Annotated in this window: 50 protein-coding genes (2 of these 50 only partly in view); 32 read left to right on the top strand and 18 right to left on the bottom strand. The window is 70.7% G+C overall.

Annotation, left to right across the window (positions count from 1 at the left end; translation table 11 throughout):
• The 5 genes in view from ACTJK8_RS10115 to ACTJK8_RS10095 are tightly spaced (each overlapping or abutting the next) and all read right to left on the bottom strand, a layout consistent with a single transcriptional unit that may run on beyond the window.
• Window positions 1–153 carry the start of a hypothetical protein gene (locus ACTJK8_RS10115; RefSeq protein WP_058606816.1) on the bottom strand. The gene continues 714 nt to the left of window position 1, outside the view, so the window shows 153 of its 867 coding nt (coding positions 1–153); its start codon is at window positions 151–153; its stop codon lies off the left edge, out of view.
• Entirely contained in the window at window positions 153–1,994 is a 1,842-nt protein-coding gene (locus tag ACTJK8_RS10110) for an ABC transporter ATP-binding protein (protein WP_058606815.1), read from the bottom strand. Before ACTJK8_RS10110 ends, ACTJK8_RS10115 begins: the two co-directional genes overlap by 1 nt.
• Window positions 1,991–3,943 (bottom strand): glycosyltransferase, encoded by a 1,953-nt coding sequence (locus ACTJK8_RS10105; RefSeq protein ID WP_440761860.1) that lies wholly within the window; start codon window positions 3,941–3,943, stop codon window positions 1,991–1,993. The genes ACTJK8_RS10110 and ACTJK8_RS10105 overlap by 4 nt, the downstream gene beginning before the upstream one ends.
• On the bottom strand, window positions 3,931–5,211 hold the full coding sequence (locus ACTJK8_RS10100; RefSeq protein WP_440761868.1) for a glycosyltransferase family 4 protein: 1,281 nt from the start codon (window positions 5,209–5,211) through the stop codon (window positions 3,931–3,933). Before ACTJK8_RS10100 ends, ACTJK8_RS10105 begins: the two co-directional genes overlap by 13 nt.
• A complete protein-coding gene (locus ACTJK8_RS10095) occupies window positions 5,208–6,458 on the bottom strand; it encodes a glycosyltransferase family protein (protein WP_012319778.1) in 1,251 nt (416 codons plus the stop codon). Before ACTJK8_RS10095 ends, ACTJK8_RS10100 begins: the two co-directional genes overlap by 4 nt.
• A gap of 147 nt (window positions 6,459–6,605) precedes the next feature.
• On the opposite strand from ACTJK8_RS10095, the gene ACTJK8_RS10090 reads away from it, so the two are divergent.
• Window positions 6,606–7,940 (top strand): glycosyltransferase family 87 protein, encoded by a 1,335-nt coding sequence (locus tag ACTJK8_RS10090; protein WP_440761859.1) that lies wholly within the window; start codon window positions 6,606–6,608, stop codon window positions 7,938–7,940.
• On the opposite strand, the gene ACTJK8_RS10085 is transcribed toward ACTJK8_RS10090, so the two are convergent.
• On the bottom strand, window positions 7,900–8,760 hold the full coding sequence (locus tag ACTJK8_RS10085) for a carotenoid 1,2-hydratase (protein WP_053622157.1): 861 nt from the start codon (window positions 8,758–8,760) through the stop codon (window positions 7,900–7,902). The genes ACTJK8_RS10090 and ACTJK8_RS10085 overlap by 41 nt on opposite strands.
• Entirely contained in the window at window positions 8,757–10,292 is a 1,536-nt protein-coding gene (gene crtD, locus ACTJK8_RS10080) for a 1-hydroxycarotenoid 3,4-desaturase CrtD (RefSeq protein ID WP_440761858.1), read from the bottom strand. Before crtD ends, ACTJK8_RS10085 begins: the two co-directional genes overlap by 4 nt.
• Before the next feature lie 107 nt (window positions 10,293–10,399).
• Between crtD and ACTJK8_RS10075 the strand changes: the two genes are divergently transcribed.
• The 15 genes from ACTJK8_RS10075 (at window position 10,400) to ACTJK8_RS10005 (ending at window position 24,915) form a co-directional block, all read left to right on the top strand.
• Complete coding sequence (locus tag ACTJK8_RS10075) at window positions 10,400–11,269, top strand: polyprenyl synthetase family protein (protein ID WP_440761857.1); 870 nt, start codon at window positions 10,400–10,402, stop codon at window positions 11,267–11,269.
• A gap of 29 nt (window positions 11,270–11,298) precedes the next feature.
• Window positions 11,299–12,426 carry a methyltransferase gene (locus ACTJK8_RS10070; protein ID WP_440761856.1) on the top strand — a complete coding sequence of 376 codons (1,128 nt, stop codon included), beginning with the start codon at window positions 11,299–11,301 and terminating at the stop codon, window positions 12,424–12,426.
• Window positions 12,427–12,520: 94 nt separating this feature from the next.
• Window positions 12,521–13,459 carry a chlorophyll synthesis pathway protein BchC gene (gene bchC / locus ACTJK8_RS10065; RefSeq protein WP_440761855.1) on the top strand — a complete coding sequence of 313 codons (939 nt, stop codon included), beginning with the start codon at window positions 12,521–12,523 and terminating at the stop codon, window positions 13,457–13,459.
• On the top strand, window positions 13,456–14,460 hold the full coding sequence (locus ACTJK8_RS10060) for a chlorophyllide a reductase iron protein subunit X (protein ID WP_024829698.1): 1,005 nt from the start codon (window positions 13,456–13,458) through the stop codon (window positions 14,458–14,460). The genes bchC and ACTJK8_RS10060 overlap by 4 nt, the downstream gene beginning before the upstream one ends.
• Before the next feature lie 5 nt (window positions 14,461–14,465).
• Window positions 14,466–15,995 carry a chlorophyllide a reductase subunit Y gene (gene bchY / locus ACTJK8_RS10055; RefSeq protein WP_440761854.1) on the top strand — a complete coding sequence of 510 codons (1,530 nt, stop codon included), beginning with the start codon at window positions 14,466–14,468 and terminating at the stop codon, window positions 15,993–15,995.
• On the top strand, window positions 15,995–17,461 hold the full coding sequence (bchZ, locus tag ACTJK8_RS10050; protein ID WP_012319769.1) for a chlorophyllide a reductase subunit Z: 1,467 nt from the start codon (window positions 15,995–15,997) through the stop codon (window positions 17,459–17,461). The genes bchY and bchZ overlap by 1 nt, the downstream gene beginning before the upstream one ends.
• Window positions 17,462–17,496: 35 nt before the next feature.
• On the top strand, window positions 17,497–17,718 hold the full coding sequence (locus tag ACTJK8_RS10045; RefSeq protein WP_012319768.1) for a hypothetical protein: 222 nt from the start codon (window positions 17,497–17,499) through the stop codon (window positions 17,716–17,718).
• 127 nt (window positions 17,719–17,845) lie between these two features.
• Window positions 17,846–18,082 (top strand): light-harvesting antenna LH1, beta subunit, encoded by a 237-nt coding sequence (gene pufB, locus ACTJK8_RS10040; protein WP_012319767.1) that lies wholly within the window; start codon window positions 17,846–17,848, stop codon window positions 18,080–18,082.
• Window positions 18,083–18,092: 10 nt separating this feature from the next.
• A complete protein-coding gene (gene pufA / locus ACTJK8_RS10035) occupies window positions 18,093–18,284 on the top strand; it encodes a light-harvesting antenna LH1, alpha subunit (protein WP_012319766.1) in 192 nt (63 codons plus the stop codon).
• A gap of 80 nt (window positions 18,285–18,364) precedes the next feature.
• Entirely contained in the window at window positions 18,365–19,189 is an 825-nt protein-coding gene (pufL, locus tag ACTJK8_RS10030; protein ID WP_012319765.1) for a photosynthetic reaction center subunit L, read from the top strand.
• Window positions 19,190–19,269: 80 nt separating this feature from the next.
• The gene (gene pufM, locus ACTJK8_RS10025) at window positions 19,270–20,250 is read left to right on the top strand and encodes a photosynthetic reaction center subunit M (protein WP_012319764.1); all 981 of its coding nucleotides are present in this window, start codon (window positions 19,270–19,272) and stop codon (window positions 20,248–20,250) included.
• Window positions 20,251–20,260: 10 nt separating this feature from the next.
• Entirely contained in the window at window positions 20,261–21,364 is a 1,104-nt protein-coding gene (pufC, locus tag ACTJK8_RS10020) for a photosynthetic reaction center cytochrome PufC (RefSeq protein ID WP_043073917.1), read from the top strand.
• Window positions 21,365–21,474: 110 nt separating this feature from the next.
• Window positions 21,475–21,618 carry a DUF3096 domain-containing protein gene (locus tag ACTJK8_RS10015; RefSeq protein ID WP_012319762.1) on the top strand — a complete coding sequence of 48 codons (144 nt, stop codon included), beginning with the start codon at window positions 21,475–21,477 and terminating at the stop codon, window positions 21,616–21,618.
• Window positions 21,619–21,783: 165 nt separating this feature from the next.
• A complete protein-coding gene (ppdK, locus tag ACTJK8_RS10010; RefSeq protein ID WP_024829700.1) occupies window positions 21,784–24,474 on the top strand; it encodes a pyruvate, phosphate dikinase in 2,691 nt (896 codons plus the stop codon).
• Between the two features lie 189 nt (window positions 24,475–24,663).
• Window positions 24,664–24,915: a hypothetical protein gene (locus tag ACTJK8_RS10005; protein WP_012319760.1), complete on the top strand. Its 252-nt coding sequence runs from the start codon at window positions 24,664–24,666 to the stop codon at window positions 24,913–24,915.
• An 82-nt stretch (window positions 24,916–24,997) separates the two neighbouring features.
• Here ACTJK8_RS10005 and ACTJK8_RS10000 read toward each other — a convergent pair whose 3' ends face one another.
• From ACTJK8_RS10000 to ACTJK8_RS09990, 3 genes are all read right to left on the bottom strand, one after another.
• Window positions 24,998–26,497 (bottom strand): DUF882 domain-containing protein, encoded by a 1,500-nt coding sequence (locus tag ACTJK8_RS10000; RefSeq protein WP_024829701.1) that lies wholly within the window; start codon window positions 26,495–26,497, stop codon window positions 24,998–25,000.
• 142 nt (window positions 26,498–26,639) lie between these two features.
• Window positions 26,640–28,664, bottom strand: coding sequence for a L,D-transpeptidase family protein (locus tag ACTJK8_RS09995; protein ID WP_029357437.1), 2,025 nt, complete (start codon window positions 28,662–28,664; stop codon window positions 26,640–26,642).
• A gap of 246 nt (window positions 28,665–28,910) precedes the next feature.
• Entirely contained in the window at window positions 28,911–30,395 is a 1,485-nt protein-coding gene (locus tag ACTJK8_RS09990; protein WP_012319757.1) for a sigma-54-dependent transcriptional regulator, read from the bottom strand.
• Window positions 30,396–30,644: 249 nt separating this feature from the next.
• Between ACTJK8_RS09990 and ACTJK8_RS09985 the strand changes: the two genes are divergently transcribed.
• The 7 genes from ACTJK8_RS09985 (at window position 30,645) to recJ (ending at window position 39,671) form a co-directional block, all read left to right on the top strand.
• A complete protein-coding gene (locus ACTJK8_RS09985; protein ID WP_012319756.1) occupies window positions 30,645–32,516 on the top strand; it encodes a M3 family oligoendopeptidase in 1,872 nt (623 codons plus the stop codon).
• Between the two features lie 109 nt (window positions 32,517–32,625).
• Window positions 32,626–33,987 (top strand): ABC1 kinase family protein, encoded by a 1,362-nt coding sequence (locus tag ACTJK8_RS09980; RefSeq protein ID WP_440761853.1) that lies wholly within the window; start codon window positions 32,626–32,628, stop codon window positions 33,985–33,987.
• Between the two features lie 122 nt (window positions 33,988–34,109).
• Window positions 34,110–34,403, top strand: coding sequence for an aa3-type cytochrome c oxidase subunit IV (locus tag ACTJK8_RS09975; protein ID WP_012319754.1), 294 nt, complete (start codon window positions 34,110–34,112; stop codon window positions 34,401–34,403).
• Between the two features lie 206 nt (window positions 34,404–34,609).
• A complete protein-coding gene (locus ACTJK8_RS09970; RefSeq protein WP_012319753.1) occupies window positions 34,610–35,839 on the top strand; it encodes a Re/Si-specific NAD(P)(+) transhydrogenase subunit alpha in 1,230 nt (409 codons plus the stop codon).
• Window positions 35,840–35,863: 24 nt separating this feature from the next.
• Window positions 35,864–36,319, top strand: a complete 456-nt coding sequence (locus ACTJK8_RS09965; RefSeq protein ID WP_012319752.1) for a proton-translocating transhydrogenase family protein — start codon at window positions 35,864–35,866, stop codon at window positions 36,317–36,319.
• Window positions 36,320–36,323: 4 nt separating this feature from the next.
• On the top strand, window positions 36,324–37,721 hold the full coding sequence (locus ACTJK8_RS09960) for an NAD(P)(+) transhydrogenase (Re/Si-specific) subunit beta (RefSeq protein ID WP_012319751.1): 1,398 nt from the start codon (window positions 36,324–36,326) through the stop codon (window positions 37,719–37,721).
• A 132-nt stretch (window positions 37,722–37,853) separates the two neighbouring features.
• Window positions 37,854–39,671, top strand: a complete 1,818-nt coding sequence (gene recJ, locus ACTJK8_RS09955; RefSeq protein ID WP_440761852.1) for a single-stranded-DNA-specific exonuclease RecJ — start codon at window positions 37,854–37,856, stop codon at window positions 39,669–39,671.
• 11 nt (window positions 39,672–39,682) lie between these two features.
• On the opposite strand, the gene ACTJK8_RS09950 is transcribed toward recJ, so the two are convergent.
• From ACTJK8_RS09950 to ACTJK8_RS09935, 4 genes are all read right to left on the bottom strand, one after another.
• On the bottom strand, window positions 39,683–40,177 hold the full coding sequence (locus ACTJK8_RS09950) for a CAP domain-containing protein (protein ID WP_440761851.1): 495 nt from the start codon (window positions 40,175–40,177) through the stop codon (window positions 39,683–39,685).
• Window positions 40,178–40,303: 126 nt separating this feature from the next.
• A complete protein-coding gene (locus ACTJK8_RS09945) occupies window positions 40,304–41,272 on the bottom strand; it encodes an HD-GYP domain-containing protein (RefSeq protein WP_245295961.1) in 969 nt (322 codons plus the stop codon).
• A 213-nt stretch (window positions 41,273–41,485) separates the two neighbouring features.
• On the bottom strand, window positions 41,486–41,635 hold the full coding sequence (locus tag ACTJK8_RS09940; RefSeq protein ID WP_182178621.1) for a hypothetical protein: 150 nt from the start codon (window positions 41,633–41,635) through the stop codon (window positions 41,486–41,488).
• A 394-nt stretch (window positions 41,636–42,029) separates the two neighbouring features.
• Window positions 42,030–42,722, bottom strand: coding sequence for a GntR family transcriptional regulator (locus ACTJK8_RS09935; protein ID WP_012319746.1), 693 nt, complete (start codon window positions 42,720–42,722; stop codon window positions 42,030–42,032).
• Window positions 42,723–43,211: 489 nt separating this feature from the next.
• Between ACTJK8_RS09935 and oxlT the strand changes: the two genes are divergently transcribed.
• Both oxlT and ACTJK8_RS09925 read left to right on the top strand, forming a co-directional pair.
• Entirely contained in the window at window positions 43,212–44,489 is a 1,278-nt protein-coding gene (oxlT, locus tag ACTJK8_RS09930) for an oxalate/formate MFS antiporter (RefSeq protein WP_012319745.1), read from the top strand.
• A gap of 115 nt (window positions 44,490–44,604) precedes the next feature.
• Entirely contained in the window at window positions 44,605–45,276 is a 672-nt protein-coding gene (locus ACTJK8_RS09925) for a class II aldolase/adducin family protein (RefSeq protein WP_440761850.1), read from the top strand.
• 12 nt (window positions 45,277–45,288) lie between these two features.
• Here ACTJK8_RS09925 and ACTJK8_RS09920 read toward each other — a convergent pair whose 3' ends face one another.
• Window positions 45,289–46,221, bottom strand: coding sequence for a methionyl-tRNA formyltransferase (locus ACTJK8_RS09920; RefSeq protein ID WP_012319743.1), 933 nt, complete (start codon window positions 46,219–46,221; stop codon window positions 45,289–45,291).
• Between the two features lie 189 nt (window positions 46,222–46,410).
• Complete coding sequence (gene frc / locus ACTJK8_RS09915) at window positions 46,411–47,688, bottom strand: formyl-CoA transferase (RefSeq protein ID WP_012319742.1); 1,278 nt, start codon at window positions 47,686–47,688, stop codon at window positions 46,411–46,413.
• Between the two features lie 473 nt (window positions 47,689–48,161).
• Here frc and ACTJK8_RS09910 point away from each other — a divergent pair, with 473 nt between their 5' ends.
• Window positions 48,162–48,440: a hypothetical protein gene (locus ACTJK8_RS09910; RefSeq protein WP_012319741.1), complete on the top strand. Its 279-nt coding sequence runs from the start codon at window positions 48,162–48,164 to the stop codon at window positions 48,438–48,440.
• A gap of 5 nt (window positions 48,441–48,445) precedes the next feature.
• Here the strand turns inward: ACTJK8_RS09910 and ACTJK8_RS09905 are convergent, their stop codons facing one another.
• Window positions 48,446–49,138: a hypothetical protein gene (locus ACTJK8_RS09905; RefSeq protein WP_053622150.1), complete on the bottom strand. Its 693-nt coding sequence runs from the start codon at window positions 49,136–49,138 to the stop codon at window positions 48,446–48,448.
• Window positions 49,139–49,578: 440 nt separating this feature from the next.
• On the opposite strand from ACTJK8_RS09905, the gene ACTJK8_RS09900 reads away from it, so the two are divergent.
• Genes ACTJK8_RS09900 through ACTJK8_RS09890 form a run of 3 tightly spaced genes read left to right on the top strand, consistent with a single transcriptional unit; the run spans window position 49,579 to window position 52,972 of the window.
• A complete protein-coding gene (locus tag ACTJK8_RS09900; RefSeq protein ID WP_059408878.1) occupies window positions 49,579–51,462 on the top strand; it encodes an MHYT domain-containing protein in 1,884 nt (627 codons plus the stop codon).
• The gene (locus tag ACTJK8_RS09895; protein ID WP_012319738.1) at window positions 51,459–51,911 is read left to right on the top strand and encodes a response regulator; all 453 of its coding nucleotides are present in this window, start codon (window positions 51,459–51,461) and stop codon (window positions 51,909–51,911) included. The genes ACTJK8_RS09900 and ACTJK8_RS09895 overlap by 4 nt, the downstream gene beginning before the upstream one ends.
• A complete protein-coding gene (locus tag ACTJK8_RS09890) occupies window positions 51,908–52,972 on the top strand; it encodes a sensor histidine kinase (protein ID WP_012319737.1) in 1,065 nt (354 codons plus the stop codon). Before ACTJK8_RS09895 ends, ACTJK8_RS09890 begins: the two co-directional genes overlap by 4 nt.
• Window positions 52,973–52,994: 22 nt before the next feature.
• Here the strand turns inward: ACTJK8_RS09890 and ACTJK8_RS09885 are convergent, their stop codons facing one another.
• A complete protein-coding gene (locus ACTJK8_RS09885) occupies window positions 52,995–53,558 on the bottom strand; it encodes a TetR/AcrR family transcriptional regulator (protein ID WP_012319736.1) in 564 nt (187 codons plus the stop codon).
• Window positions 53,559–53,655: 97 nt separating this feature from the next.
• Between ACTJK8_RS09885 and ACTJK8_RS09880 the strand changes: the two genes are divergently transcribed.
• The 3 genes in view from ACTJK8_RS09880 to ACTJK8_RS09870 are tightly spaced (at most 22 nt apart) and all read left to right on the top strand, a layout consistent with a single transcriptional unit that may run on beyond the window.
• On the top strand, window positions 53,656–54,759 hold the full coding sequence (locus ACTJK8_RS09880; RefSeq protein WP_053622148.1) for an efflux RND transporter periplasmic adaptor subunit: 1,104 nt from the start codon (window positions 53,656–53,658) through the stop codon (window positions 54,757–54,759).
• Window positions 54,756–55,850, top strand: coding sequence for an efflux RND transporter periplasmic adaptor subunit (locus tag ACTJK8_RS09875; RefSeq protein WP_012319734.1), 1,095 nt, complete (start codon window positions 54,756–54,758; stop codon window positions 55,848–55,850). The genes ACTJK8_RS09880 and ACTJK8_RS09875 overlap by 4 nt, the downstream gene beginning before the upstream one ends.
• A 22-nt stretch (window positions 55,851–55,872) precedes the next feature.
• Window positions 55,873–57,074: the 5' portion of an efflux RND transporter permease subunit gene (locus tag ACTJK8_RS09870; RefSeq protein ID WP_012319733.1), read on the top strand. 1,864 nt of this gene lie beyond the right edge of the window; 1,202 of the gene's 3,066 nt are visible here — the first part of the coding sequence; its start codon is at window positions 55,873–55,875; its stop codon lies beyond the right edge, outside the window.

Below are 57,074 nucleotides of genomic sequence, written 5' to 3'. Positions count from 1 at the left end.
CGATTCGAGCAGGGTCGCCACCTCGCGCGGCGAGGTCGGCCGGTGACTCCAGTCGGGGGCGGCCGGGACGAGGTCGTAGCCCAGGCGGTCGAAGAAGGGCGACAGCACCTTGCGGCGCAGGCGCTCCAGCATCACGGGCGGCCGGGCCTGCATCACGCGGCCTCCGCCCTGGGGGCGGCGCCGAAGCGCACCCGGTGGCCGGTCTCGACCGCGCGCATCGCGCCGGCCTCGTCGGGAGCCAGGCGGAAGGGCTCCTCCCAGGTGGTCGGGTCGTTGCGGTCGGCGGCGACGGCCGCGAAATCCAGGGGATGGTCCAGGCTCGGATCGGGCACGGCGGCGAGCAGCGCCCGCGTGTAGGGATGGACGGGCCGGCGGAACAGGGCCGCGCGCGGCGCCTCCTCGACGATGCGGCCCCGGCACATCACGCTGATGGTGTCCGCCATGTAGTCGATCACTGCCAGATTGTGGGAAACGATGAGGTAGGAGAGGCCCAGGGCGGCCTGGAGGTCCTTGAGCAGGTTCAGGATCTGCGCCTGGACAGAGACGTCGAGGGCCGAGACCGGCTCGTCGAGCACCAGCAGCCGCGGCTTCGGGGCCAGCGCCCGGGCGATGCCGATGCGCTGCCGCTGCCCGCCCGAGAAGGCGTGCGGGTAGCGGCCGAGACCGCTCGGCTCCAGGCCGACCATGGCCATCAGGGCGCGGCAGCGCTCCCGCCGCTCCGCCGCCGGGACCCCGTGGATCTCCATCGGCTCCGACAGGATCTGCCGGACGGTCATGCGCGGGTCGAGGGACGCGTAGGGGTCCTGAAACACGAACTGGACCGTGCGGCGGTACGCGAAGAGGGCGTCGCCGTTCAGAGCGTGGACGTCCCGCGGGCCGCTGCCGTCGTCGAACAGGATCCGCCCGGAATCGGGCCGGAGCGCCCGCATGATCATCTTCGAGACCGTGGTCTTACCCGACCCGGACTCGCCGACGAGCCCCAGCGTCTGGCCCGCCGCGAGGCTCAAGGACACGTCGGACACGGCGTGGACGATCCGCGGCTTCTGCCACAGCCGACCGGCGCGCAGCGTGAAGTTCTTGCTCACCCCCTCTACCTGCAGGATCGGCCCGGCCAGCGGCGCGGGCGTCTGGCCGGGCGGGATCTCGGCCTTGGCCGGGCGGATCGGCGTCAGCCGCTCGCCGGGCGCCATATCGAATCGCGGCACGGCGTGGAGGAGCGCGCGGAGATAGGCGTGGCCCGGCGCGCGCATCACCGTGTCGCGCGGGCCCGCCTCCACCAGGCGGCCGCGGTAGAGGACGGCCACGTCGTGGGCGATGTTGGCGACCACGCCGAGATCGTGGGTGATCAGCAGGATCGCCATCCCGGTCTCGTCCTGGAGCCGGGCCAGCAGGGCGAGGATCTGGGCCTGTGTGGTGACGTCGAGGGCGGTGGTCGGCTCGTCGGCGACCAGGAGCGCGGGTTTCAGGATCAGCGCCATGGCGATCATGGCGCGCTGGCGCAGGCCGCCGGACAGCTCGAACGGGTAGGTCCGCAGGGCGCGATGCGGGTCGGGGAAGCCGACCCGGGCGAGAGCCTCCTCGGTCCGAGCATCGGCCTCCTTGCGGTCCGCCCCGGTATGGATCCGCAGCGCCTCGCCGATCTGGTCGCCCACCGTGTGGAGGGGTGACAGGCAGGTCATCGGCTCCTGGAAGATCATCGCGATGCGCTGGCCGCGTATCGCCCGCATCGTCTCGCCCTCGGACGGGAGTCGCGCGATGTCGGTCTCGGTCTCGCCGTCCCGGAACAGGATCCGGCCGCGGGTGATGGCGGCGGCGGGCGGCAGGATCCGCAGGATCGCCTGCGCGGTCACCGACTTGCCCGAGCCGGACTCGCCGACCAGCGCGAGGGTCCGGCCGCGGTGGACGTCGAGGGACAGGCCGTGCAGGGCCTCGAACGGACCGCTCTCCGTGCGGAACGCGACCGCGAGGTCGCGGATGGACAATAGCGGGCTCAACCCGTCCTCGCGATCTGTGAGACCTGAGACTTAGATACCGCCGGCCCCATGTCCATCGCGGCCGCGCCGAAGTGTCCCCGAAGATCCAAGACCTGTATCGCCGGATGCCGCAGGAGCTTGTCCACCAGCGCGCCGACGAAGTCCCAGACGGCCTCATCGTGGATGCGGTGGTGGGTGAGAAGGCCGAGCGGCCGCTCCGGCGCGCCGGCGATGTCGGCGGCGAGGCCGCGCAGCAGGCAGTCGGGATCGATCAGGCCCCGGGTACCACGCCAGTCGATCGGGTCGAGGGTGGCGTCGAGGCGGAGCAGCCCCGGGATCGGCGGACCCGGCACGGCCGAGAGGCCGCGATAGCCGAGATCCGGGAGGGCGGCGGCGAGGTCGGGCGCGACGCGGTTCCACGGCGGCACGAAAACCGGCAGCAGCGACGCCTCCGGCAGCCGCTGCCGGGCGATTTGCAGGCCGGCAGCGGTGTCGGCCATCAGGGCCTCGAGGGGCCGGTGCGCGCCGAACTCCGCCCGCTTCTCGCCCGGCGGGGCATGATTGCGATGGGCGCGGCCGTGGACGGCGACCGAGACGCCGGCAGCCGTTTCGAGCCGCCGCGAGAGGGAGGACTCGATGTTGGTCGGAATCGCGGCGAGGAGCAGCGGGACGCCGTGCCCTGCGGCGAGAGCGACGAGCCGGTCGAGTCGCGGACCGCCCGCGACCGCGTCGTCGTCGCGCCAGAACAGCCGAACGCGCTGGCCCCGCGCCGCGACGGCATCGAGGGCGCTGTGGACGGCGTCGAAGGCCGGATCCGCTGCCGGGAGGCGGCCGCGCCGCCCGCGCTCGCCCGCGTGCAGGGCCTCGGCCAGCGCGACCGTACGCGCGGCGCCGTCCAGATCGATCCTGTGGTCCCCGGGCGCAGGGAGGGCACTTTGCGACGCGATGGCCTGCATCAGGCTCTCGGGCGTCAGCGCCGATTCGGGCAGCACCCGGGCGAGTCGCCGGGCGGCGAGGCGCTCGGCACGCAGGCGCTGCTCGGTCTCGCCGCCGGCCTCGAAGGGTACCAGGACGGCAGGTGTCCGGGTAACGAGGAGATCGACGGCCGTGTTGTAGCCGCACTGGCTGACCGAGACGGCGGCGCCGGACAGGAGGGCGCGATAGTCGGGTCGGGCGCGACCGAGGATGCCGGGCTCCAGACCGTGGCCGATCTGGGACAGCGCCGCCTCGGGCACGCCGTGGCCGGCCAGGATCCGCCAGCCGAGATCCGGCCGCTGCCGGGCCGCATCGGCGGCCGCACGCAGCAGGACGAGCCCCGCCGGCCCGGATCCGGCGGCGACCAGCACGCCGGAGCGGTGCGAGGCCGGCGCTGGAGCGGTCCCCTCATCCACGTATCCGGTGTAGCGGACCTTCGCGGCGGTCGCCGCGTCGAGGGGCCACGAGGCCTCGAGCGGGATGAGCGCCGGATCGCCGTGGACCAGCACGGCGTCGTAGAGGTCCGCAACCCGCGCGTGCGACTCGGCGATGCGCTTCGGCTTGGTCGAGGCCACGAGGACGTCGCGCACGGAGGCGAGGACGAGCGGGCGCCGCTGCCGGGCGCGAGCCGCGTCCACCAATGCCATGAACTCGGGCGCCAGGGCGCGCCGGCCGAACGGGAACAGCTCGGTGACGACCGCGTCCGGCCCGAAGGCTGCCAGAGCCTCGATCATCAGGCTGCGGCGGCGCTCGAGCAGTGCCGGCCCGGCCGCGTGTCCGTCGGGGTCCAGCAGCGTCGAGAAATCCGTGCCGGCGATCCGGAGCGGCGGCAGCTGCACGAGGCGCAGGCCGTCGGAGCGGACCATCGGTGCCGGGACGCCGCCCGAGACCAGCATCGTCTCGTGGCCGGCCGCCGCGAAGGCGCGGGCGATGGCGGCCGAACGGGTGAGGTGCCCCGCGCCGAGCAGATGCGTGACCGCGATCAGGACGCGCACGCGGACAGCTCCGGTTCGTGGGCGGCCGCGTCCTGCGGCAGACCCGCGGAGGCGCGCAGCCGGCCGGCGATCAGCGCGATCGCCGCTTCCGCGGAGAAGTCCTGCACGAGCCGGGCCAAGGCCGCCGCGCCGAGCCGCTGGCGGTAGCCAGGATCGCCCGCGAGACGGGTGAGAGCGTCGGCGAGCGCCGCCGGCTCGCCGGGCGGGACCAGGACGCCGTGGACCCCGTCGGTGATGAATTCCGGCGTGCCGGCGAAGGCGGTCGCCAGGATCGGGAGCGCCTGACTTGCGGCCTCCATCAGCACGTTCGGCAGGCCGTCGCGGTCGCCGCCGGGCGCGGGCTTCGTCGGCAGGACGAAAAGGTCGGCCGCGCGCATGGCCTCGATCACCGCGGGCTGCGCCAGCGCGCCGCGGAAACGGACGCGCTCCGCGAGGCCGCCGGCAGCGATCCGGGCCTCCAGGGCGTCGCGGAGTTCGCCGCCGCCGATCAGGTCGAGCCGCCAGTGCAGGTGCGCGGGCAGGGCGGCGAGAGCGTCGATGAGGTCGTCGTGCCCCTTCTTGGCGACCAGCCGGCCGACGCAGAGGAGCCGGAGGGCGCGGTCCGGATCCGTCCCGTCGCGCGGTTCGCGCGGCGGCGGGGGGGCCGGAAAGCGCGCCAGGTCGAGCCCGTGATAGGCGAGCTGCGTCCGGCCCGGCGCGAGGGCCTGCAGGCGCGCGAGCCCGTCGCGGGTGCAGGTCACGCCCCATTCGGCGTCGCGCAGCTTCTCGGTCAGCTCCCAGTCGGGCGTCGTCCAGATGTCCTTGGCGTGCGCCGAGAAGCTCCACCGGCGCCCGGTCAGGAGCGCGGTGTAGCGGGCGACGCTGGCGGGCGTGTGGAGGAAGTGCACGTGGATATGGGCGACCTCGGCCGGCAATTCCCGGGCGAGGACCAGTGCCTGCCCGAGGCGCCGCAGCCGCGACGCCGTCGGGTCGCGCCGGAGATCGCGGGCGAACAGCGCCAGCAGCGCGGGCAGGTTCGGCCGGCGGAGTGCCGCGCCCAGCCCGCGAAGCACCCGCAGCGGCGCGTCGCGCAGGTATTCGGGCAGGTAGGCAGCGCCGGCGCGGATCTGCGCGTGCATCGGGTGGCGCGCCCGGTCGGTCGGGCGCCGGAGCGACCAGATCTCGAGGGCCAGGCCGGACCGTTCCAGCGCCAGCAACTCCTGGGCGATGAAGGTCTCGGAGAGCCGCGGATAGCCCTTCAGCACCACGGCGACCCGCTTGGCGCTCACGAATAGGCCTGCAGGCACGGGCGGGCTGCGGCGTCCGCGCCGCCGCGCGCGGTGAGCGCCCTGACGCGGCGCGCGACCGCGTCGAGGCCGTCGAGCAGACCCGGCACCAGCACCCGCGACGGCGGGTCCTGTCCCGGCAAGTCGCGGAGTGCCGTCGCCATGCGCGCCGGCGCCCGGCCTTCCGCCTCCATCAGCACCCGCGCGAGGCCGAGCCGCTCGGCCGCGAGCGCCCGGATCGCCTGCTCCCGCCGCGGCTCGGTCCGGGGCACGAGGACCGCCCGGCGGTCGAAGGACAGGATCTCGCAGAAGGTGTTGTAGCCCCCCATAGCGACCACGCCGGTGGCCTTGCGCATCAGGAACTCGATCTCGCTGTCGAAGGTGATGGCCGCGATCCGGTCGCCGAGGCGGCGGATGCGCGCCGCGAACCCGTCCCGGGTCCCGGCATCGAGGAAGGGACCGAAGGCGATGAGCGCGGGGAGGGGAATCGCGGGATCGGCCTCGTAGGCGGCGATCACCCAGTCGATCAGGGCTGCCCCGTCGCCGCCACCGCCCGGCGTCACCAGGATGAAGGGGCCGTCGGCCACCGGCGGCTCCTCGCGGCCAGCGCGGCGTTCCGGGAGCTCCCGGCGAAGATAGCCGGTGTAGATCAGGCGCGCGTCGATGCGGGCGGCCATGTCGGGCTCCATCGGCAGCGCCGCCAGGGGCTCGTGGATGCGGCTCAGCCCGTAGACCCAGATCTCGTCGTAGAATCGCGCCATCGTCTCGGCCGCACCCTTGCGCTCCCATTCGGGGACGAGGCGGTCGGCGTCGTCGAGGACGTCGCGCAGGCCCAGGACGAGGCGGATGTCGCGTTCGGCGGCCTGCTCCAGCACAGGCAGCAGCTCGCCGTGGAAGCCGGCCGGTTCCTTGTCGACGATGATCAGGTCGGGCCGAAAGGCGGCGCAGGCCTGGGCGATGATCGCGGAGCGCTGCTCGACGGTGCGCGCCAGCGGGGTCGCGCCGTCCAAGCTGGCATAGCCGCCGTCGGCGAACTTGGTCACCGGCGGCAGCCGGACCGTGCGAACGCCCGGCGCGAAGGCGAAGCGGTCGACCACCGGCGAGCCCGAGACGATCATCGCCCGGGCGCTGCGGTTGCTCGCCACGATCGCGTTGGCGATCGCCCGCGAGCGGCGCAGATGCCCGAGCCCGAAGGTATCGTGGCTGTAGATCAGGACGCGCGGGGCCGATGACGGCTCGTCCAGTCGCATCGATGTGATCGCCCCGGTTGACGGCGCGAGGATCGCAGCCGCCGCCCTCTTGCACAAGCCGGGCCGGGCCGCAAACACCCCTGTTAACGGGCCCGGAACCGCGCGCGCCTAGGCTGTCGCGGAATCCGGTCGCGGAAATCCTCCGTCATGCCTGCGCCCATCGAGACCCGCGCGCCGGGCCCACCGACCGCACGCGCCGCCGCGCTCTGGTCAGATCTCGCCGATCTCCTGAGCAGCGACGCCCGTCTGTCCGCGTTCGCCAGGCGGGCGGCCTGGGTGCTGGTCCCGTTCGGCCTCGCCATGGTCCTTCTGGTCTACGGCACCGGCCCGGAGCCGCGGCGCAACTGGTACGGCGACCCGCTCGGCAACGATTTCGTCCAGGTCTGGGCGGCGGGCCGTTCGGCACTGGCAGGTCGTGGAGCTGAGCCCTACGACCTGCCGGTGCATCTGGCGAACCTGCAGGCGGTCTGCGGGCAGGAATGCCGGTTCGCCTGGCACTATCCACCGGTGTTCCTCCTGCCGGCGGCCGCGATGGCGCTGCTGGACTTGCGGCCGGCCTACCTGCTCTGGACCGCGCTCTCCCTCGCCCTGTTCGCCCTCGCGATGCGGGTAGCGGCCGGCCAGCGGGACGCGGCCGTCGTTGCGCTCGCGCACCCGCTGGTGCTCTGCAACCTCGCCTACGGCCAGAACGGCCTGTTCACCGCGTCGCTGCTGACCCTCGGCGCGGTCCTCGCCGATCGCCGCCCGTGGCTGGCCGGGCTCTGCTTCGGCCTGCTGGCCTACAAGCCTCACTTCGCGGCGCTGGCCCCCCTGCTCCTGCTGGTGACGGGGCGGCGAGACTGCTTGGCCGCCTGCGTTTCGACGGTGCTGGCCCTCTGCCTCGCGTCCCTCGCGCTGTTCGGGACGGCGCCCTGGATCGGCTTCTTCGGAACGCTGGGGGATACGAACCGGATCATCCTGCAGAACGCGGCGGCGGGCCTCGACCTCAATGCCAGCGCGTTCGGAGCGGTGCGCCTGCTCGGCGGGTCGATGGCCGTCGCCTGGACGGCGCAGGGCATCGTCGCCGCGCTGGCGCTCGGCCTCGCCTGCCGCGCCTGGTGCCGGCCCACCGACCCGACGCTCCGGGCGGCCGCGCTCGTCGTCTCCGCACCGCTGCTGTCGCCCTACCTCCCGGTCTACGACCTGGCGCCCCTCGTGCCGGCCGCGCTCCTGCTGGCGCTCGCCGCGCACCGGGCCGGCGGCTTGCGGCCGCACGAGCGGGCCCTCCTGTGCGCTGTGCCGCTCTTCGCGGTCGTCCGAGAGGCGGCGGGGCTGACCGGATTTCCGCTCGGCCTCGTGCTGAGCCTCGCGACGTTCGCCTCCGTCGCCGGACGCGTCCGGCCGTGGAGCGCCGCCCCGGGCCGGCAGCCATCCGGGACCGGCGGCCTCGACGTCCGCACTCTCACCGCGCCAGCGGCCGCGGGATCCGGAACGGCAGCATGAGCCGCACCATCGGGTTTCGGAACCGGTCGAGCGACAGGCTCTCGTGCATGGCCCGCACCGGCTCGCCGCAGAGCGTCGAGGCGAGCAGCGAGCGGGCGTAGAACGGCGTGTCCTCGTAGGTCGCGAGCACCCGCGATCGGCCGCCGTCGCTGCGGGTCTCGCGCGGCATCCGCCAGAAGCGCGTCGCCGGAAGCGTCGCGCCGGGCGGAGGCCGGATCTCGCGGCGGCTGCCGTCGGCGGAGAACCTGAGCGACAGGTTCTGACCGCCGCCGTCGCGGTGATGCACGTCGTACAGGATCGCCGCGCCGTCCGGCAGATCGGCCCGGCACCATGTCCATCGCGCAAACGCGGCCTCCAGGGGCTCGTCGCCGTCGTTGGTGTCGAAGTAGCCGCTGCCGCTCCAGCGGAGGTCCGGCTGGTCGAAGTCGACCTCGACCCGCGAGGACGGCGACATCGGCCACCAGCGGTGGCGGCCAGCCCGGTCGAGATGGAACGGCCCCCCGGTGAACCCGCGCGGCTCGAGGCGCACCGTGCCGCGGATCCTGCGGGGCAGGGGAGCTCCGCGCTCGTCGATCCGCACCGTCAGCGCGGTGCCATCCCAGTGCATGGCACTGGGTCCGACGGCGATGTGGTCGGCGCTGCGCGACAGGCTGGCGGCGCGGCGCTCGGTCATGGCGAAGCGGCCGCGGTCGCCGTAGAGCACCACGTTCATGGCGCAGTGGGCGAAGGGGTCCTTGTCGGCGCTCCAGGCGTAGTAGGGCGAGAACACGCTGCCGATGAAGGCGATGATCGTGAGGCCCTGGCGGCCGTCGTCGCTCACCGCATCGACGTACCACCACGCGTAGCCACCCCGCGCGACCGCGCCATCGAATCGCGGTCGTCCAGGATCGCTGCCGCTGCCAGCCGCCCCGACTGCGCCGCCATCGGCACGCCCGGACCCGGATGGATCGAGCCGCCCGCGAGGTACAGGCCCGGCAGCGCCGTCCGCGCGCCCGCGCGCTTGAAGGTCGTCGCCCAGCCCTGCGCCGCCCGTCCGTAGAGGGCCCCGCCCGTCCCGGGGAAGAGGGCGTCGAAGTCCCGCGGCGTCGTCGTGACCGCCGACGACGTGAAGTCCAGGGTGAGCCCGCAGGCCTCCAGCCGGCGGAACAGGTTCCTCTCGCATCTCTCGGTCTCCGGCGGCATGAGCGGTCGCTCCCGGCCGTCCGCCGGAGCGTTGACGAGCAGGAGCAGACGTTCCGGCCCCTGGGGCGCGGCACCCGCCGCGTCCCGGTCCTGGGCACAGACGTAAACGGTGGGGTCGTCGGGCAGGCGACGGGCGCGCAGGAGCGTGTCGAACTCGGCCCGGTAGTCGCGCGAGAAGAAGACCGTGTGGTGCGCCAGCGGGAAACCCGCGGACTCTGCCTCCGCGCAGATCGTGACGGCGGAGAGCGAGCGTTCGCCGGGCGCGAGCCGCTCGCCGGCCGCGGCGGCCTCGGGCCCGAGCAGGCCCGCACCCAGGGCCGCGCAGTCCGCGTTGCAGACGACGTGGTCGGCGGCCACCGTCGCGCCGTCCGTCAGGCGCACGCCGGTGACCCGGCCGCCGTCCGTGAGGATCCGCGCGACCTCCGCGCCGTAGCGGAAGGTCGCGCCCCGCTCGGCGGCCAGATCGGCCACCGCCCGCGCGAGGCCGCTGAGTCCCCCCGCGACGGTCCAGACGCCGGCCTGCTCGACATGGGCGACGAGCATCAGCGTCGCCGGCGCGGTGAAGGGCGAGGCGCCGCAATAGGTGGCGTAGCGGCCGAACAGCTGGCGCAGCCGCGGGTCGCGGAAATACGCGCCCAGCGCCGACCAGAGGGTCGCGAAGGGCTGGATCCGCCAGAGATCGCCGAGGCCCGACAGCCCGACCCGCTGCGCGAGGCCGGCGGGCCCAGTCCGGCCCTCGCGGATGAACGGACCCTCGAGGGTGCGGTAGACCTCGGCCGACCGGGCACAGAAGCGCCGGTAGCCCTCCGCCTCGCGCGGTCCCGCGAAGGCCGCGATCGCGTCCGCCGACGCGTCGATATCGGCGAAGAGGTCCAAACGCTCGTCCCGGCTCCACGCGTGGCGGGCGAGGAGCCGCGCCGGTGCCAGGGCGACGCGGTCGCCGAGCTCGGCGCCGCACTCGGCGAACAGCTCGTCGAAGACCCAGCGCATCGTGAACACAGTCGGACCAGCCTCGACGGCGCGATCTCCGACCGGGACGGCGCGCATCTTCCCGCCGGGATGCGGCGCGCGCTCGAGAACCGTCGTGTCGACACCGGCATGGGCGAGCCGCAGGGCGGCGGCGAGGCCACCGATCCCGGCACCGATCACGATGACGCGCTCCTGCGGCACGGCCGCTCCGAACTCCCCCGACCACGGGATTGATCTCGCCTCGCCGAAGTGTCAATAAGAAATGACACCTGTTGCTGACAACCGCATACAACACGGGAGGCAACGCGATGGAGTCCGGTCAGCGGATCGAGATGGCGCTCGATCGCGCCGTTGCGCACGCGGAGGCGCCCGGCGCGCCGCCCCTCCTGGCGGAGGCTCTCCGCTACGCGGTGTTTCCAGGCGGCCACCGGATCCGACCGCGCCTGTGCCTCTCGGTGGCCCGCGCCTGCGGCGACGACGACCCGGCAGGATCCGTCGCGGCCGCCGCCGCCATCGAGTTCCTGCACTGCGCTTCCCTGGTCCACGACGACCTGCCGTGCTTCGACGACGCGCCGATGCGGCGGCAGAAGCCCTCCGTCCACGTCGCCTTCGGCGAGCCGATCGCCGTCCTGACCGGCGACGCCCTCATCGTCCTCGCCTTCGAGACCCTGGCGCGATCCGTCGGGCGGCATCCGGCGCGCCTCGGCCGCCTCGTCGGGCTTCTCGGCCGCGCCGCCGGGTCGCCGTCGGGCATCGCGGCCGGGCAGGCCTGGGAATCGGAGGCGCATATCAGCCTGAGCGACTACCAGCAGGCGAAGACCGGCGCGCTGTTCGCCGCCGCCACCGTGGCAGGCGCTGCCGCGGCGGGGGCTGAGCCGGAGCCCTGGCGTCGCCTCGGCGAGTGCCTGGGAGAGGCCTATCAGGTCGCCGACGACCTGCGCGACGTCGCCTGCCGGCAGGAGGAGATCGGCAAGCCCGCCGGGCGCGACGCGACGCTGGGCCGCCCCAACGCCGCAGCCCTCCTGGGCACCGGCGGGGCGATGGAGCGCCTGTCCTGGCTGACACGCGAGGCGGTCGCGGCGATCCCGGCCTGTCCGGGCGCGGCCGCGCTCACCGCCGAGATCGAGGCGCAGGCGCGGCTGTTCCTGCCCGCGAGCCTGCGGGCGGTGGTGGCCTGAGCGCCGGATCGCTCCCCGGAACCGGCACGGTGCCGCCTGCCCCGTCCGCCTGGGCGGACAGGTGGCTCGCGTGGCGCAATCGCCTCGTCGCGAGCCCCCGCTTCCAGCGCTGGGCGGCGGGTTTTCCGCTGACGCGCCGCGTCGCACAGCGCAACACGCGCGCGCTGTTCGACCTCTGCGCCGGCTTCGTCTACGCGCAGGTTCTGACCGCCTGCATCCGCCTCGACCTGTTCGCGATCCTGGCCGAGGGCCCCCTGACCGTCGACGCGCTGGCGCGGCGGCTCGACCTTCCGCCGGACGCAGCGCGACGCCTGCTGCGCGCCGCCGAGTCCCTCGGGCTGCTGCGCGCCCTGTCGGGCGACCGTTTCGGGCTGGCCGACCTGGGAGCCGCGCTCGTCGGCAATCCCGGCATCGCCGCCATGATCGAGCATCACGCGCTGCTCTACGCCGACCTCGCGGATCCGGTCGCCCTGCTGCGCGGACAGGCGCAGCCGACCCGCCTCGCGGGCTACTGGCCCTATTCGGCGGGGGCGGCGGGCGACGCGCACACGGTGGCCCCCTACAGCAGTCTGATGGGCGCCTCGCAGGCGCTGATCGCCGATGACGTGCTCGACGCCTGCGACCTGTCGCGCGTCCGGCACCTCATGGATGTCGGCGGGGGCGAGGGCGCCTTCCTGCGGGCGGTTGCGGCGCGGCACGCGACACCCCGCCTGACCCTGTTCGACCTGCCGGCCGTCGCCGACCGCGCCGCCGCGCGCCTCGGGCAATCCGACTTTCGCGAGAGGATTGCCTGCCGCGGCGGCGACTTCCACGACGGACTGCCCGCGGGCGCCGACACGATCTCGCTGGTGCGGATCGTCCACGATCACGACGACGCGCCGGCCCAGGCGCTGCTGGGCGCGGCCTACGCGGCGCTGCCGCCGGGCGGCACGCTGCTCATCGCGGAGCCGATGGCCGGGACGCCGGGCGCGGAGCCGGTCGGCGACGCCTATTTCGGTTTCTATCTCCTGGCGATGGGCTCCGGCCGACCGCGCCGGGCCGAGGAACTGCGCGCGATGCTCGCGGCCGCAGGATTCACCGCCACACGCGAACATCCGACACGACGCCCTCTCCTCGCGCGGGTGCTGAGAGCCCGAAAAACGGGCGCCCAAAAGTAAGTGTGACTTGACGATGGCTTGTGTCTATCTAGGATGACACAAAGCGGCTTCGTACCGGAGAGAGTCGCGACGCAAAGGGTGGACAGTTCCAGCCATGGACGCTCTGGCCGTCATTCTGGAAAACCCGGAGCACCTCTCGGTTCAGCGCCTGGTCCTGACGCCGCCCGGCGATGCGGACGCGGTCGTGGCAGTGGCGTGGAGCGGGATCAGCACCGGCACCGAGCGCCTGCTCTGGTCGGGGCGGATGCCGCCCTTTCCGGGCATGGGCTACCCGCTGGTGCCGGGATACGAATCGGTCGGCACCGTCGTGGAGGCGGACTCGGGCGCCTCGGTCCGTGTCGGCCAGACCGTCTACGTCCCGGGGGCCCGCTGCTTCGGCGCTGTCCGCGGCCTGTTCGGTGGCGCGGCGTCCCATCTGGTCGCGCCGGCCGCGCGCCTCGTGCCGGTGGACGGGGCCCTGGGTGAGCGGGCCTGCCTCCTGGCGCTGGCAGCGACCGCCCATCGCGCCCTCGGGCGCCCCGTTCCCGGCGCGACGCCGCTCATCGTCGGGCACGGGGTGCTCGGCCGGCTGCTCGCCCGGCTGACGCTGGCGGCGGGCGCCGCGCCCACCGTCTGGGAAACCGACCCCGTCCGCGCGGTGGGCGACCACGGCTACGCCGTCGTTGCGCCCGACGCGGATCCGCGCCGCGACTACGCGACGATCACGGATGTCAGCGGGAACGCCGCCGGCCTCGATGACCTGATCGCCTGCCTGGCACCGGGAGGCGAGATCGTCCTCGCCGGTTTCTACGAGGCGCCCCTCAGCTTCGCCTTCCCGCCCGCCTTCATGCGCGAGGCCCGGATCCGGATCTCCGCGGAGTTCCGGCCCGAGGACACGGCCGCGGTGACGCGGCTGATCGACGACGGTCGGCTCTCGCTCGACGGGCTGATCACCCACCGTGCCCCGGCGGCACAGGCCCAGGACGCCTACCGCACCGCGTTCGCGGATCCGGGCTGCCTGAAGATGATCCTCGACTGGAGGGACGCCGCGTGAACGTTCAGCTCAACAAGGCCGCCCTGTCCCAAGCGACCCAGCTCCGCGCCGAGGCCGCGATCGAGCCCGACGCGGTCGCCACCGCGCCGGCGAAGAAAGAGACGCAGATCATCGCGATCTACGGCAAGGGCGGCATCGGCAAGTCGTTCACGCTCGCCAATCTGAGCTACATGATGGCCCAGCAGGGCAAGAAGGTCCTGTTGATCGGCTGCGATCCGAAGAGCGACACCACGTCCCTCCTCTTCGGCGGCAAGGCCTGCCCGACCATCATCGAGACCTCGACCAGGAAGAAGCTGGCGGGCGAGTCGGTCGCGATCGGCGACGTCTGCTTCAAGCGCGACGGCGTCTACGCCATGGAGCTCGGCGGCCCCGAGGTCGGGCGCGGCTGCGGCGGGCGCGGCATCATCCACGGCTTCGAGCTGCTCGAGAAGCTCGGCTTCCACGAATGGGGCTTCGACTTCGTGCTGCTGGACTTCCTGGGCGACGTGGTCTGCGGCGGCTTCGGCCTGCCGATCGCGCGTGACATGTGCCAGAAGGTCATCGTCGTCGGCTCGAACGACCTGCAGTCGCTCTACGTCGCCAACAACGTCTGCTCGGCGGTTGAGTATTTCCGCAAGCTCGGCGGCAATGTCGGCGTCGGCGGCCTCGTGATCAACAAGGACGACGGCACCGGCGAGGCCCAGGCCTTCGCGGAGGCCGCCGGCATCCCGGTCCTGGCCTCGATCCCGGCCGACGACGACATCCGCCGCAAGAGCGCGAATTACGAGATCATCGGCAAGCCGGAGGGGCGCTGGGGCACCCTGTTCGCGGAGCTCGCCGCGAACGTCGCCGAGGCCGCGCCGCATCGCCCGACGCCGCTCACGCAGGACGGGCTGCTCGGCCTGTTCTCCAGCGAGACCACCGGCCGCGACGTGGTCCTGGTCCCCGCGACCCACGAGGACATGTGCGGGGTCGCCCAGGTGTCCAAGCCGTCCCTCGAAGTCGTCTACGACGAGGTCTGACGCGCGTGGCCGTCTCCCTCGACATCGCCGATCTCCGCGCCCGCCAGGCGCCGGCCAACGTCGACTTGGCCGCCGCGCAGAGCGACGGCCTGGGCTGCCACGCCGGCAAGGACGCGATGGTGGCGGCCGCCGAGGCCGCCGGCATGTCGGAGACCCTGGCGCAGCTCCGCAGCGACTATCCGCAGGGACCGCACGACCAGCCGCAGAGCATGTGCCCGGCCTTCGGCTCGCTGCGCGTCGGACTGCGCATGCGGCGCACGGCGACGATCCTGTCGGGCTCGGCCTGCTGCGTGTACGGCCTGACCTTCACGTCGCACTTCTACGGCGCGCGGCGCAGCGTCGGCTACGTGCCGTTCAACTCCGAGACGCTCGTCACCGGCAAGCTGTTCGAGGACATCCGCGAGGCGGTCCACGCCACCGCGAAGCCGGAGGAGTACGACGCCGTCGTCGTCATCAACCTCTGCGTCCCGACCGCGTCCGGCGTGCCGTTGCGCCTGCTGCCGAAGGAGATCGACGGCGTCCGGGTGATCGGCATCGACGTGCCGGGCTTCGGCGTGCCGACCCACGCCGAGGCCAAGGACGTCCTGGCCGGCGCGATGCTGAAGGTCGCGCGCTCGGAAGCCGAGCAGGGCCCCGTTGCGGCGCCGCGCGGTGGCCGTTCCGAGCGCCCCAGCGTGGCGCTCCTCGGCGAGGTCTTCCCGGCCGATCCGGTGGTGATCGGATCGCTCCTGGAGCCGCTGGGGCTGTCTGCCGGCCCGGTGGTGCCGACCCGCGAGTGGCGCGAACTCTACGCGGCCCTCGACTGCGCCGCGGTGGCGGCGATCCACCCGTTCTACACGGCCTCGATCCGCGAGTTCGAGGCGGCGGGCCGCCCGATCGTCGGCTCGGCCCCTGTCGGCGTTGACGGCACCGCCGACTGGCTGGACCGGATCGGCGAGGCCTGCGGGGTCGCGCGGGCAACCGTCGAGGCGGCCAAGAACACGATCCTGCCCGGCATCCGCGGGGCGCTCGGCGCGATGCCGATCAGGGGTCGGATCACGCTCTCGGGCTACGAGGGGTCGGAGCTGCTCGTGGCGCGCCTCCTCGTCGAGAGCGGCGCCGAGGTTCCCTACGTCGGCACGGCCTGCCCGCGCACGCCCTGGTCAGAGGCGGATCACGACTGGCTGGAGGCCCGCGGCACGCAGGTGCATTACCGCGCCTCGCTGGAGGACGATCTCTACGCCTTCGAGTCGCTGAAGCCCGATCTCGCCATCGGCACGACGCCGGTGGTGCAGCGGGCCAAGGAGCGCGGCACCCCGGCGCTCTACTTCACCAACCTGATCTCGGCGCGCCCGCTGATGGGTGCGGCCGGCGCGGGCTCGCTCGCCACGGTGATCAACGCGGCGCTGGGCAACAGGGCGCGGTTCGACGCCATGCGCGACTTCTTCGAAGGCGTCGGCACCGGACACGCCGCCGGCGTCTGGCAAGAGGTGCCGCAGAAGCGCCAGGGACCGAAGATCGAGGGCCCCAAGACGCCGATCGGGGAGATGGCCTGATGCTGATCCTCGATCACGACCGGGCCGGCGGCTACTGGGGCGCGGTCTACGTCTTCACGGCGGTCAAGGGCCTGCAGGTCGTCATCGACGGCCCCGTGGGCTGCGAGAACCTGCCGGTCACCTCGGTGCTGCACTACACCGACGCGCTGCCGCCGCACGAATTGCCGATCGTCGTCACCGGTCTCGCCGAGGAGGAGCTCGGCCGCCACGGCACCGAGGGCGCGATGAAGCGCGCCCACGCGACCCTCGATCCGGGCCAGCCCAGCGTGGTGGTCACCGGCTCCATCGCCGAGATGATCGGCGGCGGCGTGACGCCGGAGGGCACGGGCCTCCAGCGCTTCCTGCCGCGCACCATCGACGAGGACCAGTGGCAGGCCGCCGACCGGGCGATGCGCTGGCTCTGGCAGGAATACGGCGCCAAGAGATTCGCCAAGAAGGGCATCCCGGCCCGGCCCGAGAAGAAGCCCGGCGAGAAGCCGCGGGTGAACCTGATCGGCCCGGCCTACGGCACGTTCAACATGCCCTCGGACCTCGCCGAGATTCGCCGACTGGTCGAGGGGATCGGCGCCGAGGTGAACCTGACTTTCCCCCTCGGCGCGCACCTCGCCGACGTGCCGAAGCTCGTCAACGCCGACGCCAACATCTGCCTGTACCGGGAGTTCGGCCGGCTGCTCTGCGAGGATCTTGGGCGGCCCTACCTGCAGGCGCCGATCGGCATCCTCTCGACGACCAAGTTCCTGCGCTCGCTCGGCGAGATCCTGGGCCTCGATCCCGAGCCGTTCATCGAGCGGGAGCGGCACACGACCATCAAGCCGGTCTGGGATCTCTGGCGCTCGGTGACCCAGGACTTCTTCGGCACCGCGAGCTTCGGCATCGTCGCCACTGAGACCTACGCGCGCGGCGTTCGCCACTTCCTCGAAGACGAGATGGGCCTGCCCTGCCACTTCGCCTTCGGGCGCTCGGCCGGGCTGAAGCCCGACAACGCCGCGGTCCGCGCCGCCGTCGCGGCCAGGCCGCCCCTGGTGCTGTTCGGTTCGTTCAACGAGCGGATGTACCTCGCCGAGACCGGGGCCCGGGCGGCCTACGTCCCGGCCTCCTTCCCCGGCGCGATCATCCGGCGGCACACCGGCACGCCGTTCATGGGCTACGCCGGGGCGACCTACCTGGTTCAGGAGGTCTGCAACGCCCTGTTCGACACCCTCTTCCACATCCTGCCGCTCGCCCGCGACATGGACAAGGTCGAGGCGACTCCGACCCGGCGCCACGCCGAGCTGCCGTGGGACGAGGCCGCCCGGCAGGCGCTCGACGCCCTGGTCGAGGCCCAGCCGGTGCTCGCCCGCATCTCCGCCGCCAAGCGCCTGCGCGACGCCGCCGAGCGGGCCGCCCGCGACACCGAGGCCGCCGCCGTGGCGCCCACCCACGTGGCGCGCGCCCGGGCCGCCCTCGTCGCGGGAGCCCCCGCATGAGCCGCCTTTCCGTTTCACCCAGAGGAGACCTGACGATGCGAACGATGGTCCCGACCGGCCGCCAGCACCAGGAGGCGGTCCAGTTCCGACTGATCCTGGCGGCGACCTACCCGTTCTTCCTCGCCGCCGCGGCGCTGAACCGGTTCCGGCCGAGCCGCGAGACGGCCCGCCCGGGCCTGACGCCGGCGCGCCGCTCGGTCTTCGGCGAGGCCCGCGCCATGGCGGTTCAGGCGATCCCCTTCGCCTTCATGGGCTGACACGCCCCTGAGCGAGACGCTTCCGTCCGGTCACGCGGGGGAAGTCGGGCCGTGATCGCCGAGAGGCATCGCGGCTGAACCCGTCGCGTCTCGCCAGAGGCGCGGCCAACACACGGAGGTCTGAACGATGGCGAGTGGACCCGTCACAACAGAGAGACCGAGCAGCCTGTCCGGGCTGACGGAACCGGAAGCCAAGGAGTTCCACGCGATCTTCCTGACGAGCTTCCTCATCTTCACGGCGATCGCCGTGGTCGCCCACATCCTCGTCTGGCTGTGGCGTCCGTGGCTCCCCGGACCGCAGGGCTACGCCTCTCTCGAGGGCGTCCGCGACGCGGCCCACGCCCTCGTCACGATGATCGGCTGAGGAGGATCGGATGCACAAGGTTTGGTTGCTCTTCGATCCGCGGCGCACGCTGGTGGCTCTGTTCACCTTCCTCTTCATCCTGGCGCTGCTGATCCACTTCATCCTGCTCTCGACCGACCGGTTCAACTGGCTGGACGGCCCGAGAAACAACAAGGCGGCCGAGAACACCATCACGCTCGCCCTGCCGCAGATGCCGGCCTGACCGCCGGTCCGGACCGCGGCGCGCGAGGGCCGCGGTCACCCTTCCTTCCTCTTCTCCGGCCTGACTGAGGAGCAGCCGCCATGGCGATGCTGAGCTTCGAGCGCAAATACAGGGTCCGCGGCGGCACCTTGCTCGGCGGCGACCTGTTCGACTTCTGGGTCGGGCCGTTCTTCGTCGGTTTCTTCGGCGTGGTCGGGATGTTCTTCACGGTACTGGGCACCGCGCTCGTCATCTACGGCGCGGCGATCGGACCGACCTGGAACGTCTGGCAGATCAACATCGCGCCGCCCGACATCAGCTACGGCCTGCGGCTGGCGCCGCTCAAGGAGGGCGGTCTCTGGCAGATCATCACCATGTGCGCGCTGGGCTCGTTCGTGTGCTGGGCGCTGCGCGAGGTCGAGATCTGTCGCAAGCTCGGCATCGGCTACCACGTGCCCGTGGCCTTCGGGATGGCGATCTTCGCCTACTTCACCCTCGTGGTGATCCGGCCGCTGCTGATGGGCGCCTGGGGCTACGGCTTCCCGTACGGCATCCTCAGTCACCTCGATTGGGTGTCCAACACCGGCTACCAGTATCTCCACTTCCACTACAACCCGGCCCACATGCTGGCCGTGACGTTCTTCTTCACGACGACTTTGGCCCTGGCGATGCACGGCGGCCTGATCCTGTCGGCGACCAATCCCAAGAAGGGCGAGACCGTCAAGACGCCCGAGCACGAGGACACGTTCTTCCGCGACACGATCGGCTACTCGATCGGCACGCTCGGCGTTCACCGCCTCGGCCTGTTCCTGGCCCTGTCGGCGGGATTCTGGAGCGCGGTCTGCATCGTCATCAGCGGGCCGTTCTGGACGCAGGGCTGGCCGCAATGGTGGGGCTGGTGGCTCAACCTGCCGGTGTGGCGATGATTGATCGCATGGGATCGGAACGAGGGGACTAACGCGGGTCGCCGCCGCTCGGCGCGCGGCACTCCGGGGGAGGGCAGGCCATGGCCTATTACCAGAACATCTTCACGCAGGTTCAGGTGCGCCCGCTGGTACCGGAGCACGGCGTCCCGGTGGCGGTCGACGACCGCGTCGGCAAGCCGTTCAACAGCTACCTGTTCGGGCTCATCGGCAACAGCCAGGTCGGACCGATCTACATCGGCTATATCGCGGCGCTGTCGATCACCTGCGGCCTGATCGCCTTCGAGATCATCGGGCTCAACATGTGGGCGTCGGTGAACTGGGATCCGGTCCAGTTCGTCCGGCAGCTGCCGTGGCTGGCCCTGGAGCCGCCCCTGCCGAAATACGGGCTGAAGGTGCTCCCGCCCCTCAACGAGGGCGGCTGGTGGCTCATCGCCGGCTTCTTTCTGACGGCCTCGATCCTGCTCTGGTGGGTTCACCTCTACCGGCGGGCGCGGGCACTCGGGCTGGGCACCCACGTGCCGTGGGCCTTCGCGTCGGCCATCTGGCTCTATCTCGTCCTCGGCTTCATCCGGCCGCTCCTGATGGGTTCGTGGTCGGAAGCCGTGCCCTTCGGCATCTTCCCGCACCTCGACTGGACCGCGGCCTTCTCGCTCCGCTACGGGAACCTGTTCTACAACCCGTTCCACATGCTCTCGATCACGTTCCTCTACGGATCGACGCTGCTGTTCGCCATGCATGGGGGCACGATCCTGGCCTGCTCGCGCTACGGCGCGGAGCGCGAGATCGACCAGATCGTCGACCGCGGCACGGCCACCGAGCGCGCCGCCCTGTTCTGGCGCTGGACCATGGGCTTCAACGCCACGATGGAGTCGATCCACCGCTGGGCGTGGTGGTTCGCCGTGCTGACGACGCTGACCGGCGGCATCGGCATCCTGCTCACCGGGACCGTGGTCGACAACTGGTACCTCTGGGCCGTCAAGCACGGCGTCGCGCCCTCCTACCCGCAGGTCTACGGCCCGATCGTGGATCCCGCCCATCTCGCACCCGGCATGAAGCCGTGAGGAGGCCGTCATGAAGACGATTCTGGCGGTCGCCGGCGGGGCGCTGGCCCTCTTCCTCACCATCGCGATGTTCGGCGGCGCCGGCTGGACCCATCCGCCGATGGCGAACAAGCAGACCGGCTTCCGCGGGACGGGGATGGACCTGATCCGCACCAGAGCCGGCAACGAGGCGCTGTCGGACGCCAACAGGGCGCCCGCGCCGGCCGATCCGGCCGAGGCGGGCGGCGACAAGGCCTCGGCCGTCTATCAGAACGTCCAAGTTCTGGGCGATCTCTCGGCCGAGCAGTTCAACCGTCTGATGGTGTCGATCACCGAGTGGGTCGCGCCGCAGCAGGGCTGCACCTACTGCCACAGCACCGAGAACATGGCGTCCGACGAACTCTACCAGAAGCGCGTCGCCCGCCGCATGATCCAGATGACGCAGTACATCAACGCCACGTGGAAGGAGAATCACGTCCATCAGGCGGGGGTGACCTGCTACACCTGCCACCGCGGCAACCCGGTGCCGGCCAATATCTGGTTCGACCACCCGGTTCAGGGGGCGGGGCGCTTCATCCCGCGCAACAACAGCCAGAACCTGGCCTCCGCGGAAGTCGGCAACACCTCGCTGCCGTACGACGTCTATCAGGCCTTCTACCAGCACAAGGAGACGTCGGAGGACGCGGTCCGGGTCAACGCGACCACGGCGCTGCCCGAGACGAAGGGCAAGCCGATCCAGGACGCGGAGAAGACCTTCGCGATCATGATCAGCATGTCGCAGTCGCTCGGGGTGAACTGCACCTTCTGCCACAACACCCGCTCGGTCGCGCAGTGGGACACCAGCACGCCCAACCGCGTCCATGCCTGGTACGGCATCCGCATGGTGCGTGACCTCAACCAGGACTACATGGAGCCGCTGACCTCGACATTCCCGCGCAACCGGCTCGGGATCCTGGGCGACGCGCCGAAGATCAACTGCGCCACTTGCCACAACGGCGCCAACAAGCCGCTCAACGGCGCCAACGTGATCGAACCCTATCCGGAGCTGTCGCGCCCGACGATCGCCGTGAGCCTGCCGACCGGCGAGGCCAAGGACCCGATCCCCGGGACCGAGACCCCGACGCCGAAGCCCTGATCGGGCCCGGAGCGGCCGGACCGACCGGCCGCTCCGCTCAAGCTACAGGGAACCTCCGTGAGGTAGGGGCGTCGATACCGGCGGCCAAGCTCGGCCCTGCGGAGGCGCCCGTGACCATCACCATCTCGAACCTCCAGCCGCTGATCGCGATCCTGGCCGGGATCCTGATCCTCGTGATGCCGCGGCTGCTCAACTACATCGTCGCGATCTACCTGATCGTCGTCGGCGTGATCGGGCTCGGAATCCTGCATTGAGGGGTTGCGCCCGCACCGTGGGGTCGCGGGCCTGACAGACCGTCGAACCCGTCAGCCACGCACGCACAGGGCCATCGCGCGTTCATCTTGCGTTGCGTTGCGGGATGGTCCAACCCCGCCCATCAGCTCGGCCGGCGCCGGGCACCAGATACGGACGGGATCGACATGGCGACCGGCAGCGCGAAGTGGGTCTATGCCTTCGGCGACGGCAAGGCGGAGGGCAAGTCGCAGATGCGCGACTTGCTCGGCGGCAAGGGCGCCAATCTGGCCGAGATGTCCAACCTGGGCCTGCCCGTCCCGCCCGGCTTCACCATCACCACCGAGGTCTGCACCTACTTCTACGATCACGGCAAGGCCTACCCGCCGGAGCTGAAGGACCAGGTCTCGGCCGCGCTCGCGCAGGTCGGCGCGCTCACCGGCCGCAAGTTCGGCGACTCGACCAATCCGCTGCTCGTCTCGGTCCGCTCGGGCGCCCGGGCCTCGATGCCCGGCATGATGGACACGGTGCTCAATCTCGGCCTCAACGACGAGACCGTCCTGGCCCTCGCCAAGGAGGCCGACGACGAGCGCTTCGCCTACGATTCCTATCGCCGCTTCATCACCATGTACTCCAACGTCGTCCTCGGCGTGGAGCACCACGCCTTCGAGGAGGCGCTGGAGCAGTACAAGGAAGGCAAGGGCTTCGACCTCGACACCGAGCTCGGCGCCGGCGACTGGAAGACCCTCATCCAGACCTACAAGAAGATCGTGCGCGACGAGCACGGCTCCGACTTCCCGCAGGGGGCGGACGACCAGCTCTGGGGCGCGATCGGCGCCGTGTTCAATTCCTGGATGATTCCCCGCGCGAAGAAGTACCGGGAGCTGAACAACATCCCGGAGAGCTGGGGCACGGCCGTCAACGTGCAGGCCATGGTTTTCGGCAACATGGGCGACACCTCGGCCACCGGCGTCGCCTTCACCCGCAATCCCTCCACCGGCGAGAAGGCGCTGTACGGCGAGTTCCTGATCAACGCGCAGGGCGAGGACGTGGTGGCGGGCATCCGCACGCCGCAGAACATCACCGAGAAGGCGCGGGAAGAGGCCGGAAGCGACAAGCCTTCGATGGAGAAGGCCATGCCCGAGAGCTTCGCGGAGCTGACCCGGATCTACGGGATCCTGGAGTCGCATTACCGTGACATGCAGGACATGGAGTTCACCATCGAGAAGGGGAAGCTCTGGATGCTCCAGACCCGCAACGGCAAGCGCACGGCCAAGGCCGCCCTGCGCATCGCCGTCGATCTGGCGGGCGAGGGGCTGATCTCCCGCGAGGAGGCGATCGGCCGCGTCGAGCCCGGCGCCCTCGATCAGCTCCTGCACCCGACGATCGACCCGAAGGCCGAGCGCAAGGTCATCGCCTCCGGCCTGCCGGCCTCGCCCGGCGCGGCGACCGGCGAGATCGTGTTCAACTCCGAGGACGCGGAGGCGCACCGCAAGGCCGAGCGCAAGTGCATCCTGGTGCGGATCGAGACCTCGCCCGAGGACATCCACGGCATGCACGCCGCCGAGGGCATCCTCACCACCCGCGGCGGCATGACCAGCCACGCGGCCGTCGTCGCGCGCGGCATGGGCAAGCCCTGCGTCTCCGGCGTCGGCTCGATCCGGATCGACTACAAGGCGCAGACCCTCACGGTCGGAGGCACGACGCTGAAGGCCGGCGACAAGATCACGATCGACGGCTCCACCGGTCAGGTGATCCAGGGTGAGGTGAAGATGCTGGAGCCCGAGCTCTCCGGCGACTTCGCCACGCTGATGGAGTGGGCGGACGCGTTCCGGGCCATGAAGGTCCGGGCGAACGCCGACACCCCGACCGATGCGCGCACCGCCCGCAACTTCGGCGCCGAGGGCATCGGCCTCTGCCGCACGGAGCACATGTTCTTCGAGGGCGACCGCATCATCGCGGTGCGCGAGATGATCCTGGCGGACGACGCCGAGGGCCGCCGCGCGGCGCTGGCGAAGATCCTACCCTACCAGCGCCAGGACTTCCTGGAGCTGTTCACGATCATGTCCGGCCTGCCGGTCACGATCCGCCTGCTCGACCCGCCGCTCCACGAGTTCCTGCCGCACACCGACGCCGAGGTCGCCGAAGTCGTGAAGGCGACGGGCGTCTCCGAGGAGAAGATCCGGCATCGGATGCGCGAGCTCTCCGAGCATAACCCGATGCTCGGCTTCCGCGGCTGCCGCCTGGCGATCGCCTTCCCGGAGATCGCCGAGATGCAGGCCCGAGCCATCTTCGAGGCCGCCGTCCAGGCTGCCGCGGACACCGGCCAGGCAGTGACGCCCGAAGTCATGGTGCCGCTGGTCTTCACCCGCGCCGAGTTCGACATCGTGAAGGCCCGCATCGACGCCATGGCGAGGGCCGTGTCCGAGGAGAAGGGCGCGACCCTCGACTACCAAGTCGGCACGATGATCGAGCTGCCGCGCGCCGCCCTCAAGGCCGGCGAGATCGCCGAGACCGCGGAGTTCTTCTCCTTCGGCACCAACGACCTGACGCAGACGGCGCTCGGCATCTCCCGCGACGACGCCGCCACCTTCCTGGGGCCCTACACCCAGAAGGGCATCCTGCCGGCCGATCCGTTCATTACGATCGATCAGGAGGGCGTGGGCGAGCTGGTGCGCATCGGCGTGGAGCGCGGCCGCAAGACGCGTCCGGACATCAAGCTCGGCATCTGCGGCGAGCACGGCGGCGACCCCGCCTCGGTGGGCTTCTGCCAGGAGGTCGGGCTCGATTACGTGTCCTGCTCGCCCTACCGGGTGCCGATCGCCCGGCTCGCGGCCGCCCAGGCAGCGCTGGGCAAGGTCGCCGGCAAGGAAGGCTGAGGCCGGTCCGGGGGGCGCCGAGCGCGTCCCCCTTTCGGCTATCAACCGTCCGGACGAGGATCAGTGGAAAAACTCGCCTTTCGGTCGAACTCGCCTCCTCGTGAGGCGTTCTTCGGTTGAACGGGTATACCCGATGTGCGCCTTATCGGCCCGCGTCGGGTTCAGCATCGCCCGTCAGAGTCGGCCGCCATGTCTCACAGCCCATCGCCGCTGTGCCTCGCCGAGACCGGAGCGGTCGCGTCCGTCCCCAGCGTCGCCGTTCGCGCCTACCTCGCCCTCGTCGCCGGTCTCGGCGGTCTCGTCACGGCAGTGATGCTGATGATGTCCGTCGCGGCCAATAGCGGCAACGAGGCGGAGCGCATCTCGGCGACGCAGGAGGACAGCTACGCGACCACGCTCGTCGGCGCGCTGGCGGTCAACCTCTCCAAGCCCCTGCGCTGAGCTCGCCGGTCACTCCGTGCGACCCACGGGACACGGCCGATTCGCAGCTTCGACGGCGGGTGCTCTGAACGCGCCGCGCGGTTCACCGTGCCCCTGAGACAGGGCGCGCGGCAGAGCCGGTGAAACGGCTGGGCAGATCGTCGCCCGGGCTGCGGGGACTGAACCGCGTCGTGACCCGGTCGGGCGCCGCGCCGACCACCGCATCGGGCGCGGTGCCGCGCAGCCGCGTGGCGGCCACGTGCACGGGAACAGCCCGGCTCGCCGGGGCCGCGCCCGGACCGGCCGAGACGGAATCGAACAGGGCCCGCAGCTGTGCCTTCGCGTCCGCGTCCGGCGCCACGAGAGCGCGCGCGCGCGCCGAGAGCGGTGCCGCCGGCTTGTCGAGGGCGCGGATCTCGCCCGCGGGCGCGAGGTTGGCCATCCCGCGCTCCAGCGCCGCGAACTGCACCGGACGCGGCGGCGGCAGCGGCATGGTCAGGCTCGCCGCGACGGCGGCCATATCGGTGGGGCGCCGCGGTGGGAGCGGTGCCGTGACGGCGGTCACCGTATCGTCGACGGCAACCGGCTGACTGGCGGTCAGGAGCGACTTGGCGTCGGCGGGCTTGGACTCGACACCCTTCGCCTGCGCGCGCTCCGCCAGCGAGCCGCGCAGGGCGTCGTCGGCCGCTGGCGCCGCGTAGGCGAGGGCCGCGCGCGCGCCCACCGGATCCTGCGGATCGGCGCTCGCCACGGCGACGACGGGCGCGCGCCGCGCTCGCTTCGCCGTCTCCACCGGGGCCGGCACCGGCGCGGGCTCCGGCGCGGACCGTCCGCCGCCGAACAGGCTGGCCAGGAAGCCGAACAGGCCGGGCCCGTCCTCCTCCTCGCCGCTGGCCATCTGCGTCGTGAGGCCCGCCACGGTGCCGCCACGGGCCAGGATCTCGGCCTTGGCCTCCTCGTAGCGCGGGAAGGGGCGGTTGTCGCTCGGGAGCAGCACGGTCTTGCCGTCCGGGAACAGCCGGGCGAGCTGATCGTGGGTCATGCGCGGCCACATGCGCACTGACCCCACGTCGAGGTGCACGAAGGGCGTTCCGGCATGGGGATACCAGCCGACGCCGCCGCGCTGCATCCGGAGACCGACCTCGCGGATCCGGTCGATCGACACGTCCGGCAGGAAGAAGTCCATCGCCTTGCCGAGCATGTGCTGGCTGTACTCGGCCACCATCTTGGACCGGCGGCGCAGCATCGCGTTGGTGCCCGGCGACCGGTAGGCCGACACGACGTGGATCGGCTGGGTCGCACCAACCTGGCGATAGGCCTCCCAGACCGTATCGAACAGCCGCGGGTCCATCTTGGTCGGCTCGTTGACCCGCCAGTCGCGGAGGAGCCAGTTCAGTTGCTCGAGGGCCGCGCGGTCGTACCGGCCATCGCGCTTGAACGTGATGGTCGCGCTCTCTTGCGTGTGCGTGTGATAGATCGTCAGGGAGCGGGTGTCGCCGTTGGCGACCGCGTCCTCGGTCTCGGCCGTCCCGGCGATCAGTCCGAGCACCAGGCCGGATAGGGCGAGGGTGAGATGGCGAAGGGCGCGCGGGAGACTGGGCACGACGGTCCTGATCCTCTCCCGACAGCCTGACCCGACGCCTGTTGAACCGGGTTCGCGGCCGAAACGGCTAAGGCTCGACCGTGGCGAAAACGTGCCCGGCTGTGCGGCCTCGCACGCGAAAGTTGCTGGTGGAGCCGGTGGACTACCACCACCCGCGCGGCGCCGCCTGCTGCGGTGCGGGCGTCCAGAGACCCGGCTCGCCGTATTCCGGCGCGCTGTCGGCCCGGGCGGCGCGGCGCAGGGGGCGGCGCGGCGCGTCCGCCTCCTCGTAGCGTCCGGTCGGCCACGCGTCGGCATCCGCGACCGGGCGCTCGGGGGCGCGGCGATGGACCGTCCGGGTCGCGGGCGGCTTGGGAGCGCGCTCGGCCTTGCGCCGCGGCGGCTCGTCCGGCAGCCGGGCGATCGCCGGCCCGCCACCGCCCGGCAGCCCGAGGGCCGCGCGCATCGGCGCGTCGTAGCCGTAGAGGTCCGGCAGGGTGCGGTAGGTGCCACCGTCGTCCACGAAGGCGGTGAAGTAGGCGAGGTGGACCGGCAGCTTCTCCGGCAGCCGGATCGTGCGCTCACCCTTGCCGATCAGCTTCTTCAACCGGTCCTCGGACCAGTTCGGCAGCACCACGTCGGCGAGGCGGAACGGATCGTCGACGCGCACGCAGCCGTGGCTGAAATCGCGCTTCGAGGCGGAGAACAGCGAGCGGTTCGGCGTGTCGTGCAGGTAGACCGCGTGCTGGTTCGGGAACATGAACTTGATGAAGCCGAGGGCGTTGCGCTCCCCCGGGGGCTGGCGCAGCGAGATGTGCCCGCCGCGACGGACGACCTCGTAGCCGCCCCAGGTCTTGCCGCCGTAGCCGGCGAGCTTCGGCGCCATCGTCTTCAGGATCGAGGGCGGAACGTACCAGGACGGGTTGACGACCGCGTACTCCATCATCCCGGAGAACAGCGGCGTGCGCGATTCCGGCTTGCCGACGATGACCCGCGCCTCGTCGCGCATGACGCCGCCCCGGTAAGCGCGCAGGCGATATTCCGGCACGTTGACCAAGATGTAATCCGAGCCGAGGTCGCCCGGCAGCCAGCGCCAACGCTCCATGTTGACGATGAGCTCGGCCTCTCCGCCCGTCGGGCGCGCCGTGCGGCCGGCATCGGCGAGGGCCAGGACCGTCTGGACGTTCAGGGTGCCGTTGCCCGGCAGCCCGCGGCCGCGCTGGAACTTCGCCACCGCGTCGGCCACGCCCGAATCGTACTCCTCCGGTTCGCCGGGACCCTTGTCCAGGGTCGCGGCCGGACGGTTCTCGAGGTTGAAATGCGCCCGCAGCAGCGGGACGCGGGCATCGCGCATGCCGACGCGGAGAACCGGCCCGGCCGGGAGGCGCAGCGGCTTGACGGCGGTCGGCGCCGGTCCGCGCAGGGCGGCGAGCCGCGCCTTCAGCGCCAGATAACCCGGGGTTGCGGGATTGTAGGCCTGCAGCGCCTCGCCGGCCTTCGCGCCGGCCTCGTCGAGCTTCGCCAGGACGTCGTTCCCGGCGGGAAGATCGAGGTGCGGGGTGATCAGCCGCGAGATGGAGGCCAGGTTGATCCGGCCGCCGCGGGCATCCCGGGCATAGAGCACCGCCGCCGCGGACAGGCGCAGGTCGGCGTCGGCGACCGCCTTCTCGTCGGGCTTATCGGCGAGGGTCGGGACCGTGTAGGCGCGAGGTTCGAGACCGTCCTCGGCGGCGGCCGCCAGCCGCGCCGAGACCGCCTTCGCGGCGTCGGTCCAGGCTCCGCCGGAGATCCAGAGCGGCTTGAAGCTGCGGGCCTCGTAGAAGCTCCGGATCGCGTCGCGCTCCTTGCCGGTGAGACGCAGCAGAAGGGGGGCGGGATCTGCGAATCGTGCGAAGACCGCCGCGCCGAGCGGGTCCGTCGGGGCGACCGGAACCGCGGCGGCGGGGGCCGGGGCCGGCTCGGCCGCCGGCGCCTCCGGCTTGTAGTCGGGCAGGGCCGTCGTGGCGGGCGCCCCCGGATCCGCCTGCGCGGGCGCGGCCGGCGCAGGCGAGGCAACGGCCGGGGCTGCGGGGACATCGGCGGTCGGCTGGTCCAGTGCGGCCGTCGCGGCACGGGGGGAGCCGGCCGGGGCCAGCGTGCCGCCGAGGAGGGCGGCCAGCGCGATGAGGCTGGAGCGCGGGACGCGCATCGTGATCTCCCGGGGTGCGGCGGCAGGACCGCACGCTCAGATTGTGATTATCCGCGCAAGCGTGGCTTTCAGCAACCGCAGTTATCGCGAATAGAAGGCTGGTCCTGCAGATGAATGTGTCATTTCTGATACCGCTCAGCTTACGATCCGCTCAATGATCTGCCGGCCATGTGCAGCAGGGCCGAGAATTTCACTGACCGTTGCCGAAACGAATGCGCGCGGTGCGCTAGCGCACGCCGCGCACGATCAGGCCGCATCCTCGGTTTTAGCGTCGTCCTCCAGGCCCAGATCCTTGAGCTTGCGGTAGAGCGTGGACCGGCCGATGCCGAGGCGGCGCGAGACCTCCGACATCCGCTGCCGGTAGAACTGGAGCGCGAAGCGGATGATCTCCGCTTCGAGGACGTCCATCGGCTTCATCTCGCCGGTCTCCTCGGCGACGAGCGACATGGCGTGCGGATCGCGGACCTCGACGCGGACGATCTCGCGCACCGGCTCGGGGGCGTAGGCCGGCATCTGCGGCTGGACCGGCGCCGCCGGGATCCGGACGTCAAAGCCTTCGACCTGCGCGGCGATCTGCGGGAATTCGGAGACAGTCAGTTCGTCGCCGTCTGCCAGCACCACGGCGCGGAACAGGGCATTCTCCAGCTGCCGGACGTTGCCCGGCCAGGGATAGCGCGTGAGCAGGGCCATCGCCTCCGGGCTGATCGCCCGCACGCGCTTGCCTTCCTCGGCCGAGAACCGCGCGCAGAACGAGCGGACGAGATCCGGGATGTCCTCGCGGCGCGCCCGCAAAGGGGGCAGCGTCATCGGGAAGACGTTCAGGCGGTAATAGAGGTCCTCGCGGAACTTGCCCTGCTTCACGAGGTCGAGCAGCGACCGGTTCGTCGCCGAGACGAGCCGGATGTCCACCCGCACCGAGCGCTTGCCGCCGACGGGATCGACCTCGCCCTCCTGGAGGGCGCGCAGCAGCTTGACCTGCGCGTCGAGGGGCAACTCGCCGATCTCGTCGAGGAACAGCGTCCCGCCCGAGGCCTCGACGAACTTGCCGGCGTGCTTCTCGGTGGCGCCGGTGAACGCCCCCTTCTCGTGGCCGAACAGGGTGGATTCCACCAGGTTCTCCGGGATCGCCCCGCAATTGACCGTCACGAACGGCTTGCCGCGCCGGTCGCCCGAGCCCTGGATCGCCCGGGCCAGGACCTCCTTGCCGACGCCGGACTCGCCCTCGATCAGCACCGGGATGTTCGACTTGGCGGCCCGCTCGGCGAGGCGGATCACCCGCTCCATGTCGGGGCTCTTCGAGGTGAGATCCTTGAAGGTGAGCGCCCCGGAGGCGCGGCGGCGCATGCGGCGCACCTCCTCCTCGAGCGTGTCGACCCGCAGGGCGTTCTTGATCGAGACCTGGAGCCGCTCCGCGCCCGCGGGCTTGACCACGAAATCCACCGCGCCGGCCCGCATCGCGCTGACCACCGTGTCGATGGACCCGTTGGAGGTCTGGACGATGACCGGCGTGGCGAGGCCGCTCTTGCGCATCTCGGCCAGGACACCCAGCCCGTCGAGCCCCGGCATGACGAGGTCGAGGAGCACGACATCCGCCCCCTCGGATCTCAGAAGGCTCAGCGCGTCCGCGCCCGTCTCGGCGATCCGCGCCTCGAAGCCGAAACGGCGCACGGCCGCCTCGGCCAGGCGCCGCTGGACCGGATCGTCATCCACGATGAGCACGGTGGCGGACATAGCGGCTCCCTGAACGGCGCACGAAGGCCGGACACGCGACGCGGGTTCGACCCGCTCGCGGCCTCCGATTCGGCGACTGTTTCGTTTCGAGCCGCAGGGTGACCGACACTCGTAAAGTGCCGCTTAACGACGTTCGCGGCGCGTCGTCACCAATCGCGCGCCGGTCCGACGGACCGCCCGCGTTGAACGCGTGGCGGCACGCTCGATATCAGGGTACGGGGCCGGAGCCCTTGGAGAGGATTGCACACCATGATGCCGAGCCACACCGCCTCGCCGGTGACTGTCCGCCTGCCGGAGGGCGTGAGTGCCGCGCGCGCCGCCGCGAAGGCTGCCGACCTCGGCCATCTTCCGGAATGGGACCTCACGGATCTCTATTCCGGCCTCGATGATCCGAACTTCTCCGGCGACATGACTCGCGCCGAGGAGGAGTGCCGCCGCTTCTCCGAGACCTATGCCGGCCGGATCGCCGAGCTCGCCGCCGGGCCGGACGCGTCCGCGCGTCTGGCCGAGGCGGTGCGGACCTACGAGGGCATCGAGGACCTGCTCGGCAAGCTCATGTCGTTCGCGGGGCTCGTGTATTCCGGCGACACCACCGACGAGGCGCGGGCCAAGTTCTACGGCGACACCCGCGAGCGGCTGACCGGCGCCTCGGCGGATCTCCTCTTCTTCGCCCTGGAGCTGAACCGCGTCGACGACGCCGCGATGAACGCCGCGATGGCCGGAGGGCCGCTCGCGCACTACGCCCCGTGGATCGAGGACCTGCGGCGCGAGAAGCCGCACCAGCTCGACGACCGCACCGAGAAGCTGTTTCTCGAGAAGTCGGTCACGTCGAACGCCGCCTGGGACCGGCTGTTCAACGAGACGATCGCCTCGCTGCGCTTCACCGTGCAGGGCGAGGAGATGCCGCTGGAGCCGACGCTCAACAAGCTTCAGGATCCGGACGGCGCGGTCCGCAAGGAGGCGGCCGGCGCGATCAGCGCGGTGCTGCGCGGTCAGTTGCGGGTCTTCACGCTCATCACCAACACGCTGGCGAAGGACAAGGAGATCAGCGACCGCTGGCGCGGGTTCAAGGACGTGGCCGACGCGCGCCACCTGTCGAATCGGGTCGAGCCCGAGGTGGTGGAAGCGCTCGTCGACGCGGTGCGGGCGGCCTATCCCCGGCTGTCCCACCGCTACTACACGCTCAAAGCGAAGTGGTTCGGGCAGGAGGCGCTGCCCTACTGGGACCGCAACGCGCCGCTGCCGCGCGTCGAGCAGCGCACGATCCCGTGGACGGAGGCCCGCGACACGGTGCTGTCCGCCTACGACGCGTTCTCGCCGAAGATGGCGGGGATCGCGCGGCGCTTCTTCGACGAGCGCTGGATCGACGCGCCGACCCGTCCGGGCAAGGCGCCGGGCGCCTTCGCGCATCCGACCGTGCCCTCCGTCCACCCCTACGTGCTGGTCAACTACCAGGGCAAGCCGCGGGACGTGATGACGCTGGCGCACGAGCTCGGCCACGGCGTCCACCAGGTGCTCGCCGGGCCGAACGGCGCCCTGATGGCGCCGACACCCCTGACCCTCGCCGAGACGGCGAGCGTGTTCGGCGAGATGCTGACCTTCCGTCGGCTCCTCGCCGCGACCACCGACACGACCCAGCGCCGGGCCATGCTCGCCGCCAAGGTCGAGGACATGATCAACACGGTGGTGCGCCAGATCGCGTTCTACTCGTTCGAGCGGAAGGTCCATCTCGCCCGCGCCAAGGGCGAGCTGACTACCGACCAGATCAACGCGCTGTGGCTGTCCGTCCAGGCGGAATCGCTCGGTCCGGCGATCACGCTGGATTCAGGCTACGAGCCGTTCTGGGCCTACATCCCGCATTTCATCCACTCCCCGTTCTACGTCTACGCCTACGCGTTCGGCGACTGCCTGGTGAACTCGCTCTACGGCGTCTACGCCCGGGCGGAGGAAGGCTTCGTGGACCGCTACTTCGCGCTGCTCTCGGCCGGCGGCTCGAAGCCCTACGGCGAGCTGCTCGCGCCCTTCGGCCTCGACGCCAAGGATCCGGGCTTCTGGCAGATCGGTCTCGGGATGATCGAGAGCATGATCGTCGAGCTGGAGAGCATGGAAGGTCGGGCCTGAGCGGGGCGCCGCGGGCTCGGCCGATGCCCGCGGCGCAGGGACCCACGCCCCTGGTTCGCGGCCGGGGGCGGCTTATCTGCGGATCATCGTCAGACGAGCAGATCGAGTGATGGCCGAGACCGACCGCGAAGCCAACCGCTTCTCCGCCCGCGCCGGGCGCTACGCCAGCGTGGGCGCCAATGTCGGCGGTGTCGCCGCCCGGATGGCCATGGCGCGGCTGTTCGGAAAGGAGGGCACCACCAACGCCGCCGCCCTGGCGCAGGCGCTGGGCGGCCTGAAGGGGCCGATCATGAAGGTGGCCCAGCTGCTGGCCACCGTCCCGGACCTGCTCCCGCCGGAGTACGCCACCGAGCTGCAGAAGCTCCAGGCCGACGCGCCGCCGATGGGCGCGGCCTTCGTCCGACGCCGGATGCAGTCGGAACTGGGCGCCGGCTGGCAGGCGCGATTCGGGAGCTTCGACCTCAAGCCCGCGGCCGCGGCCTCGCTGGGGCAGGTCCACCGCGCGACTACCGAGGACGGCGAGCGGCTCGCCTGCAAGCTGCAATATCCGGACATGCAATCGGCCGTGGAGGCCGACCTCAAGCAGCTGGAGGTCGCATTCGCGCTGCACCGCCGGATGAACACGTGGCTCGATACGCGCGAGATCGCGAAGGAGATCGGCGCCCGGGTGCGCGAGGAACTCGACTACGAGCGCGAGGCCAAGCACGCGGCGCTCTACGGGGCCGTGCTGAAGGACATCGACGCGGTGCGCGTGCCGCGCGTCTTCCCTGAGCTCTCGACGAAGCGCCTGCTCACGCTCGGCTGGCTCGACGGAGACAAGATCCTGGGCTTCGCCGACGAGCCCGTCGAGGTGCGTAACCGGATCGCTCAGGCGATGTTCAAGGCGTGGTGGCACCCGTTCAGCCGGGCGGCGGTGATCCACGGCGACCCGCATCTCGGCAATTACACGGTCTTCTCTGACGCCGGAGAGGCCGCCGGGATCAACCTGCTGGATTACGGCTGCGTCCGGATCTTCCATCCGCGATTCGTCGGCGGCGTCGTGGACCTCTATCGCGGCCTGCTGGAGAACGACGACGCCCGCATCGTCCACGCCTACGAGGTCTGGGGTTTCAAGGACCTCGACAAGGAGAAGATCGAGATCCTGAACATCTGGGCCCGCTTCATCTACGGGCCGCTGCTCGAGGACCGCACCCGCACCGTCGCGGACGGGGTGAAGCCGGGGGAGTACGGTCGGCGGCAGGCCTTCCAGGTCCATCAGGCCCTGAAGGAGCGGGGACCCGTGACGGTGCCGCAGGAATTCGTCTTCATGGATCGTGCCGCCGTGGGCCTGGGCGCCGTGTTCCTCCACCTCAGGTCGGAACTCAACTACCACCGGTTGTTCGAAGCCGAGATCGAGCATTTCTCGCTGGACGAACTCACGAAGCGTCAGGGTCGGGTGCTCGCCGAGGCGGACCTGCCGAAACCGGCCTGAGTCGGCGCGAAGATCCACCGAGAGAGCGATCAACTTGCGTGCGTCCGATTGCGGCAGGTAAACGCTTGAGCTACATCCGACCGCGACCGCAAGAAGTCGCGTCTTAGGGAAACGAGCGCACGATGGCCGAGAGTGACACGGTGGCCGGGCACACCTACAGCCCGGCGATGGACGCGAAGACTCACGAGCAGACCTATCGCGGGTTCGTCCGGTTCGTCGAAATCGCCACCGGCGTCGTGATCTGCTGGGTGCTGGCCCTCGCCATCGGCGGGATCCGCGAAGCTTGGCTGCTGGCCATCGTCGGCGTGATCGCTTCGGGAGCCGCGGGCGCGGTGGGCGCTCTCGCACCGGCCGTCGGGTGGAAGGCCCCGCTGGTCGTCGGGATTCTGCTGGTCCTGTACCTGTTCTTCGCCTGAAATGTTCGAGGGCGGTGGCGTTGAGCGCCGCCGCGGATGACGAGCCCGCTCGCGATCGCCGGGCGGGTCGCTGACGCATTGTTGGCAATTAAATTGAGCGCAAGTTACATTCCGGCCGCTTCCAACGCGGTATCGTAGGTCCGCCTCTCGAAAAGCGTCGCCGGTTCGCGCATTCGAAGGCCGAGCTTTTCCAGGGGAACCCTCGCATGCGCATTGCTGTGCTGTCCGAGACGGACTCCGCGGAGCCGCGCGTCGCCGCGGTTCCTGAGACCGTCAAGAAGTTCAAATCTCTCGGTGCTGACGTCGTGGTGCAGTCCGGAGCGGGCCAGAGGGCCGGCATTCTGGATTCCGAGTACGAGGCCGCCGGCGCCGGCATCGCGGGGAGCGCCGCCGATGCCGCCAGGGATGCCGACCTCGTGCTGAAGGTCCGGCGCCCGAGCGCCGAAGAGCTGCCGCAGTTGAAGCGCGGCGCCACCGTGATCGCGATCATGGACCCCTACGGCAACGAGGAGGCCTTGAGGGCGATGGCCGAGGCCGGCGTCGACGGCTTCGCCATGGAGCTGATGCCCCGCATCACCCGCGCGCAGGTGATGGACGTCCTGTCCTCGCAGGCGAATCTCGCCGGTTACCGCGCGGTCGTCGACGGCGCCGCCGAGTACGGCCGGGCGATGCCGATGATGATGACCGCCGCCGGCACGGTGCCGGCCGCCCGCGTGTTCGTCATGGGCGTCGGCGTGGCCGGCCTCCAGGCCATCGCGACCGCCCGACGCCTCGGCGCGGTCGTCACCGCCACCGATGTCCGGCCCGCCACCAAGGAGCAGGTCGAATCGCTGGGCGCCAAGTTCGTCGCCGTCGAGGACGACGAGTTCAAGCAGGCCGAGACCGCCGGCGGTTACGCCAAGGAGATGTCGGCCGAGTATCAGAAGAAGCAGGCAGAGCTGGTCAAGGGCCACATCGCCAAGCAGGATATCGTCATCACCACCGCGCTGATCCCCGGCCGGCCGGCGCCGAAGCTGGTCTCCGAGGAGATGGTGGCGTCGATGAAGCCGGGTTCGGTGCTGGTCGACCTCGCGGTGGAGCGCGGCGGCAACGTCGCCGGCGCCAAGGCCGGCGAGGTCGTCACGAACGACCGCGGCGTGAAGATCGTCGGCCACGTCAATGTGCCGGGGCGGCTCGCCGCCACGTCGTCGAGCCTCTACGCCCGCAACCTCTACGCCTTCGTCGAGACCCTGATCGACAAGGAGTCGAAGGCGCTGGCCATCAACTGGGACGACGAGCTGGTGAAGGCCACGAACCTCACCCGCGACGGCGCGGTCGTGCACGCGTCCTTCCAGCCCAAGACCGATGGCGCAGCCTCGGAAGCCGCCTCCGTGGGGCTGGCCAAGTCGGAGGCCAACAAGGCGTCCGGCACGGCCACCCCGGCGGGCGCGCAGTGAAGCCCGGCCGAGAGGAGTAGCAGAATGGCAAACGTCATCGTCCCTCCCGATCAGGCCGCCGATCAGGCCCGCGTGCTGGCCGACGCCGCGCGCGCGGCGGCCGCGGTGGCGCGCAACGCCGCCGATCAGGCGCAGATCATCGCCGACGGCATGGGCCACGGGCTGAGCGCCGCCACGGGCGGCGCGGTCGATCCCACGGTGTTCCGGCTCGCGATCTTCGTGCTGGCGATCTTCGTCGGATACTACGTGGTCTGGTCGGTGACCCCGGCCCTGCACACCCCGCTCATGTCGGTCACCAATGCGATCTCGTCGGTGATCATCGTGGGCGCGATCCTGGCGGTCGGCGTTCCGCTGATCGAGAAGGGCACCGGGCTGGCCCGGTTCTTCGGCTTCATCGGCATCGTGCTCGCCAGCGTGAACATCTTCGGCGGCTTCCTCGTCACGCAACGCATGCTCGGCATGTACAAGAAGAAGGGCTGAGCCGGTGTCAGAGAACGTCTCCTCCCTTCTCTATATCGTCGCCGGCGTCCTGTTCATCATGGCGCTGCGGGGGCTCTCGCACCCCACAACCTCCCGGCAGGGCAACCTGTACGGCATGGTCGGCATGGGGCTCGCGATCCTGACGACGCTCGTCGGCCACCCGCCGGCGGGTGCAGGCGCCTGGATCCTCGTGCTGCTGGGCCTCGGCATCGGCGGCGGCGCGGGCGCGGTGATCGCCAAGCGCGTGCCGATGACCGCGATGCCGCAGCTTGTGGCGGCGTTCCACTCGCTGGTCGGCCTCGCGGCCGTCTTCGTGGCGGCGGGCGCACTCTACGCCCCGCAGGCCTTCGGCATCATCGAGAACGGCCACTTCCACAAGCAGTCGCTCTTCGAGATGGGTCTCGGCGTCGCCATCGGCGCCATCACCTTCACCGGCTCGGTGATCGCGTTCGCCAAGCTCGACGGTCGCATGTCCGGCAAGCCGATCATGCTGCCCCAGCGCCACCTGATCAACGCGCTGCTGGCCGCCGGCCTCGTGCTGCTGATCGCCCTGTTCATCGGCACCGAGTCGAAGGCGATCTTCTGGCTGATCGTCATCGCCTCGCTCGTGCTGGGCGGGCTGATCATCATCCCGATCGGCGGCGCCGACATGCCGGTGGTCGTGTCGATGCTCAACTCCTACTCGGGCTGGGCGGCGGCGGGCATCGGCTTCACCCTGGGCAACCTCGCGCTGATCATCACCGGCTCGCTGGTCGGATCCTCGGGCGCGATCCTGTCGTACATCATGTGCCACGCGATGAACCGGTCGTTCATCTCGGTCATCCTCGGCGGCTTCGGCGGCGACACGGCCGCGGCCGGAACCGGTCAGGTCGAGACCCGGCCCGTGAAGCAGGGTTCGGCCGACGACGCGGCCTACATCATGAAGAACGCCGAGCGGGTCATCATCGTCCCAGGCTACGGCATGGCGGTCGCCCAGGCGCAGCATTCGCTGCGCGAGATGGCCGACATGCTGAAGAAGGAGGGCGTCGACGTGAAGTACGCCATCCATCCGGTGGCGGGCCGCATGCCGGGCCACATGAACGTGCTGCTGGCCGAGGCCAACGTGCCCTACGACGAGGTGTTCGAGCTGGAGGACATCAACGGCGAGTTCCCGCAGGCGGACGTCGCCTTCGTGATCGGCGCCAACGACGTGACGAACCCGGCCGCCAAGACCGACAAGGCCTCGCCGATCTACGGCATGCCGATCCTGGACGTGGAGAAGGCCAAGACCGTGCTGTTCATCAAGCGCGGCATGGGCTCCGGCTACGCGGGCGTCGAGAACGAGGTGTTCTTCCGCGACAACACCATGATGCTGTTCGGCGACGCCAAGAAGGTCGTCGACAACATCCTGAAGTCGCTCTGAGACTCAGGTCTCCGGCAGATCCGACGGGCGGGCAGCGATGCCCGCCCTTTTTCGTTGTGCCGGATCGCGTTCGCCGTCGCTGTTGCGGCGAGGCGCAAGATTCCCCGCGCGGCCCGGTGTAGGGTGGCGCCCGTGTCGTCCGCTCCGCTCCTCGCCGAACCGCCGCCCTTCCTGGGTGTCGCCGCCTCCGTGACCGGTCGGCGCTGGCAGGAGCGCTGCGGCGGCGCGGCCGTCCAGAATCAGATCGCCAAGATGGTCCAGGCCCACGGCCTCCCGGAGTTGCTGGCCCGGGTCCTGGCGGGACGGGGCATCGTCCCGGAAGCGGCGCCCCGTCACCTCGCGCCGCGGCTGCGGGACCTGATGCCGGATCCGGACACGCTGCTCGATATGGAGGCGGCCGTCCGCCGCCTCGTCCGCGCCGTGAAGCGCGGGGAGACGGTGGCGGTGTTCGGCGACTACGATGTCGACGGCGCCGCGAGCGCGGCGCTCCTCGCCGGCTATCTCCGCAACCTGGGACTGCGCGCGCCGATCCACATCCCCGACCGGATCACCGAGGGCTACGGCCCCAACGTCGCGGCGATCACCGCGCTGGCGGCGGAGGGCGCGACACTCCTCGTCTGCGTCGATTGCGGGACGAGCGGCCACGCGCCGCTGGAGGAGGCCGAGAAATCCGGTCTCGACGTCATCGTCCTCGACCACCACGCGGCTTCCGAGATCCTCCCCCCCGCCCGCGCCGTGGTCAATCCGAATCGCCTCGACGACCTGTCGGGCCTCGGCCATCTCTGCGCCGCCGGCATCGTCTTCCTGACCCTGGTGGCGCTGAACCGCGCCCTGCGGCAGGAGGGCTTCTTCGGCAGCCATCGTCCCGAACCGCAGCTCACCGATGCCCTCGACCTCGTGGCGCTGGCGACCGTGGCCGACGTCGTGCCTCTCACGGGCCTCAACCGGGCCTTCGTGACCCAGGGGCTCACGGTCATGCGCCATCGCGGCCGCACCGGGCTCGCGGCGCTGCTGGACGCGGCCTCGCTCGGCGAGCCTCCGGAAGCGTGGCATCTCGGCTTCGTGCTCGGGCCGCGCATCAATGCCGGCGGGCGCATCGGCGACTCGGCCCTGGGCGCCCGCCTGCTGACCACGGCGGACCCGGGCGAGGCGGCCCGGATCGCCGCCGACCTCGATCGCCTCAACCGCGAGCGTCAGGCGATCGAGGCGCAGGCCGTCCTGGAGGCCGAGGCCGAGATGGACCGGGCCCTGACGCTCGATCCGGACCGTACCGTGCTGGTGACTGCCAGCGCCGAGTGGCACCCCGGCATCGTCGGCCTCATCGCCTCCCGGCTGAAGGAGCGCTTCAACCGGCCGGCCTTCGCGTTCGCGATCCGTCCGGACGGGACCGCCACGGGCTCGGGGCGCTCGATCCCGGGCGCGGATCTGGGGCTCGCGGTCCGCGCCTGCGTGGAGGCCCGGCTCGCCAGCAAGGGCGGCGGCCATGCCATGGCGGCCGGCGTGACCGTGCGGGCCGACGACATCCCCCGCTTCGAGGCGCATCTGGCGATGCTGCTCGGGGCGAGCGTCGCGGTGGCCCGGGCCGCCGATGCCCTGCTGATCGACGGCGGCCTCAGCGCCGGCGGCGCCACCGCGGAGACGGTCCGGCTGCTGCAGCGGGCCGGCCCGTTCGGCCAGGGTGCGCCCGAGCCGATCTTCGCGCTGGGCCGGCACCGCCTCGTCGACGCCGGTGTGGTCGGCTCCAGCCATGTCAGGGCCCGGCTGCGCAGCCGCGACGGGCAGGTGGTGGGAGCGATCTGTTTCCGCGCCGCCGAACGACCGCTCGGCCTGGCCTTGCTGAACGGGATCGGCCGGGAGATGCACGTGGCCGGGACCCTGTCCTGCGACCGCTGGCGCGGCGCCGAGCGCGCCCAGCTCCGGATCGTCGATCTGGCGCCGTCCGAATCCTGAGACGTCCGGCGTCAGCCGCCGGCCATCACGAGCGCCCAGAAGCGCTTGTACCGGGTGGTCGGGGCATCGACCCGGGCGATCCCGATCCTGCGGATCTGCGGCAGCAGCATGTTCCTGTTGTGCTCGGGACTCGCCTTCCAGCGGGCGAGCACCTGCTCCAGGGTCTCGGATCCGGCGCTGAGATTCTCGGCCGCCCAGGATCTCGCGAGACCGGCCGACGCCATGCGCGAGCTGAAGCTGCCGCCGACATCGTGGCTGAGCTGGCCGTGGCGGGCGTTGTTGCCGGCCTGAAAGGCCGCCGCCTTCACGAGAGCCGAGTCGACCACGACCGGGCTCAGGCCGTGCTGGACCCGGTAGGCCGAGATCGCTGCGGCGGCCGCGACCTCGTCGAGCACGGCGGTGTGCGTCGCGTTCTCGACGGGAGTCTCGGGCAGGACCGAGAGACCGCCGCACCCGACGAGGGCCAGCGGGAGGGCGACAGCGAGGGCGAGACTGAGCTTGGGCACGGTCCGGTCGGCAATTCGTGTGACGGGATCGCCTCCCTCCGGCGCGGTTGCGGCGAAAGCGCGGCGCGCGGCGCGCCCGGACCATCCCGCCGAACAGCGTGGCGCCGGCGCCACGCCGGGCCCGGATCAGGCCGCCAGGGCGCTGCCCTTGAGCATGGAGGGCGCGAAGGCGCGCAGGAGATCCGGATCCAGGTGCCCGGTGTTGTCGGCCATGATCGACAGCGCCTCCGCGGGAGTGGCAGGCTGCCGATAGGTGCGCCGCTCGGTCAGGGCGGAGAACACGTCGCAGATCGTCACGATCCGCACGAGGTCCGAGATCGCCGCACCGGACAGCCGATCGGGATAGCCCTTCCCGTCGAGACGCTCGTGGTGGTGAAGGACCACGTCGATCACCGCCTCCTCGAAATCGCCGTGCACGCGAAGCAGATCGGCGCCGATATCGGGATGGCGCTGCATGAGGCGCGATTCCTCGGGATTGAGCGGTCCCGGCTTGTTGAGGATCTCCGCGGGGATACGCGCCTTGCCGATGTCGTGCAGCAGCGCCGAGCGCACCAGCAACGCGAGGTCGGTCTGACCGAGGCCGATCTGCGAGCCGAAGGTGGCGGCGTGGCCGGCGACGCCGAGGGTGTGCTGGTAAACGCCGATCTCGTGGCGCCACACCGCGGTGAGCCACTCGGCGATCCCGACCTCCGAGACGGCCGCGAGGACCAGCTCGGTTCCGCGATCCGCGTCGGCGCGCTGCAGACGGGCGCCGAGGGCGGCGCTGTCGAAGATCTCGGCGACGACGGCGGTGGCGCCCGAGACGCGCTCCAGGAGCCGACGCTGCCGCAACTCGGCGGAGCGCGTCGCCTCCTCGATCATGGCGAAGACATTCGCCAATACGAGCTGGCGGGGCGACGCGGCCGGCAGCTGACGGAGGTAGCGAGCGGCCGGCAGGGGTTCGCCGCGCACGAGAACGAGGCGCGGGACCGGCGGTCCGTGATGGGCGAGGGTGGATTGCAGCTCGGCGCTACGGGCCGGCGGCAGGTCCAGGATGACGAGATGTGGCCGCCCTGACGGCAGCGGGACGCCGGGCGGAATCGCACGACAGTCCATCACCAGCGCGATCGCGCGCTCGAGGGCCGATCGTTCGGACGGACGATCCGAGACGATCAGGACGAAAGGCCCGTCCGAGAAACGCGATGCGGGGCCGAGGGCCAACGCGGTAGCTCCTCGCCCGCACGGTCAACGATCGGTTCACCCTACGCGTAAAATTTGAGGAAAGCGTTAACCCTACGCATTCTCAGCCGCTGCGGACCGGCCTTGTCCTCAGGCGAGCTTCGCGGACGCGACCTCGGCGGCGGGCTCGACGGTCGCGTGACCACCCTCCGCGGCGGAGAGGAAGTCCGCGAACTTCACGGTCAGCAACGCCTGGCAGGCGGCGAAGGCGACAAAGATGGCGAGGAAGCTGGCGATCATCGGACTATCCGGCGCGGTTTCGAACGGGACATGTTGCGATGCGATACGTGTCATGCCGCGGCGCAACTTGGTATGCCAGATTACGAATACCGTTCATGCCGTGCATGCATGGAGAGCGCGTGCACGCCCGCTCGCGACGGTTTTCCCTCCGCGCCATGCTCTCGATCGGATAGGTGGCGCGCCACGTTTGAGCGCTCCGCGGCCGGATTTTTTGCAACGCCGCAACGATAGTGCACGATTCAATTTGAGATCCCGTTAGACCGGGTCTCGACTGTGCATCGGAGCCGACAGACGCGACGTCGATGGCGCCGCGCAAGTGCGCGCAGGCGTGCTGACGGATGAGCCGCGACGCAATCCCGGTGTCATCGCCGCCGGGCGTGAGCTCGGGCGGCGATCAGTCCAGGTAGTCGCCGTAGGTGTCGACGTGTTGCGCGAGACCGAGACCGTGCTCGCGGACGAGCCTTTCGGCCAGATCTGCATCGCGGGCTTCGAGCGCCGAGATGATGGCGACGTGCTCCCGTATCGAGCGTTCCGCCCGGTCGCCCTGCCGGAGCGCGGTGCTGCGGATGCCGCGGACATGCATCAGCAGATTGCTCGTCAGATCGGCGATCGCCTCGCAGTGACCCAGCGCGATGATGCGCTGATGGAAGCGGATGTTCGCATCGGAGTACTCGTCGATGTGCTCGGACGGCTGCCCCTCAAAGAATTCAGGGAACGATTCGCGCAACGAGCGCAGTTGCGCGTCGGTGGCGCGCGCGCAGGCGAGACGGGCCGCCATGCTCTCCAGCGCCGTCCACGCGTGGATCATGCTGACGATCTCGCGCTTGTTCTTCTTGATCACGAAGACACCGCGCCGCGCTTCGGAGCGGACGAAGCCCTCCTGCTCAAGAACCGTCAGGGCCTCGCGCACCGGCGTGCGGCTGACACCGAGATCCTGCGACAGCTTCCGCTCGTCGAGACGCACCTCGTCCGGACGCCCGTAGATGTCCATGTTGGTGATGGCCGTTTTGAGCGCCTCGTAGGCCAATGTCCGGAGACTGGAGCTGGCGACGATGGGCTTCACGCTCAGCGGTTCGGAATTCGACATCCCTCGTCCAGTCGGCTCACACGCATGATGTCCCGCACGCATTCTCTGTCGTGCGCTCTCAAACGACCTAACCCAAACCTTTGCAAGATCCTAGTCGATTGCGGCGCGGTCCCACAGACCTGTGACCTTTGCCGCCGTCCGGCACGTTAGAAGTGGCGCGAACGCAACCGAAATCCGGTGCCCTCGCAGCCAAGTGCGTTGTACGTTCGAGCCAAGTGTTTAATCCAACCCGGCTGAGGTGTGTTTTTTTGCAGGTTCGATTGACAGCCTGGGATTAAATCAGCACCATCTTGCTGGCATACCGTCGACCATCAGACATCATCGTCCGGTGCCAGGCGGGCGGCGGCGTACTACAGAGATAATTTGCCCGCGGGCCAAGAATTTTTCGAAGAATTCCGGTCAAGTTGTTCTGCCAAGCTGCGCTCTGGCAAGGCATAAAGCTGGCCTGAGCGCGAACGCCAACAATAATACTGTCCAGGAGGGAACGGTATGTCCGAGATCGTCAAACCGGTGGGGCGCGGCCGCTGGCTGCAACTCGCCTTCGGCGTCGTCTGCATGTGCATGATCGCCAACATGCAGTACGGCTGGACCTTCTTCGTGAGCCCGATGCAGGAGCGCCACGGCTGGGATCGCGCGGCGATCCAGGTGGCCTTCACGCTGTTCGTCGTCACCGAGACCTGGCTGGTCCCGATCGAGGGCTGGTTCGTCGATAAGTACGGCCCGCGGATCGTCACGCTGTTCGGCGGTCTGCTCTGCGCCATCGCGTGGGTGATCAACTCCTACGCGGATTCGCTCACCGTCCTCTACATCGCGGCCGCGATCGGCGGCACCGGTGCGGGCGCGGTCTACGGAACCTGTGTCGGCAACTCGCTGAAGTGGTTCCCCGATCGCCGCGGCCTGGCCGCCGGCATCACCGCCATGGGTTTCGGCGCGGGTTCGGCGCTGACGGTCGTGCCGATCCAGGCGATGATCAAGTCCCAGGGCTACGAGGCGGCCTTCTTCTACTTCGGCATCGGGCAGGGCGTGATCGTCATGCTGATCGCGCTGTTCCTGCGCGCGCCGGCCAAGGGTCAGGTTCCGGAGGTCGCCCGGGTCAGCCAGTCGAAGCGGGACTACAAGCCGTCCGAGATGGTCCGCACGCCGATCTTCTGGGTCATGTACGCGATGTTCGTCATGATGGCCGCCGGCGGTCTGATGGCCACCGCGCAGCTCGGCCCGATCGCCAAGGACTTCAAGATCGCCGACGTCCCGGTCTCGCTCCTCGGGATCACGCTGCCGGCGCTGACCTTCGCGGCCACGCTCGACCGGGTGCTCAACGGCGTGACGCGTCCGTTCTTCGGCTGGGTCTCCGACCATATCGGCCGCGAGAACACGATGTTCCTGTCCTTCGCGATCGAGGGCCTGGGCATCTACGCGCTGAGCCAGTTCGGCCAGAACCCGATCGCCTTCGTGCTGCTGACGGGGCTCGTCTTCTTCGCCTGGGGCGAGATCTACTCGCTGTTCCCGGCGACCTGCGGCGACACGTTCGGGTCGAAATACGCGGCGACGAATGCCGGCCTGCTCTACACGGCCAAGGGCACCGCGGCGCTGATCGTCCCCTACACCAGCGTGCTCACGACCATGACCGGGAGCTGGCACACGGTGTTCCTGGCGGCCGCGGCCCTCAACATCCTGGCGGCCCTGCTGGCGCTGTTCGTCCTCAAGCCGATGCGCGCCGCCTACACCAAGAAGCCCGAGGCGGGCCTCGCGCCGGTGCTGGCGCAGTAGCAGGCCGCGGTCGTCCGGCGCCGCGACGCCGAACCGACGTGATGAGCCCGGCGCCGTCTTTACGGCGCCGGGCTTCCTGCATACCGGGAACCGGGCCTTCCGGAGACCGGGCATCATGGACAGAGACGAGCGGATCGCGCGGGAGAGCGTCGTGGCGGCAGCGCGGGCGCTCGACGCCCAGGGGCTGAACCGCGGCACCTCGGGCAATGTCTCGGTGCGCTTCCGCGACGGGCTCCTGATCACCCCGTCCGGCATGCCCACCGACCGGACCGGACCGGACGACGTGGTCCGGTTGGACCTCGACGGCGCGCACCCGCCGGACCAGAAGCCCTCGTCGGAATGGCGCTTCCACCGGGACATCCTGGCGTCCCGTCCGGAATTCCACGCGGTGGTCCACGCGCATCCGGTCTACTGCACCGCCTTCGCGATGTGCGGGGAGGCCATCCCGGCGGTCCACTACATGATCGCGGCCTTCGGCGGCCCGACAGTGCGCTGCGCGCCCTACGCGCCGTACGGCACGGCGGAGCTCTCGGACCTCGCCCTCGCGGCGCTCGTCGACCGCAACGTCTGCCTCCTCGCCAACCACGGCATGATCGCGGCCGGCGCGAGCCTGGAGAAGGCGCTGTGGCTCGCCGTCGAGCTGGAAACGCTCTGCCAGCAATACGCCGTCGCGCGGCAGATCGGGACGCCGATCATCCTGTCCGACGACGAGATCGGCGCCACGGTCGAGCGCTTCCGCGGCTACGGTCTGAACTCGGCGCGGCCGACCGCGCCGGAGACGACCTGACGCGAGGTTGGCCTAGCGCCCCAGAACCTGTCCGACCGCCAGTCCGGCTTCCCGGGCGAACTCGGCCGCCGCGACCTTCTTGCCGCCCTCCGCCTTGACCTTGCGGACTTCGATCTGGCCGCCCTGGGCGCAGACGCTGAATCCCTGATCGTCGACGGCGATCACCTCGCCGGGCTTGCCGACGACGTCGGCGAGCTTGCGGATGCGATGCAGGCTGCAGTCGAAGATCTGCAGCTTCTTGCCGTCGTGGGTGGTCCAGGCGCCGGGCGCCGGGTTGGCCGCGCGGATCAGGTTGTAGATCTGCTCGGCGTGGGAGGACCAGTGGATCTCCGCCTCGGCGGCGCGGAACCAGCCCTCGTAGCTCGCTGCGTCCTCGTCCTGATCGATCTCGACATGCTGGCCGGCCACGACGAGATCGGCTGCCTCGAGCATGGCCGCGACGCCCATCGGGAACAGGTTGTCGAAGTAGACGTCGCCCAGGGTCGCGTCGGCGCCGATCGGGCAGGATTTCTGCAGGATCACCGGGCCCTCGTCGAGGCCGTCGGTAGGCCGGAAGATGGTCAGGCCGGTCTGCAACTCGCCTCGGGCGATCGGCCAGTTGATCGACGACGGGCCGCGGTAACGCGGGAGCAGGCTCGGATGATACTGGATGGTGCCGTGCGTCGGGATGCTGACGAAGCTCTGCGGCGCGAACTGGAGCACGTAGGCCATGATGCCGATATCGGCGTTCAGGCCGCGCATCGCGGCCTCGGCCTCGGGGCTCTTCAAGCTGGGAAACTGGAAGACCGTCAGCCCCTTCTCGACGGCCGCCGTCTTCAGGACGTCCGGCTTGGCGCCGGGCTTCTCGGGCGCGCAGAACACCGCGGCAACCTCATCGCCTCGCTCGAGGAACGCCTCCAGGACCGCTTTTCCGAAATCCTGTTGACCGATGAAGGCGATGCGCATGCAGGCTCCTGGGTGTCGTCCGGGCCCTGCGCGGGACCGGGATGGAACGGACCGAGCGCTGGCTCGGCGGCGCGACCGTGCCCTGACCGTCGAACGGCGTCACCCGGAATCCGGGGCCGCGCGGCACGCACGCCCCCGGATTGTAACTTCAGCGATCCGGAGCCTCAGCCGCGGCTCGCCGGAGACCGATCACTCGGCCGCGATCTTCTGGACCGCGCCGATCGCGCCGGACTCGGAGATCTCGCCGACCTCGGCCTCGGAGTAGCCGAGCACGGAGCGCAGGATCTCCTCGGTGTGCTCGCCGAGGAGCGGCGAGCGGGTCACCTCGCTCGGGCTCGCCGACAGCTTGATGGGATTGCCGACCGTCAGGTACTTGCCGCGGGTCGGGTGATCGACCTCCACGATGGTGCCGGTCTTCCGCAGCGACTCGTCCTCGGCGATCTCCTTCATCGACAGGATCGGGCCGCAGGGGATGTCGTACTTGTTCAGGGTGTCCATCACCTCGAACTTGGACACCTTCATCGTCCAGGCCTCGATCCGCGTGAAGATCTCGTTGAGATGCGGCAGGCGGGCCTTCGGGGTGGCGTAGTTCGGATCGGTCTTCCAATCCGGCTCACCGATGATGTCGCAGATCGGCTCCCAGACGGCGGCCTGGGTGATGACGTAGATATAGGCGTTCGGATCCTGCTCCCAGCCCTTGCAGCGCAGGATGCGGCCCGGCTGGCCGCCACCTGAATCGTTGCCCGCGCGCGGGGTCGCCTCGCCGAAGGGGATGCCCTCGCCGAACTGGCTGTATTCCTTGAGCGGCCCGTGCGCGAGCCGCTGCTGGTCGCGCAGCTTCACCCGGCACAGGTTCAGCACGCCGTCCTGCATGGCGCAGTCGACCTTCTGGCCGAGGCCGCTCTGGGTCCGATGATAGAGCGCCGTGACGATGCCGAGGGCGAGGTGCAGGCCCGTGCCGGAATCACCGATCTGCGCACCCGTCACCATCGGGATGCCGTCGCGGAAGCCCGTCGTCGAGGCGGAGCCGCCGGCGCACTGCGCGACGTTCTCGTAGACCTTGCAATCCTCGTAGCGGCCCGGACCGAAGCCCTTCACGGAGGCCAGGATCATCCGCGGGTTGGCCTCGTGGATCTTCTCCCAGGTCAGGCCCATGCGGGCGAGGGCGCCGGGCGCGAAATTCTCGACGAGGACATCGCATTCCTTGATCAGGCGCCAGAGAACCTCCTTGCCCTTGGGGTTCTTCGAGTCGAGCGTGATCGACCGCTTGTTGTGGTTCAGCATCGTGAAATAGAGGCTGTCCACGTCCGGGATGTCCTGAAGCTGCTGGCGCGTGGCGTCGCCGACGCCCGGCCGCTCGACCTTGATGACGTCGGCGCCGAACCAGGCCAGGAGCTGCGTACAGGTCGGACCGGATTGAACGTGGGTGAAGTCCAGGATGCGGACGCCTTCGAGGGCCTTGGTCATGATCGGTCTCGGAGCTGGAGTCGGTGTGGGGATGACGGAGGGCGGCTCAGGCCGCGCGGGATACCGGTTCGATGCCTGCACGGGCCCGTGACGCGCGTGCCGCGACGCCGGGGCAGGGGCCTTCCATCCTCGAACGGATCATGTCTGTTCTCCCTCCCGAAGCGCGGTCTCGTCGTATCGCGACACCGTCACGCGGACTCGGGGTGACGAGTCCGCCAATTTGTATACCACATGCCATCTGGCGGACGCGAGTGCCTATTGTGGACGTCTCCGGTGACGGCCGATGCCGGAGCGTAAGCCGGGGCGCGCCGACGCTCAACACGCGGCACAGCGCGAACGCGCGTCGCCGGCAGCGCCCCCTTGGCATTCGGGGACAGGCGGTCCATGATTTCGCCAAAATTGCCTCTGGCTGCGGGATGAAAAGCGTGCCGCAGCCGTAGGGGGCACGATGTAACGCTGCACGAGGAACGCCCATGCTCGCCAGCACCAGCCTGATCAAGTCGTCCTGGATCGCCGTCGACGTCGCCCACGACCGCGCCGAGCGCGTTCTCGTGGTCGAGACTTACATTGCCGTGAGCCCGCTGGAACCGAATTACGACGCCGCGCAGTACGAGCGCGTGCTCGCCTGCGTCCAGAAGGTGCTCAAGACCCATCCGGAGATCGACCGTGCGTCGATCCTGAGCATGCATCGCGGCTCCGGCTGCACGGCGCTGTTCCGAGACACGCCCGCGAAGCAGCCCGCGGCCGCCTGAGGCGCTCAGGCCTCGCCGCTCTCGGTCGGTCGGGACAGATCCGGCGGCTCGAGGGCGACGCGGGCCGCGTGGAACCACCACAGAGGGATGTCGCGATTGGCCTTCGCCAGTTCCGACGCCCATCCCTCCTTGGGCATGACGTCGGCGCGATCGGCGAAGAGGCGCAGCGCCGCCTCCGCGCGCTCCCGTCGGCACCGCTCCTCGATCGCTCGCCGCTCGGCCTCGGCGCGGGCGTCGGTCTGCTCGATGAGGCGCCGGGTCGCGAGATCGTCGGCGTCGAAGGCGAATTGCTGCCAGAACGCCTCCGCCTCCCGGGCGACGTCGCGCTCGCGACGCAGTGTCACGAGCGCCTCTTCCGCGGCACTCCGCGCCGTCTCGGCCGCTTCGGCGCGGGCGAGGAGGCGGTTGTTGGCCTCGAGGAGTTCCCGCTCGCGCTCGGGCGACATCCGCTGCCGGCGCAGCACCCGCAACTCCTCCTCGTCGGCCCGTCGGGCCGCCAGCAGATCCGCCAGCGGGCCGGCCGCGAGGGCGTCGGCGGATCGACGATAGCGCTCGCGGAGACCGGGGTGCCGGGCCTCCAGGTCCGGGTCGGTCCAGAGGGCGCGATCCTCTCCCTCCGTCCGCTCAGACTCGTACAGAGCCTGCGCCAGGGCCTCGCGCAGGTCGTCCGGAAATCGTGCCGCCGCGTGTCCGTTCATGAACCTGCATTCGCGTTGAGCGATCGACAGAACCTAGAACGCGGGCGGACGCCGGGAGAGACCATCGCCGTGTGACGCACGCGAATTTTTCGTCGCGGCCCAGCCGCGCGTCGGCGTCGGGCGCCGATCGTGACCTGTCCGGCGAGACGCGCAGACTGCAATCGCCGCTCCGCCTCGACCCGGCCATGCGCGCACCCCGTCCGCTTGCCTACGCCGGGGCGGGTCCACGGTGGATCGTGGCCGAACCTGCTTGCCCGGACCTGTCGCGCGCCCGCAGGCAGAGCCCCGGCCGCGGACCCGCACCCATCCCGGCCCCGCCCTCGGGCCTCGCGGCACAGTCTCGGTATCTCGGAGACTTGGCCGGCTCCGAATCGCGATGGCGCCCGCCATCTACCCGGGATACATCGCGAGGAGCGCCCCTCACGCGTCGATCGCAGTCGATGGTCCATATTGGCTACAACCCGGCGCTGGTCGCCCTGTCGATCGGCCTCGCCGTCTTCGCGTCCTACACCGCGCTGGACCTGGGGGCGCGGATCCGCGGGACCGTCGCGGGGCCGCGCTGGCCATGGATCGCCGGTGCCGCACTCGCCATGGGCGGCGGCATCTGGTCGATGCACTTCGTCGGCATGCTGGCCTTCGAGATGGGCATGCCGGCCGCCTACGACATCGGCCTCACCCTCCTGTCTCTCGCGATCGCCGTCGCGGTGACCGGGGCCGCCTTCCTGTGGGTGGCGCGCGTCGGCGAGGGGCCGGGCGGACTTCTCGTGGCCGGCCCCCTGATGGGTCTGGGCGTCGCCGGCATGCATTACACCGGCATGGCGGCGCTCCGGATCCCGGGCGACCTCGCCTACAGCCCGGCGGTGGTCGCGCTCTCGGTGGCGATCGCCGTGACCGCGGCGACCGCGGCCCTGTGGCTCTCCTTCCGGCAGCACGGCGTCTGGCAGAAGCTCGCCGCGGCGTGTGTGATGGGCCTCGCGGTGGCGGGGATGCACTACACCGGCATGGCCGCGGCGACGATCACCGCCGAGGCGGCCGGCGCCCACGCCGCCCACGTGGCCACCGGCGTTCCGGGCCAGCAGAACCTCGCCCTCTACGTCGCTGGCGCGACGTTCCTCATCCTGTTCCTCGCGATGCTCGCCTCCTCGCTGGACCAGCAGCGCGTGCAGCGCGAACTCCAGGCGAGCGAGGCGCGGTTCCGCGCCGCCGTGCAGGCGGTGCGCGGCGTGCTCTGGACCAACGATGCCGAGGGCCGGATGCTCGGCGAGCAGCCGGGCTGGAGCGCGATCACCGGTCAGACGCGGGACCAGTATCAGGGCTACGGCTGGGCCGACGCGGTCCATCCCGACGACATGGAATCGTCCATCGAGACCTGGAACGCGACCGTCCGGGCACGGCGTACCTACGTCCACGAGCACCGGGTCCGGTCCCGCGACGGAACGTGGCGACATTTCGCGATCCGCGCCATCCCGGTCTTCGACGCGCGGGGCGAGATCCGCGAGTGGGTCGGCGTCCACACGGACATCACCGAGCAGAGACTGGCCGAATCCGATCTGCGCGAGTCCAACGAGGAGATCCAGCGCTACGCCTACATCGTCAGCCACGACCTCCGCGCGCCGCTGGTCAACGTGATGGGATTCACGAGCGAACTGGAGGCGACCCGGACCGAGATCGCCGCGGCCCTCCGGGGACATCCGGAGGCGGATCGGCTCGACGCCGATCTCGGCGAGGCGCTCGGCTTCATCAAGGCGGCGGTGAACCGGATGGAAGGGCTGATCGCCGCCATCCTGAAGCTCTCGCGGGAGGGGCGGCGACAGTTCTCGCCCGAGCCCCTCGACATGTCCGGCCTGCTCCGCGGCGTGGCCGATGCCCAGCGGCATCAGGCGGAGGCGGTCGGCGCCACGGTGACGATCGCCCGCGACCTGCCCGAGATCGTCGCCGACCGGCTCGCGATCGAGCAGGTCTTCGGCAACCTGCTGGACAACGCCGTGAAATACCTCGACCCGAGTCGGCCCGGACGCATCACCGTGACGGCCAAGGCCGTGGGCGAGCGCGGCGTCTGCTTCTCCGTCGCCGACAACGGTCGGGGCATCGCCGCCCGGGACCACGCCCGCGTCTTCGAGCTTTTCCGCCGATCGGGCACACAGGACCGCCCGGGCGAGGGGATCGGCCTGGCCCACGTGAAGGCGCTGGTGCGCTCGTTCGGCGGCCGGATCGAGATCCGTTCAGAACTCGGCGTCGGCACGACGTTCGACGTGACCTTGCCGCGCGGGACAGCTACAGCGGTCCGGTTAGACCCTGAACCGGCGCCCATCGCCGCCGAATGAGCGTGGAGCCGCCCGTGCACCCCGTCAGCATCGTGATGATCGAGGATGACGAGGGACATGCGCGCCTGATCGAGCGGAACATTCGCCGCGCCGGCGTCAACAACGACATCGTGCAGTTCCGGAACGGCACGTCGGCGCTGGACTATCTGCTCGGCGCGGACGGCTCCGGCGAGGCGAGCGCCCGACGTCACCTGCTGATCCTGCTCGATCTCAACCTGCCGGACATGACCGGCCTCGACATCCTCGAGAAGGTCAAGGCGAACCCGCACACGCGGCGGTCACCGGTGGTGGTGCTGACCACGACGGACGACAGCCGCGAGATCCAGCGCTGCTACGATCTCGGGGCCAACGTCTACATCACCAAGCCGGTGAGCTACGACGGCTTCGCGAACGCGATCCGCCAGCTCGGGCTGTTCTTCTCGGTCATGCAGGTTCCGCAGAACCCATGAGTGCCGGGCGTGCCAGCGTGGGCGGCACCGCTGCGGCGGCACGCATCCTCTACATCGACGACGATCCCGGCCTCGGCCGCCTGGTCCGGCGCGCCCTGGAGGCGCGCGGCTACGCCGTCGAGCTCTGTCCCGACGGTGCCGCGGGGCTGGCGCGACTGGCGCAGGGCGGGATCGACGCCGTCGCCCTCGACCACCACATGCCCGGGCAGACGGGCCTCGACCTGCTGCCGGAGATCCGCGCGCTGCCCGAGGCGCCGCCGGTCATCTACGTGACCGGTTCCGAGGACAGCCGCGTCGCCGTGGCAGCCCTGAAGGCGGGGGCGGTGGACTACGTCTGGAAGGACGTCCAGGGGCAGTTCCGGGAGCTGCTCGGCGAGGCCGTCGCCACCGCCCTCCGGCAGGAGAGCCTGCGGCGCGACAAGGAGCGGGCCGAGGCCGAGATGCGCGAGGCGCGCGACCGCGCCGAGCTGCTGCTGCGCGAGGTCAATCACCGCGTGGCCAACTCCCTGGCCCTCGTCGCCGCCCTGGCGCACATGCAGCGCAACGCCGTCACGGATCCGGCCGCCAAGGCGGCCCTCGACGAGATGCAGGCCCGGATCTCGGCGATCGCCGGCATCCACCGGCGCCTCTACACCTCGGACGACGTCGAGTCCGTCGAGCTCGACGCCTACCTGCAGAGCCTCGTCGAGGAATTGCAGGCCGCCATGCGGGCGAGCGGGCGGGACCACGCGATCCGCCTCCGGGCCGAGCCGGTGCGGCTCTCGACCGACAAGGCTGTCTCGGTCGGCGTGGTCGTGACCGAGCTCGTCACCAACGCTTACAAGTACGCCTACCCGGTCGGCACCTCGGGCGAGATCCGCGTGGCGGTCGAGCGGGACGCCGCCGACACCGTGCTGCTCGCCGTCGAGGACGACGGCATCGGCTGGACCGGGGAGGGCGAGATCCGCGGCACCGGGCTCGGGTCGCGCATCGTGCGCGCCATGGCGTCGAACCTGCGCTCGGCCCTGTCGTACGCCCCCGGCCGTCCCGGCACCCGGGCGATCCTGGCGTTCCAAGCCTGAGCCCGAGGATGAGCGTCGGGCTCTAGCCGCCCGCTCGCCCGGCGATGCGGTCGAGCGCGTCGAGCATCGGCGCCAGGGTGTCCTCGTCGAGTTGCTGGAAGCCCAGCGCCCGGCTCATGAACAGGCCCAGGATGGCGAAGTACAGGACCGAGCCCTCGCCCGGGGGCGCGCCCTCGATCCGTCCGAGCTGGTCCAGCTGATCCGCGACGAAAGCCTGAAAGTCCTTCTGCGCTTCCGGCGATTCCATCGATGCCAGGAGGAGCGCGCGCGCGGCTTCGTTATCCTCGCAATAGTGCCCGCGGATATGGGCCACCATCGCTCTGGGCAGTTGCGACGGGCCGGCCGGGATCTCCCGCGCGCAGGCATCGATCTCCGCGCGCACGTCCGCGAGCTTGCGGGCGACCAGCGCCGCCACCAGCGCGTCCTTGGACGCGTAATGGTGCAGAACCCCGCCTTTGCTCAGCCCGGCCTCGACCGCGACCGCGTCGATCGTCAGCCCGCGCACGCCTCCTTTCAGGAGAACGGCCGCGGCCGCCTCCAGGATGATCTCGGGCCGCGCCGCCAGTCGCTGTCGCTTCACCTGCATCACAAGCCTGCACTAAAGACCGTCTGGACGGTATGTAATGGATGGCGTAGGAACGCGCCACGCAATTCGCACGAATCGCGCCGACGCAGTCGATCGCATGAACCGCATCGCCTTCCTTCCATCGACATCCGTTCTGCTGGTGTTAACCGCGCTCGCTTCGATCGGGTGCGCCCGAGCCGAGCCGGAAACGGCCTTCGATCCGGCTCTGGCCCGGGTGCGGGTGGTGCAGGCGCACCGGACGCCGCTGGCGCTCGACGTCGTGGTGACCGGCGACATCCAGGCCCAGGCGCAGGTGAACGTGTCGTTCCGGACGAACGGAAAGGTCGCCGAGCGGCGCGTCGAGGTCGGCGACCACGTCGCCGCCAATCAGGTCCTCGCCGTCCTCGAACCCCTGACGCAGCAGGCCAATCTCGACAACGCCAAGGCCGCCCTCGCTTCGGCCGAGGCGCTGCTGACACAGGCCAAGATGTCCTACGAGCGTCAGAAGCAGCTCCTCGCCGGCGGCTTCACCACCCGCTCGACCTACGACAACGCCGAGCAGGAGCTGCGCACGACCCAGGCGGCGGTCGACTCGGCCAAGGCGGCGCTGGGGACCGCGCAGGAGCAGTTCTCCTACACGGAGCTGCGCGCGGGGGTGTCCGGCGTAGTGACGAGCCGCAGCTTCGAGGTCGGCCAAGTCGTTCAGGCGGGCCAGACCGTGCTGGTCGTGGCGCAGGACGGGCCCCGCGACGCGGTCTTCAACGTCTACGAATCGCTGCTGGCCCAGCCGCCGGCCGGCGATACCATCGCGGTGGCCCTCCAGTCGGACCCGTCCGTCACCGCGGTCGGGACCGTGCGGGAGATCTCGCCCACGGTGGACGCCGCGAGCGGCACGGTGCGGGTCAAGATCGGTCTGAAGGCGACGCCCGCCGCCATGGGGCTCGGCGCCGTCGTCGTCGGCCGCGGCCGCTTCGCGCCGCACGAAGCGGTCGTCCTGCCCTGGTCGGCACTGTACCGCTACGACGGGCGGCCCTCGGTGTGGATCTACGATCCGGACCGCAGGACCGTCTCGGTGCGCGCGGTGGAGATCGACCGCTTCGGGCCCGACATCATCGCGCTGAAGCGCGGCGTCGAGCCGGGCGAGCGCGTGGTCGTCGCCGGCATCCAGTTCCTGCGCCCCGGCCAGACCGTCGCGGCCGCCGAGATCGGAGACCGCCCATGAAGACGCGCGCGTATCTCGCGCTCGGACTCGTCACGGCGGCGCTTGCCGGCTGCAACGGTCACGGCGAGGAGGGCGGCGAGGCCGCTGCCGTCCGTCCGGTGCTGACGCAGGTGGTCGCGCCGAAGGACAGCATCACGTTCGGGCCGTTCGCCGGCACGATCGAGCCGCGCTACCAGGCGCAGCTCGGCTTCCAGATTCCCGGCCGCATGGTGGCTCGGGACGTCACGGTCGGCGACCTCGTCACCCGGGGCCAGCGCCTCGCCGCCCTCGACACCATCGTGACCCGCTTCGACCTGACCCGCGCCGAGGCCGACCTCGCCGACGCGAAGGCGCAGGCCGAGAACGCCGAGGCCGCGGAGGCGCGGACCCGGCGCCTGATGTCCGGCAACGCCGTTTCCCAGGCGACCCTCGATCAGGCGGTCGCCAAGCGCGAGACCGCCCGGGCCCGGGTGGATCAGGCGATGGCGAGCCTCCAGAAGGCCCGCGACCAGATGGGCTACACCGAGCTGAAGGCCGAGTTCGACGGCGTCGTGACCCAGCGCCTCGCCGAGGTCGGCCAGGTGCTCAGCGCCGGCCAGGGTGTCGTGACCGTGGCGCGGCCGGACGTCCGCGAGGCCGTGGTCGACATTCCCGAAGCCCATGCCGGGGCCCTGCCGGCGGACGGCGTCTTCACCGTCGCGCTCCAGAGCGCGCCGGAGCTGACGGCGCGCGGGCGCGTCCGCGAGATCGCGCCGCTCGCCGAGTCGGGGACGCGGTCCAAGCGCATCCGGATCACCCTGGACGATCCCGGCCCGGCCTTCCGGCTCGGCGCGACCATCAACGTGTCGCTCATGCGCAAGGTCCCGCCCACCGTACGGCTGCCCGCCTCGGCGCTGCTCGAGGACGGCGCCCGCCACTCGGTCTGGGTCGTGTCGCCCGACGGGAAGTCGGTGTCGCGCCGCGACGTCACCGTGGCCGCGGCGCGGGACAACGCGGACGACGGCCGCGTCGCGGTCGTCGACGGTCTGAAGGCCGGCGAGCGCGTCGTCGTGGCCGGCGTCCACGTCCTCAAGGAAGGCCAGGCCGTGCGCCTGACCGACGGCGCCGTCTGATCCGGCCGCACGGGGTTTTCGCGTGAAGGACTTCAACCTTTCCGACTGGGCGCTCGAGCACCGCTCGTTCGTCTGGTTCCTGATGCTGGTCTCGCTGGTCGCGGGCCTGATGGCCTATACCCGCCTCGGCCGCGAGGAGGATCCGCCCTTCACCATCAAGACCATGGTGGTGCAGACCACGTGGCCGGGCGCGACCATCAAGGACACCCTCGATCAGGTCACCGACCGGGTCGAGAAGGAGCTCCAGCAGCTCAACGGTCTCGACTACGTCCGCAGCTATACGACCCCCGGATCGTCGACGGTGTTCGTCCAGTTCCGCGACACCCTCAAGAAGAACGAGATCCAGCCGGCCTTCTACCAAGTGCGCAAGCGGCTCGGCGACATCAAGGGCCAGTTCCCGGAGGGCGTCCAGGGCCCGTTCTTCAACGACGAGTTCGGCGACGTCTACGGCAACATCTACGCCTTCACGGCCGACGGCCTGACGCACCGGCAGTTGCGCGACTACGTCGAGGGCATCCGCACCGAGGTCCTGCGGGTACCCAACATCGGCAAGACCCAGCTGATCGGCACGCAGGACGAGACGATCTACCTCGACTTCTCCACCCGGAAACTGGCCGGCTACGGCATCGATTTCCAGGCCCTGATCAAGGCCCTGCAGGCGCAGAACGCGGTCTCGGCCTCGGGCGTCGTCCAGGCCGGGCCGGAGCGCATCTCGCTGCGGGTCAGCGGTTCCTTCGCCTCCGAGGCCTCGCTCCAGGATTTCAACCTGCGGGTCAATGACCGCTTCTTCCGCCTCGCCGACATCGCCGAGATCAGCCGCGGCTACGAGGACCCGCCCGCACCGCTGTTCCGGGTGGACGGCAAGCCCGCGATCGGCCTCGCCATCGCGATGCGTCCGGGCGCCAACCTGCTGCATTTCGGCGAGGCGCTGAAGGAGCGCATGCGGCGGATCGAGTCGACACTGCCGGTGGGCGTCGGCGTCCACCTCGTGTCGGACCAGCCCAAGCAGGTCGAGCACGCGGTCGGCGGCTTCACTGAGGCCCTGGTCGAGGCCGTGATCATCGTGCTGGCGGTGAGCTTCGTGAGCCTCGGCGTCCGCGCCGGCCTCGTCGTCTCGGTGTCGATCCCGCTCGTGCTCGCCATCGTGTTCGTGGTCATGCAGATCATGGACGTCACCCTGCAGCGCATCTCCCTCGGCGCGCTGATCATCGCGCTGGGCCTCCT

Origin of the sequence: Methylobacterium sp. 22177, from assembly GCF_052045615.1 — a bacterium.
GTDB lineage: Bacteria > Pseudomonadota > Alphaproteobacteria > Rhizobiales > Beijerinckiaceae > Methylobacterium > Methylobacterium radiotolerans.
This window is presented reverse-complemented; position numbering and strand designations above follow the sequence as displayed.

What these genes read in the sequence shown, in the direction of transcription:
- ACTJK8_RS09975 (WP_012319754.1), top strand. Translation starts at nt 34,110, where the DNA reads ATGGCCGAGAGTGACACGGTGGCCGGGCACACCTACAGCCCGGCGATG.
- ACTJK8_RS10095 (WP_012319778.1), bottom strand. Translation starts at nt 6,458, where the DNA reads ATGCGACTGGACGAGCCGTCATCGGCCCCGCGCGTCCTGATCTACAGC.
- bchZ (WP_012319769.1), top strand. Translation starts at nt 15,995, where the DNA reads ATGCTGATCCTCGATCACGACCGGGCCGGCGGCTACTGGGGCGCGGTC.
- ACTJK8_RS09965 (WP_012319752.1), top strand. Translation starts at nt 35,864, where the DNA reads ATGGCAAACGTCATCGTCCCTCCCGATCAGGCCGCCGATCAGGCCCGC.
- oxlT (WP_012319745.1), top strand. Translation starts at nt 43,212, where the DNA reads ATGTCCGAGATCGTCAAACCGGTGGGGCGCGGCCGCTGGCTGCAACTC.
- ACTJK8_RS10005 (WP_012319760.1), top strand. Translation starts at nt 24,664, where the DNA reads ATGTCTCACAGCCCATCGCCGCTGTGCCTCGCCGAGACCGGAGCGGTC.
- pufM (WP_012319764.1), top strand. Translation starts at nt 19,270, where the DNA reads ATGGCCTATTACCAGAACATCTTCACGCAGGTTCAGGTGCGCCCGCTG.
- ACTJK8_RS09935 (WP_012319746.1), bottom strand. Translation starts at nt 42,722, where the DNA reads ATGTCGAATTCCGAACCGCTGAGCGTGAAGCCCATCGTCGCCAGCTCC.
- ACTJK8_RS09885 (WP_012319736.1), bottom strand. Translation starts at nt 53,558, where the DNA reads ATGCAGGTGAAGCGACAGCGACTGGCGGCGCGGCCCGAGATCATCCTG.
- ACTJK8_RS09880 (WP_053622148.1), top strand. Translation starts at nt 53,656, where the DNA reads ATGAACCGCATCGCCTTCCTTCCATCGACATCCGTTCTGCTGGTGTTA.
- ACTJK8_RS09900 (WP_059408878.1), top strand. Translation starts at nt 49,579, where the DNA reads ATGGTCCATATTGGCTACAACCCGGCGCTGGTCGCCCTGTCGATCGGC.
- ACTJK8_RS09890 (WP_012319737.1), top strand. Translation starts at nt 51,908, where the DNA reads ATGAGTGCCGGGCGTGCCAGCGTGGGCGGCACCGCTGCGGCGGCACGC.
- ACTJK8_RS09925 (WP_440761850.1), top strand. Translation starts at nt 44,605, where the DNA reads ATGGACAGAGACGAGCGGATCGCGCGGGAGAGCGTCGTGGCGGCAGCG.
- ACTJK8_RS09910 (WP_012319741.1), top strand. Translation starts at nt 48,162, where the DNA reads ATGCTCGCCAGCACCAGCCTGATCAAGTCGTCCTGGATCGCCGTCGAC.
- pufA (WP_012319766.1), top strand. Translation starts at nt 18,093, where the DNA reads ATGCACAAGGTTTGGTTGCTCTTCGATCCGCGGCGCACGCTGGTGGCT.
- pufC (WP_043073917.1), top strand. Translation starts at nt 20,261, where the DNA reads ATGAAGACGATTCTGGCGGTCGCCGGCGGGGCGCTGGCCCTCTTCCTC.
- ppdK (WP_024829700.1), top strand. Translation starts at nt 21,784, where the DNA reads ATGGCGACCGGCAGCGCGAAGTGGGTCTATGCCTTCGGCGACGGCAAG.
- ACTJK8_RS09980 (WP_440761853.1), top strand. Translation starts at nt 32,626, where the DNA reads ATGGCCGAGACCGACCGCGAAGCCAACCGCTTCTCCGCCCGCGCCGGG.
- ACTJK8_RS09875 (WP_012319734.1), top strand. Translation starts at nt 54,756, where the DNA reads ATGAAGACGCGCGCGTATCTCGCGCTCGGACTCGTCACGGCGGCGCTT.
- ACTJK8_RS09995 (WP_029357437.1), bottom strand. Translation starts at nt 28,664, where the DNA reads ATGCGCGTCCCGCGCTCCAGCCTCATCGCGCTGGCCGCCCTCCTCGGC.
- frc (WP_012319742.1), bottom strand. Translation starts at nt 47,688, where the DNA reads ATGACCAAGGCCCTCGAAGGCGTCCGCATCCTGGACTTCACCCACGTT.
- ACTJK8_RS09920 (WP_012319743.1), bottom strand. Translation starts at nt 46,221, where the DNA reads ATGCGCATCGCCTTCATCGGTCAACAGGATTTCGGAAAAGCGGTCCTG.
- pufL (WP_012319765.1), top strand. Translation starts at nt 18,365, where the DNA reads ATGGCGATGCTGAGCTTCGAGCGCAAATACAGGGTCCGCGGCGGCACC.
- ACTJK8_RS09990 (WP_012319757.1), bottom strand. Translation starts at nt 30,395, where the DNA reads ATGTCCGCCACCGTGCTCATCGTGGATGACGATCCGGTCCAGCGGCGC.
- ACTJK8_RS10075 (WP_440761857.1), top strand. Translation starts at nt 10,400, where the DNA reads ATGGAGTCCGGTCAGCGGATCGAGATGGCGCTCGATCGCGCCGTTGCG.
- ACTJK8_RS09945 (WP_245295961.1), bottom strand. Translation starts at nt 41,272, where the DNA reads ATGGACTGTCGTGCGATTCCGCCCGGCGTCCCGCTGCCGTCAGGGCGG.
- ACTJK8_RS10045 (WP_012319768.1), top strand. Translation starts at nt 17,497, where the DNA reads ATGCGAACGATGGTCCCGACCGGCCGCCAGCACCAGGAGGCGGTCCAG.
- bchC (WP_440761855.1), top strand. Translation starts at nt 12,521, where the DNA reads ATGGACGCTCTGGCCGTCATTCTGGAAAACCCGGAGCACCTCTCGGTT.
- ACTJK8_RS09895 (WP_012319738.1), top strand. Translation starts at nt 51,459, where the DNA reads ATGAGCGTGGAGCCGCCCGTGCACCCCGTCAGCATCGTGATGATCGAG.
- ACTJK8_RS09985 (WP_012319756.1), top strand. Translation starts at nt 30,645, where the DNA reads ATGATGCCGAGCCACACCGCCTCGCCGGTGACTGTCCGCCTGCCGGAG.
- ACTJK8_RS09940 (WP_182178621.1), bottom strand. Translation starts at nt 41,635, where the DNA reads ATGATCGCCAGCTTCCTCGCCATCTTTGTCGCCTTCGCCGCCTGCCAG.
- ACTJK8_RS09970 (WP_012319753.1), top strand. Translation starts at nt 34,610, where the DNA reads ATGCGCATTGCTGTGCTGTCCGAGACGGACTCCGCGGAGCCGCGCGTC.
- ACTJK8_RS09905 (WP_053622150.1), bottom strand. Translation starts at nt 49,138, where the DNA reads ATGAACGGACACGCGGCGGCACGATTTCCGGACGACCTGCGCGAGGCC.
- ACTJK8_RS10090 (WP_440761859.1), top strand. Translation starts at nt 6,606, where the DNA reads ATGCCTGCGCCCATCGAGACCCGCGCGCCGGGCCCACCGACCGCACGC.
- pufB (WP_012319767.1), top strand. Translation starts at nt 17,846, where the DNA reads ATGGCGAGTGGACCCGTCACAACAGAGAGACCGAGCAGCCTGTCCGGG.